Consider the following 54930-nt stretch of genomic DNA (forward strand, 5'->3'; position numbering starts at 1 on the left):
CATGCGATGAGGAGTCATATCCGGTATTAGACCCAGTTTCCCAGGCTTATCCCAGAGTCAAGGGCAGGTTACTCACGTGTTACTCACCCGTTCGCCACTAATCCCCGGTGCAAGCACCGGATCATCGTTCGACTTGCATGTGTTAAGCACGCCGCCAGCGTTCATCCTGAGCCAGGATCAAACTCTCCGTTGAAGAAAAACAGACACAACCAACACCCCCGGAAATAACAGGAACGAAGGCTGCACAAAATTTGAAACCAGCTAAAAACACCAGGCCACACCACGGGGGTGGGCAGCCCGGCACAATCAACCAATTCATAAAAAATCGGTATCAACAAACTTGGCACACTATTGAGTTCTCAAACAACAGACACACCCGGCACCACCCAAACCAACGTTCAGGATCGCTCCGGAGCAACTTTTCAAACTTACCCGGTCCGGCGAAGCTTTGCAAATCGGCGTTTCCGCGATTTTTGCTTGCAGGGAGGTCCCCGGCCCGTCCGCGGCGCACTGTTTAGTGCACCATTTTTCAGGCTGTTTGAAAGGGGGTCGGTCGCTATTTGTCCGCTTCAGCGGCGGCGACTCGAATGACTCTACACGGCCACGGGGGCGCGTGCAAATCGCCTCGGACTCGACGGCGGGAGCGACAGAAACGGGCCGTTCTGGACATGCTGTGCGAGCAGCAAATGCTGTCCGCCGGCCGTCGCTGCCCCTCATCGAAAGTGGCGTTCACGATGCTACTTTGCGCGTCCCCGGCTCAACTAGACAGAACAGTCTGTCTCGCATAAATTTCAGGTAGATCGCTGGCCACTACGGGCGGAGATCCGTTTATCGCTGAAGCAGAAACGGCGGATCAATGTACATGTCCTTAGAGGAGCCCAAAAATGGACGCCACCAAGTTTGAACAATTTATCGCCGAGGCGCTGACCACGGAGCGGGAGACCGATACGGTTCTCGGATCCGACGAGCTTTACGGCCTGTACACCAGTTGGTGCCTGATCCATAAGTTGCAGCCAGCCGCCCCTGACTCCCTGTTTGCGGCACTGAAGGCGCGAGGGATCGATCCGGCCTACTGCGAGCTGGCCATGACCGGGCCCGCAGCCGCCGACTACATCCTGGCGAGCGCCCCCAGCCTTATCTAGGCGTACGCAGAAAGAGCCGATGCAAATCGGCTCTTTTTGCGTACCCAAAACTCTGCATTTTACGCACACCGCTGCCACGACGCTTCAACGCACTTATAACGCCGGCCCGGGGGGCCGGCGGGGAAATCAAGGTACCTAATGGCCGTACAACCCGGCATTGCAGAAGGCACAGTCCTCGGCGGAAGGTACCAGGTGGTGGAACAGATCGGTTCCGGCGCCATGGCCTACGTGTACCGCGCCGTCGACGTGTCCCTCGAGCGCGAAGTCGCTCTCAAGGTCATCATCAGAAGCGACACCGCTCCTCAGCCGGCGCGGGACGACGACGCCGAAGTCAAGGTCCTCGCTGCCCTGAACCACCACAGTCTGATCACGCTCCTTGACGCCGGCATCGACCGCGAAGAGCCCGGCCGCACCCGCATCTACCTGGTGATGGAGCTGGTGGAAGGCCCGGATCTCAAGCGCCGCCTCGCCGAAGGCCCGCTCTCCTCCCGGCACACCGCCGAGATCGGCTACGACGTGGCGGACGCCCTCGCCTACATCCATGAAAGCGGCGTAGTCCACCGGGACGTCAAGCCGGGCAACATCCTCGTCTTCGACTACCAGCACGACACCGCCCGCATGCACGCAAAACTGACGGATTTCGGCATCGCGCTGATGGCTGATGCGCCAGACCTCCACGACGGCGGATTCCTTGGCACCGCCGGCTACCTCAGCCCCGAGCAGGCGAAAGCCGAGCCTATCGGGCCGCCCAGCGATGTTTACTCCCTGGGCCTGGTGCTGCTCGAATGCCTGACCGGGCAGCAGGCCTTTCCGGGTGACCCGTTGCAGAGCGCATTAGCGCGCCTCATGGAGGACCCCTATATCCCTGACGACGTGGAACCGGAGTGGCGGCTGCTCCTGGCGGCCATGACGGCACGGAATCCGGATGACAGGCCGTCGACCACCGAGGTTAGCCAGGCCCTGCATGAGCTGTCACTGAGCAGCCGCGGAAAGCACAAGGTGGACCCCACCATCATCCCTGCCGACGAGGAAGCCCGGATGGAGGCGGTGCACAGATACGGCATCCTCGACACTCCCCCGGACGGCGCCTTCGACAGGATCACGGCGCTGGCCGCCAGGCTCTTCTCAGTGCCGGTGGCCATCGTGTCGATCGTGGATCATGACCGGATCTGGTTCAAGTCCCACCACGGCGTGGACGTGGAACAGATCAGCAGGGACCCAGGCCTGTGCGCGTCAGCGATCCTTCAGGACGATCTTTGGGTGGTGGAAAACGCGCCGGAGGACCCGAGGACCCTGCTGAATCCGCTGGTCGCGGGTGAGTTCGGGCTGAAGTTCTATGCCGGCGCTCCTCTTAAGACGGGGGACGGCTACAGCCTGGGCACCCTGTGCATCCTGGACTTCGAACCGCGCACCATGACCCCAGAGGACAACGCCAATCTGCGCGACCTGGCCGCGATGGTCATGACCGACCTTGAGCTGCGGATTGAAGCAGCAGCCGGGTTGCATGGTGCTCCCCAGGATTCCGGCGTCGTGAACTAGCGACCTCGGGAGGCGTATGTCAGGACATGCACCTTCCTCGAGGGCGCCGCAAGTTTTCTCTAGGCTGCTGCCACCACCATGGTGCTGTCTGTAGGCGCAATTGGGGGCGACACATGGACCTGAGTTCAAGCCTAAAATCCGGCCCCCTGCACACGGGAGGTCAGCCATGGCAATCGTCGACATCCATATCAACGACGGATTCGTCCCGATGGTGGACGGATCGCTCGTGTACCACCGTGGATTCGGGGACCGCCGCACTGCAATAAACGATCCGAAGCCGGCGCTGGCGATAAGCCCGCGGGTCATCACGGCCAACGGCCGGGTGGTGGCAAGCAGGACCTATCCCCTTGGTGCGCCGCTGCCGCCGCTTGGAAGGCCGGCACCGCTGCGGCCGGATCCCGCATTCACGCGGCAGTTCCTTGCCCGGCGAGGCTACTGGGCCAGCTTCTTTCCGCCCCGGACGCTGATCGCCGAGACGGGCAGCATCATCGAAATCCTGCTGCACAACAACCTCGCGCAGCCGCATGAGATTCGGTTCCACCGTGCCGGGCCAGGCGGGGCGGACATCGGCTCCGCCCAGATCGCTCCCGGAAAAACTAAGCTCCTGAGGTTTCCTGCACCCTTGCCTGGGACCTATGTGTACACAGACCCGGGCAACCAGCCGGTGGAACGGACCCTTGGCCTGTACGGCGCGCTGGTGGTCATCGATCCGCGGAATGCATGGCGGCTTGCCCCGGGCGCGGCGGAGTTCGAGCGCCAGTGGCTGTGGCTCTGCCACGACGTGGATTCCAACTGGGCGCGGATCACTTCGAGGGGGCAGACGGTGGATCCCCTCGCCACGCCGGCAGTTCCGGACTACTTCACCATCAACGGCTATTCGGGGTTCCAGGCGCTGGCCGTCACCACGGATAAGGAGTTCAACGACCGGCGGCATGAGGACACTCTGGCTTCAGGGCATCCCCGCGAGACCGATGTGCGCAACTTCAGTGCCTCCCCGTCAGCCGGGGCCATCCGCACTGGACACCTCATGCGGATGCTCAACGCCGGCATCGTGGACCACCAGCTGCACTATCACGGCAATCATGTGTGGACCGTGCGGGCCAACGGCCTCGATTTCCCCCGGTCCAACGGCAGGGTATCGCCGCAGGGCGACGTGGTACTCCAGCAATGGGAGGACACCATTCAGCTCCAGCCGCTGGAACGCAAGGAGGCGATACTTCCGGTCCGCCGGCCGCCGGACGTGATCGACCCGGTGTGGAACGCGAGGACCGAGGACTGGACGTATCCCATGCACTGCCATGCGGAACCGTCCCAGACCGCGCGCGGCGGCCTCTACCCCGGCGGGCTGGTGGCAGACTGGGTCCTAGCCGCCCAGCCCGCCCCCGCTCAGGGGGCTCCGCCGACGGCAGCAGATCCGCACCACACGTTCAGGAGCCAGGTGGATTTCTCGTCGGATCAGCCCCACGAGGGCAGCCCGGAGACCGAATTCCCGCAGAAGCCTGACGTTTTCCTCGAGATGGACTTCTTCAACCGGAAGTTCGATTTCCCTGACGGCTCCGAGCACGAGATGTGGAGCTTCGAGGGAAACAAATTCGGCCGCCAGTTGCCCGGCACGACGGTGCGGATGCAGGAGGGGCAGCTGTTCCAGGCCACGATCAAACCCAGCAAGAGGGTTCACACCATCCACTGGCACGGCATCGAACCGGACCCGCGGAACGACGGCGTCGGCCACACCTCCTTCGAAGTCACGGGACACTACACCTACCAGTGGAGGCCCGACGTCGGCGAACGGGGCAACCCTAACCGCGGGGGGTCGGGAACGTATTTCTACCACTGTCACGTCAACACCCCGCTCCACGTGCAGATGGGCATGTTCGGCGCGATCGTCGTCGATCCCCGGCCCAACCCCGCTGCGCCAACCCCGGCCGGCACGCGGCGTCATTCGTTCGAGGGCCCCCTGTATGACGTCGCCACCGAGACCTTTATTGCGCCGTATTCCCTCGATCCCCGGTGGCATGAACTGAACCACGCTGCCGGGCTCAACGGCGAGGATGCCGGGCTCAACCGCTTCGAGCCCAGGCACTTCTTCCTCCTGGGCGGCACGATCCCCAGCCGGCCAAGGGGCGACGACCGGGTCTGGGCCGTCTCCCAGATGAAGGCAAACGTGGTCCGGAACGGCCGCTACCCGACACTCGTGCGCATGGTGAACGTGGACTACTTCCCGACGCGCACGCGCATCATGGATGCCGCGGGCAGGCCGGCCAGGATCGCGGAGCTGATCGCACATGACGGCCGCCCGTTCTGGACTACACCGAGCCCGACCGGTCCGGCGGTGCAGCCGTCAGTAGCCGGGCAGCCGCTGATGACCGACATCATCAAATCCGGGGCCGCCGAAAAGTTCGACTTCCTGCTCCGCCCGCCGACTCCCGGCAAATACACCATCAGCATCGACTTCCTGCACTGGATCACGTCAAAGGTCCTGGCCACCCGGACAGTTACGGTCACCGCGGCCTGAGCGTCCCTTGCGGACCGCTCGTTAAAGCTCGACGGCGGGAGGGCGACAGCGTCGCCGCCCGCCCGTCGTCGGGGTTCAATCAGCGGAAAATCCGCTGGGCCCGGGCCGCTGACTCACGCGCAACCGGCTGCTACTGTGGCGGCATGGAAGCTGGTATGGTCCGCCCCAGGAGCGGCAAGATGATCGCGGGCGTCTGTGCGGCGCTGGCTGCGCGATTCCGTATTTCCAAGGCTCTGGTCCGCATCGGCTTTGTGCTGTTCGGCCTGTTCGGTGTTGGGGAACTGGTCTACATCGCCCTGTGGGTCCTCATCCCCAAGGAGCATTAAACCTCCGGAAAAAGGAGAGCTACCCGCCGACGTGGTGGATGGTGAAGGCGGAGAGGAAGCCGACCGCAGCCACCAGGCCGGTGAGGTTGTGGTGCTCCTCGAAGGCCTCGGGGATCATCGTGTCCGCGAGCATGGCGAGGATCCCGCCGGCGGCGACGGCGGTGATGAAGGCGACCATGCTGTCTGGCGCCGTCTCGAGCGCCGTGTAACCGATCAGCGACGCGAGCCCGCACAGCAGCGCGATGCCGCCCCACACGCCGAAGACATACTTGGCGCTGCGGCCGGCCTTCTTCATGCCCGCCGTACTGGACAGCCCTTCGGGGACGTTCGAGATGAAGACGGCGGCGAGCATGGCCGGGCTCACCGCGCCTGCCGTGATGAGGCCGAGGCCGAGGACCACCGATTCCGGGATGCCGTCCAGGAGCGCCCCGACGGCGATGGCCGTGCCGCTGCCCGGGTCCTCCTTTTCGGAGGGCTGCTGGTCCTTGGATCGCTTCCGGTGCTTGGCTCCGGAGCGGGCCAGCAATGCGTTGGCGCTGACGTAGACCACCGCGCCGGCGAGGAAGCCGAGGACCGTGGGCCAGAGTCCGCCGCCCTGCACGGCCTCGTCCACGAGTTCGAAGGCGAGCGCGGAGATGAGGACGCCAGCGCCGAACGCCATGATCGAGGAGACCAGCTTCGCGGGGATGTTCCATTTCCAGGACAGTCCCGAGCCGAGAACCAGCGCCCCGCCGGCAAGAGTTCCCCAAAAAAGCGCCCGGGCCCACATGGGCATGGATGTCCGCCTTCCCTGGCCGTGAGGCCTCCCCTAAGCTTCGTTGAGCCGTTGAACTTCGTTGAGCTGGGGGACGGCATTGTTCACTTCCGCCTGCCCCCGGTCCACGAGCATTCTCGCAGACGGGAAGTCTGAAGCCGCGGCGGCAGGCCGATGGCGCGGGGGTCAGTTGCCGGGGATCAACTACACGGGTCAGGTGCCGGGCCGGAGGCGATGCCAGCCGCGGGCGATGCTTGCCCAGATCGCCCACATGGTGGCCGCGGCTGCGGCGAGTGTCAGTGCAGCCGTGACGCTCTGGCCGGCGGCGAAGAAGCGGATGGTGAATCCGGTGAGGTAGGCGAGCCCGACGGCGGCCGCCACGCCCAGCGCGAACAGCACCAGTCCCGCTGCGGTACTGAACGCGCGCTTCGCAGTTCTCCGGTGCGGACCGGCGTCGGGCGCCACCACGGCGAGGTTGGCATCAGGCTCATCCTGTCCCCCACGTGCAGCATCAGGTTCCGCGCGTCCGGTGTCGGGTGTTTCGGCCTCCGGTTCGGCGTCGGTGCGGACGCGCCGGCCACGGCGGCGCTTGCCGACCGCCGTCGTCGGCTGTTCCCAAACCTCGGCCAGAGAGGAGAAGCCGCGTGTTGCCGCAATGGCGAGCACTATCTGGGCGCAGGCCAGCGCGTGCGCCCGCGGCTCATGCCGCTCAACCGGCGGAAGACCGAGGGCGGCGAGAACGTCACTGAGGCGGTGCCGCGGCAGGGGCAGGTGGTCCTGGGCGAGGTGCAGCGCGCAGTAGAACTCCTCGGCCGGCAGGTCCAGGTGCTGGTGCTCGGTGGCTTTGTGCATCACGGAGGCGTCGTAGGCGGCGTCGAACGCCACGAGCGGGTCCTCGCAGACGAACTGCAGGATGCCTTCGAGGGACATCTCCCAGTCGGCGGCGTTCTGGACGTCCTGTTCCGCGATGCCGTGGAGCTCCACGTTGATGGGATCAAAGTCGTCGATGCCGGGCGGCGGCTTGATGAGCCACGATGCCGTGTCGACGATGTTCCCGTCGCGGACCTTCACCAGGCCGACCGCGCAGGCCGAGCCGCGGTGGCTGTTGGCCGTTTCGAAGTCGATGGCCGTAAAACTGATTCCTGACATCCGTGCCTCCCCAGGGCATAGCGCGGGAGGCCTCAAGCGCCTTTGCTTGTGACCTCCCGCACATGACATCGCCATTCTTGCAGAACAGATGCCGGATTACGTTCCCGGCGGAAAATGTGACGTGCGCCATTCGGCCAATGAAAAGACCGTTGACACCCTGCCCGGCCCGGAGTACCAAGGCCTTGGGCGGTCCATTTCCGGGCCGCCCGAGGTGATTCCACAAGCATTTAGGAGCACGTCATGCCTGTCGCCATCGTCATGGATTTCGCCGGGGCAACATTGGAGCAGTACGACCAAGTCATCGAAAAAATGGGCTTCACCAAAGGTGGTCCCGGCGCGCCGGGCGGCCTGACACACTGGGTGGCCGCCACCGAAAATGGGATCCGCGTGGTGGACACGTGGAAGAGCAGGGAGGCTTTCGAAGCGTTCGCCCGCGAGAAGATCGATCCCATCTCCGCCGAAGTGGGCATCCCCCAAAAGCCAGACGTGACGTTTTACGAGGTCCACAACTACCTGACCGAGGGCCCGGCCGCCTGACCAGCGGGCATCAGTTCAAACATTCATGCTTCAAAGGAGAAGCATCCACAGCATCGAGAAAGCCCGACGGCGGGTGGCCGGCAACGTCTGCCGGCCACCCGCCGTCGAGCTTGCGACGTTAGGGTGCCGGTGGGGAGCGAAACCTATCGCCCCGGGTTCGGGTCCACACTCTCACCGTCGGCCAGCCCGCCGTCGTACTGGAGACCGGCAATGTCCGAGCCGTCCTCCATCGGAGTGCCCGACAGTGCGATGGGCTCACCGTTGGCCGGCTCGTCCTTATGACGGGCTTCCTGCAGATGCTGTTCAAGCTTCTCTTCCGCGTCCCGCCTTCGCTGGCCGACAGTACGCATCTGCTGGGTGGTGGGGGCCGCATGCGCGTGCAGGCGCGGCCCATGATCCGGAAAGTTCTCGCTCATAGTGGAATCGTCCCACCGGACGGCACGGGTGGCTACCTCCCCTGACCGCGAGCAGGCCGGGCCGGGAAATCCAGCCGTTGCTGGCCGCGCAGCACCCTGCCATTCTGGGTGAATCCTGCTTCCGACAGTGAACGAAAGGACGAGACGATGCCGCTCTACCTATCCAGATTCAGCTACACACCGGACACATGGGCAAGGCTGATCAACAACCCTGAGGACCGACGAAAGGCCGCCCAGACTTACATCGAATCGGTCGGCGGGAAGCTCCATGGATTCTGGTACGCCTTCGGCTCCCACGACGGGTACAACCTTTGGGAGGCCCCCGACAACGTCTCCATGGCTGCAGTGGCACTGGCGCTTAGTGGAGGCGGTGCGCTCAGTTCCTTCGAAACCACGGTGCTTTTGAGCGTCGAGGAATCGATGGAAGCCATGCGGCAGGCTGCGAAGATCAAGTACCAACCGCCCGGCACAGCACAGCAGCCCGAGGTTACCGTCGATTGAGCCTGTCCCCCTGGTTGAGCCTGGCCCGCGCAGGCTCAACCACCGGCTTAGCGTTCCGGGTTCAGGTCCTTGCGGAAGATCACCGTGCCGTTGGCGTTGCGGAGGGTGACGGAGAAGACGTCGTCCTGGCCGAGGTCTACGTGGCCGAAGTACTGGCTTTCGCCGCTGCGCGGGGACTCGCCGGCGTAGGCACCGGCACGGGAGAAGACCACCTCCGGGCCGAAGGTGGCGTCCATCTGGTTGGGGCCGAAGCTGCCGGCATTGATGGGCCCGCCCACGAACTCCCAGAAGGGTTCGAAGTCCTGGAAGGCGGCGCGCTCGGGTGAATAGTGGTGGGCGGCGCAGTAGTGCACGTCCGCGGTGAGCCAGACGACGTTTTTAACCCGGTTGCGCTTGAACGCGGACAGGACCCGCGCGATCTCGAGCTCCTTGCCCAAGGGGGCACCGGCGTCGCGGTTGGACAGGGACTCCTGCGCTGAGGGTCCGTCGGGGACGATGATGCCCAGCGGCAGGTCTGCGGAGATCACCTTCCACGTGGCCTTGGACGTGCTGACCTCGCGGATCAGCCAGTCGGCCTGTTCCTGGCCCAGGATGTGGGTGAGGTTCGTTTCCTTGCCGTCCGTGTTGGGGTCCTTGAAGGTCCGCATGTCCAGGCAGAAGACGTCCAGCTGCGGGCCGCGGGTGATCTTGCGGTAGATGCGGGCGGGTTCGAAGCCGGTGCTGCCGTCGCTGAGCTGGGCGATGGGCTGGTACTCCTGCCAGGCCTGGCGGCCGCGGGCGGCGAGGACGTCCACGCGGCGCTCGGTGTAGCGGGCGTCGCTGAGGATCTGCCCCGGGTACCAGTTGTTGTGGGTCTCGTGGTCGTCCCACTGGGCGATGACCGGGACCTCCGCGTAAAGGGCGCGGATGTTCTTGTCCATCATGTTGTAGCGGTGCCGGCCGCGGTATTCCTCGAGGGTTTCGGCCACCTTGGAGACCTCTTCGGTGACGAGGTTGCGCCAGATCTGGCCGTCCGGCTCGGTGACCTGGGCGGCGATGGGGCCGTCGGCGTAGATGGTGTCGCCGGAGTGGATGAAGAAGTCCGGCTTGGTGGCGAGCATGGCCGCGTACCCGCGCATGCCGCCGATCTCCTCGTTGATGCCCCAGCCCTGGCCGGCGGTGTCGCCGGTCCAGACGAAGCTCTGGCCGCGCTTGCTGCCGGCGCCGCGGGACCAGGGGCTGCTGGCCTTCGAGCCGGGCGCGGTGCTGAAGGAGCCGCGGGCGGTCTCGCCTGCGTTGCCGTCCGGGTCCTCGAAGTGCATGGTGAGCGCGAAGCGGGTTCCCGCCGGGAGGTCACGGGCGGCGATCTTCGAGGTGAAGTCGGTGGCATCGCTGGCAGTGGTGCCGCGCAGCACCCGGCTGAAGGCGGGGCTGCCGCGGAGCGCAGACCCGTCCTCGTCGACCGCCACCAGATTGGCAACCAGCCGGCCCGCGCCCGACGCGCGGGACCACAGGACGCCCGAGTTGGTTGTGACATCTCCGGTGGCGATGCCGGACGGGAGGGTCAGTCGGGTGCGGACCAGGGGCACGGCGGCCGGCCGGGCTGCGTGGGCAGGGACCACCAGTGAGGGCGCGACGGCGGCAGCACCGGCAGCGGCGATGGCACCTTTGAGGACGTTTCGGCGGGTGAGAGCAGTCATGGGCCCATCGTTGTTTGGCCGGGTTACGGGACGGCGACGGTGGGGTGAACCGGGTGAAGCGGGCCGGTGACAACCCGTTTGAATTCGTTGACAAATAATGAAATTGTCTTCCCATGCGAGAGATGTAGGGTCTAATATCCTGCATCTAGGCATTAATCAAAGAAGATAATGCTGAGAGCGTACCCTTACTTCCAAGCAAGGGGAAATGAGTGGGAAATTTGGTGCATTGCATCTTTCCTCGCGGCAACTCATCTGCGGCTCCTAATGGGGGAACCGCTTCAGACTGATATTTGCCCGCGGCAAATATCAGCCGCCCTCACTTCTCTGCGCGTAGATCTGCGGCCTTCTTCTGGCCCGCGCGCTTTGCTTGCTCTTGGATGGAGTTTGTCATGAAGAAACTGCTAGTCGCTATTGCTCTTTTGCTAGGACCGGTACTTAGCGCTGGCCCTGGTACTGCCGCCCCGCCCGAAAAACCGAATCCAAACAAGCCAGTCGTCATAGACATAATCAACGGCAGCGGCACCATCCCAGCGATTGCCGATGGCGGTGCCTGCGCCTTTCCTGTTGGCGTAGTTGTCACTGGGAAATTCAAAATCATTGAGAGTCAGCAAGGCAGGACGATCTTCACATCACCGGGACAAAAAGTCACTCTGACAAACGGCACAAAATCCGTTAGTTACGTAGTCACCGGCGTCCGTCGGGAAGTTGTTACGCAAACTCCGGACGGAACAGTTCTTGAGGAAGTAGTGACAGGCAGAAATGTCGTGACTAATGCAAGGGATGCCAATTCCGAACGCGTTGGCTTATTCCTCCTGGTTGGTGAGTTCAACTACGCCATAACGGATGACCTTCCAGTACCCCAAGAGGTAAGGGTTTTCAGCGGAAAGGGGCAGGTAGTCGACGTTTGCGCGGCGCTCGCGTAGGAGTGCAGACGAACGCGTGGCTGGCATCACCGCCAGCCACCCGCCGTCGTACCTTCCGCGACAGCAGCTCAGCGCAAAGGCACCTCGTCCACGAACGCCACCGGTGCCACGGCTTGCTGGTAGAGCTTGAGGGCGTCGGGCACGGCCAGGTTGCCGAAGTTCAAGGACAACTGCAGTCCCTCCAACTGCGCGTTGGCGCTCTCGGCCGCGCTTACCTTTTCGCCCAGCGCGCGGGAGTTTGCGAAGTTGGTGGCCAGTGCGGCCGACACGGAGAAAATCACGGCGGCCAGACAAAGGAACCGCCACACGATGGAGTCGTCGTCCAGCGAGAAGATCCCGCGCACCGCCTCCGTGAATCCAGTTCCGCCCACTGCCGGTCCGGCCGTGAGCGCGGCAGCCAGTGCACTGCCCACGATGCTTACATTTGAGAGCCTGTTCCGGCGCGGCCGCTCCCGCCCCAAGTAGGAGCGGATGGCCTGCTGCTTTTGGTCAATGCGCTCGGACAGCCGTTGCCGCGTATCGGCGGATTCTTCCATGGTTAGCTACAGCCTTTCTCCCCCCGTCGACGTTTGGATCAGGATCCCACCGCCCGGAATCCCGGTCCAGACGCGGATGCTCAGGGTCCGTCCGCCACAGTGCGCGGAACAGCAAGGCGTCGATCAAAGTTTCGCCGCAGGCAGGCAGGAGCACCGGGACCAGAGCAGGCGTGCGATCGACGGGGGCGATTACGCGGCATCCGACTGGCTGCCCCCGCCGTCGTACTTGAAATGCCGCTCAGCGGGACGGAACCTCTGCCACGAACGGAACGTGGGAAACGAACTGCTTGTAAAGCATCGCTGCCTCGTCAATCGCTATGTGGCCGAAGCCCAGGGACAGTTGCAGCCCTTCCAGTTGGGCGATTGCTGTCTCCGCTGCGGTGACCTTTTCGGCCAAAGCCTGTGAGTTGGCGAAGTTCGTGGCGAGCCCGGCCCCGACCGACAGAACCACTGCCCCCAGGCAAAGGGCGCGCCACACCACGGAAGCGTCATTCAGGGAGAACACGCCCTGGACTGCTGCAGTGAACCCGGTGCCGCCGAACGCCGGACCCGCGGTGAACAGAGCCGCGAGCACGCTGCCGGCGACGCTGAATTCCGTGAGCTTGTGCCGGCGGGGCCGGAGCCGCTCCAGGTAGGAGCGGAGCGCGGTCTGTTTTTCCTCGATGCGGTCGGACAGCCTCTGACGTGTCTCCGGTGAGTCGTCCATGGCGGTATCAGCCTCCCTCTCCGGCAGGTGTTTGCGATCAGGATCCCACCGCCCTGAACGCCGGTCCAGAGTCGAGATGTTGGGCACAGGCGCGACTCGCCCGGACATGATGATTCACGAGTTCGCCGGAACGTGCCGAGGACGCCGGAAACTTCCGGCGATCTGGAAGGCTTCCGGCGAATTCGGGGAGCCCAGGAGCGTCCGGAAAGAACTGGACCCCGCGAGACAGGGTTGTCTCCCTGTCCGCTGCAGGCAGGCTTGTGTACGTTATTGACACGGGACTGCAATGGCGCAGCCCCGCCGAGCTGGGCAGCGGACGAGAGGCGACAAGGATGGCAAAGACAACCGGAGCGGCACCAAAACTGGCCAAGGCATTGGCCATCGTCCTCGGCACCAGGGAATTGAACAATGGGGAGTCGGGCACGGACCAGATACCGGTCCGGTTGCGGGCGTGGGACGGCTCGGAAGCAGGTCCCGAAGAGGCGCCACTGATCGAGTTCACGTCCCGCCGGGCGCTGCGGCGGATCCTCTGGTCGCCCGGGCAGCTGGGCCTGAGCCGCGCGTACGTTGCCGGCGAGATCAAAGCGCACGGCGACATCTTCGCGGCCTTCGCCGCCCTCAGCTCCGCCGGCAAGTTCGCCGAGCCCGGCCCGTTCAGTCCGCTGACACCCCGGGAAATGTGGACGCTGGCGAAGACGGGTGTCCGGCTCGGCGCGCTCGGGCCCAACCCCGCTCCCCCGCCCGAAGAGGCGAGGGTGGAAAAGCACGGCAGGCGGCACTCCAAGAAACGGGACGCCGCCGCGATCTCACACCATTACGACGTCGGCAACGACTTTTACCGGCTGGTCCTCGGTCCGTCCCTGGTCTACTCGTGCGCGGTCTGGCCGGACGAGGGCCGGAGCCTGGAAGAGGCGCAGGAAGCCAAACTCGACCTCGTCTGCCGCAAGCTGGGTCTGAAGCCCGGCATGCGCGTGCTGGACGTGGGCTGCGGCTGGGGAAGCTTCGCGCTGCACGCCGCCGGGCGGTACGGGGCGAGCGTCGTCGGCATCACACTGTCAACCGAGCAGGCGGAGCTGGCCCGCAAGCGGGTGGCCGAGGCCGGGCTGACGGAACTCGTGGAGATCCGCGTCCAGGACTACCGCGACGTGACCGACGGCCCCTATGACGCGATCAGCTCCATCGGCATGTCAGAGCATGTCGGCCGCGAACAGCTGGGCCGCTACGTCTCCCAGCTTCATGGCCTGCTGCGGCCCGGCGGGCGGCTGCTCAACCACGCCATCTCCTGGAACGCCGGACCCACCGAGGACGATCCCGATTCCTTCATCCCCCGCTACGTCTTCCCCGACGGCGAGATGCTCAGCCTGGGCGAGATGGTGGTGGCGCTGGAGGGCGGCGGCTTCGAGGTGCTCGACGTCGAGGCCCTCCGCCGGCACTATGCCCTGACGCTGCGGGCCTGGGTGAAGAACCTCGAGGAGCAGTGGGACGAGGCCGTGCGGCTGACGTCCGACGGCCGCGCCCGCATCTGGCGGCTCTACATGGCGGCCAGCGCCGTCGGCTTCGAGGACGGCCTGACGGGAGTGAACCAGGTGCTGCTGCAGAAGGCCGGCGGCGAGGAGCCGCCGCTGCGGCTGAGGGAATGGGCCGCTAGTTGAGCGCGTCGACACCAAGAAAACCACACAAGGAGCAAGGACAATGGCTAACATTCTGATGGTCGTCTCGGCGGCCGATTCGCTGACCATGAAGGACGGCAGCCAGCACCCCACCGGATTCTGGGCCGAGGAGCTGGTGGTGGCGCACCGCACCCTGCAGCAGGCCGGGCACAACGTGGACTTTGCCACTCCCGGCGGTGTCAAGCCCACGGTGGACAAGATCAGCCTGCAGGCAGACATGGTGGGCAGCGAGGAGCGCGCGGAGGACTTCCGGACTTATCTGGAGATGATCGACGTCGACCTTTTCGCGCCGCTGGTGCTGGCCGACGTCGACATGTCCGCTTACGACGCCGTCGTCCTGCCGGGTGGCCACGGCCCCATGGCGGACCTTTTCCAGGACAAGGACCTCGGCCGGATTCTCGTGGAGGCGGACGGCGCCGGCAAGATCATCGCCCCCTTCTGCCACGGGCCGGCGGGCCTGCTCAGCGCCACGGCCGACGACGGCGCCTTCGCCTTCACAGGCCGCAAGCTCACGGTCTTCACCAACTCGGAGGAGATGGGCGGCGGCACCGGCGAGAACACGCCCTGGTTCGTGGAGACGGCGCTGCGGGGGAAGGGCGCCAACGTGGAAACCGGCCCGGACTGGGCCAGCCACGTGGTGCGCGAGGGCAACCTGATCAGCGGCCAGAACCCGCAGTCCAGTGAGGACGTGGCCAAGGAGGTCATCAAGGCCCTCGCGGAGTAGGCACCGCCGGCTTAAACAGCAACGCGGGGTCAGATACCGCCCGATCCCGGCAGGGGATTGGGCGATATCTGACCCCGCGTTGCATTAAACGTCGGCGCCCCTCAGTCCCCCATGCCGGGCTGGACCCGCACGAAGTCGACCTTGTTGCCGGGGTTGCTCCGGCTTTTCTGGTGACGCGAGAAGCCCTTCGCGTCCAGATGGTTCTGCGCGCGGAACTCGGCCAGGGCTTCGTCGTACGCCTGGTTGAGCCGCTTGCCGGAGACCTCCTCCACCGAGCCGTCAGAAAAAGTAACGGAGACGAGGATGCTCTCCGGGAAATGCCGGTTCATCCGGATGAAGCCTTCGGCATCCTGCTGCAGATTGATCAATGTGGTCCGCCTTCGTGGTTGGGCTTCCAGTCATAGCACGACGACGGCGGGGTCCGGCAGATCTGCCGGCTTCCCGCCGTCGTACTTTAGAAAGCTGTAGCTAACCGGCCAGGCCGGCGACCAGGAAGATCACCGCGGCTATGGTGAAGCCCATGACGCCGATCAGGGTTTCCATAACGGTCCACGTCTTCAGGGTGGTCTTGACGTCCATTCCGAAGAAGCGGCCCACCAGCCAGAAGCCCGAGTCGTTGACGTGGGAGACCACCACGGAGCCCGCGGCCACGGCGATAACCATGGCCGCGACCTGCATGCCGTTCAGCCCGCCCGCGGCAACGGCCGGGGCGATGAGTCCGGCAGTCGTGGTCAATGCAACGGTCGCGGAACCCTGGGCGATCCGCAGGATTGCGGAGATCAGGAAGCCGGCCAGGATGAGCGGGATGCCCATGTTGCCGAGCACATCGGCGAGGGCGTCGCCGATGCCGGAGGTGCGCAGGACACCGCCGAACATGCCGCCGGCGCCGGTGATGAGAATGACCGAGCAGACCGGGCCCAGCGAGGATTCAAGCAGCTTCTCCAGGGCGCCGTTGTGGACTCCGCGGCGGGCGCCAAGGACGAACATGGCAACCAGGACGGAGATGAGCAGTGCCACCGGCGTTTCACCGATTGTGCGCAGCACCTGGAACCACTGTTCCTTCTTGACCGACTCGGACAGCACGCCCGAGGCGGCGAGGGTGTTCAGGCCCGTGTTGATGAAGATCAGGACCAGCGGCAGGAGCAGCAGGCCGATCACGGTGCGGAACCGCGGCGGGTGGGATTCGGCGTCGGCGGTGGCGTGGCCCAGCAGTTCCGGAACGGGGAGCTCCAGCTTCTTGCCGGTCCACAGGCCGTAGAGGTAGGCCGTGACGTACCAGGTGGGGATCGCGGTGAGCAGGCCGGCGATGGTCACCAGGCCGACGTTCGCCTCGAAGAAGGCCGACGCCGAGACCGGGCCCGGGTGCGGCGGCAGGAAGATGTGCATCACGGAGAACGCACCGGCGGCGGGCAGGCCGTAGCGCAGCACTCCCCCGCCCAGGCGGTGGGCCACGGCGAACACGACGGGCAGCATGACCACGAGGCCGGCGTCGAAGAAGATCGGGAAGCCGAAGATCAGGGACGCGAGGCCCAGCGCGAACGGGGCCCGCTTTTCCCCGAAGATGCCGATCAGGTAGTCGGCCAGCACCTTGGCGCCGCCGCTGGTTTCCACGATGCGGCCGAGCATCGCGCCGAGGCCGACCAGCAGCGCGACGGTGCCGAGGGTTGTTCCGAAGCCGTTGACCAGCACCGGGACCACCTGGTTCGCAGGGATTCCGGTGGCGAAGGCCGTGGCCAGGCTGACCAAAATCAGTGCCAGCAGCGCGTGCATGCGCAGCCGGATGATCAGGAAGAGCAGGACGGCGATCGCCGCTGCCGCGATGAGCAGCAGTGGTCCTGCGCCCAGTGTTTGGGTCCATCCTTCGATGGTCATGATTCTCCTTTGAAACAGGGTCTTGCAGTTGGGGAGGTGAAAGAGTGTGGGGGCTTAGTTAGCGCACGGTGCTTTGCCGGAAGGGAGCTTCAGCGCGGCAAGGATGGCCTCGATGAGTTCGTCCGGCGAGCGGGTGATGTCCAAGCGGAGGCTGCCGGCTTCCAGTTCCTCTGCGGTCAGGGGTTCCAGTGTGGCCAGCTGGCTGGGCAGGAGCGTGGGCGGCATGAAGTGGCCTGCCCGTCCTTGCATCCGCTCGCTGATCAGGGCTGCCTCGCCGTGGAGGTGGATGAACAGCACGCGGCCTTCGGCTTCGGACAGCAGCCTCCGGTAGCTCTGCTTGAGCGCGGAGCAGGTGAGCACGGTGCTGTGGCCGGCCCGGGCCTGTTCGGTCATCCAGTCCTGGATCTGCTGCAGCCAGGGCCAGCGGTCCTCGTCCTGCAGCGGGATGCCCTGGCTCATCTTGTCGATGTTGGACTCCGGGTGGAACTCGTCCGCCTCCGCGCACGCCCAACCCAGGTGCTTGGACAGGGCCGCTGCGATGGTGGACTTGCCCGAACCGGCAACGCCCATGACCACCAGATGCGTGGCTGGATACTGCATGTTTACCTCCGAGGAAGACGTCTTTGGCTTGTGGAAGAAGCTCAATCTGCAGCCCGATTCGAACTGCGCTGGAGATAAGGTATCACCAATTCATCCAAAAGATACTATCTTTTCGTGTCACAGGTCATATCTTTGCCGTCATCGTCCGGTAGTCTTGGGAGGCGCCTTCGGCGCGGAGGGAAGGCAGGAACATGTCGACGGCGACATCAGACAGCGCGGATGACGCGAAGGACGGCGGGTTATCACCCGCGATGCATGAACGCGTCCTGGACGCTCTTGGCGTGGCCATCGCTTCCGGGCGTCTTGGCCCCGGGAGCCGCCTGACCCTTGAGGGTCTTCAACAGGAGTACAGCGTGTCCCGGACGGTGGCGCGGGACACGATGAAGGTCCTCGAGTCGATGAACCTGATCTACTCGCGCCGGCGCGTGGGGATTGTGGTGCAAAACCCGGAACGCTGGAACGTTTACGATCCCAAACTGGTGCGCTGGCGCCTCGCCTCAGAGCGCCGCGCGCAGCAGTACGCCAGCCTGACCGAGCTGCGCATCGCCGTCGAACCCATTGCAGCGGCCGGTGCTGCGCGCCGGGCCAGCGCCGCGGAACGCAGCCAATTGGTGGCTTTGGCCGCAGACCTGCGGCGGCTGGGTGAAGCCGGTGAATTGGAGGCGTTCCTGGCGGCAGACATCGCCTACCACCGGCTGGTGCTGACAAGCTGCGGCAACGAGATGTTTTCCTCGCTCGAGGGCATGGTGGCCGAGGTGCTCACCAGCCGCACCAAGCAGGGCCTCATGCCGTTCAAGCCCCGGCCCGAAGCCCTGGCCGCGCACGAGGCAGTGGCCGCAGCGGTCGCCGGCGGGGACGCCACGGCGGCAGAGACGGCCATGCACCACATCCTCGACGAAGTGCGGAATGCGATGGGGCTGCACTAACCCAGGGGACCGGCGGCACACTCCCGCTCTGCGCTCAGGAGCGGTGGTCCTGTTCGTAGGCGTCAGGGATGCCGTTCTGGTCGGCGTCGATTTCCTCTTCGGCTTCCGCCAGCCGGTATTGGCGGTTTCTGGTGCTGAGGACGGCTGCTGCCAGCAGGGCAGCAATAAGAGACGCCGTCAGGATGCCGACTTTGGCGTGGTCGTCGTGGATGCTTCCGTGCCCGAAACTGAGTTCAGCCACCAGCAGGGAGACAGTGAAACCTATTCCGGCCAGGACGGAGACTCCGAAGATGTCGATCCATTTGAAGGAATCATCCAGCCTTGCCCTGGTTGCCTTCGTGAGAACCCAGGTGGTGCCGAGGATCCCGGCAGGCTTACCCAGCACGAGGGCGAGGATGATGCCCAGGGTTACCGGGTCGGTCAGGGCCGAGACCAGTCCTTCCCATCCTCCGACGGCGACTCCGGCAGAGAAGAACGCGAAGATCGGCACGGCGATGCCGGCGGAGATGGGGCGGAAGCGGTGTTCGAAGGTCTCCGCGAGGCCGGGACCGGCTTCCGGACCGCCGCTGGCCTGGGAGCGGATCACGGGCACGGCGAACCCCAGGAGCACGCCGGCGACGGTGGCGTGGATGCCTGAGGCATGCACGAGCGCCCAGGTGGCGATGCCCAGTGGCAGCAGGATGAGCCATGCAGCTACAAGCCGGGTTCCGAAGAAGCGGCGGTATTTCTGGGCGAGGAAGGTGTAAAGCCCCAGCGGAATCAGTGCCAGCAGCAGCGGCCCGGGCTGAATATCGCTGGAGTAGAAGATGGCAATGATGCTGATTGCGATCAGATCATCGACCACGGCGAGGGTGAGCAGGAAGATCCGCAGGGCGCTAGGCAGGTGGGAGCCGATGATCGCCAGGACGGCAACGGCGAAGGCGATATCCGTGGCGGTGGGGATGGCCCACCCCCGCACCATCTCCGGACTCGAGAGGTTGACCAGGGCGTAGATGACCGCGGGCACAGCGACGCCGCCGACGGCGGCGGCGATGGGGACGATGGATTTGCTGATCTGGCGCAGGTCTCCGGCGACGAACTCCCGTTTGAGTTCGAGTCCGACGAGGAAGAAGAAGATTGCCAGCAGGCCGTCGGCGGCCCAGGCTCCGAGGCTGAGGTTAAGGTGCCAGGGCTCGTAGCCGATCCGGAAGTCCCGGAGTGCGAAATAGCTCTCGGCCAAGGGTGAGTTGGCCCAGATGAGCGCGACGACGGCTGCGACGACCAGCAGTGCGCCGCCGACGGTTTCTTTCCGCAGTATCGCCCCGATGCGCAGCGCTTCGGCATAGCTGCCGCGTCCGAATACGGTGGATCCGCCGCGGGGCGAAGCTGAGGGTGTGTTCTGGTCCATTAAGTGTCCTGCTCGTTGGGTCGACAAATACCGTGCCGACCAGACTTCCCGGCTCACCTGCCTCCAGTCTATGGGCTGGGGCCGCCCTGACACGAACGGCCCGGGTCCGATCCCCGGGCGGGCCGTGCCCCGGCGAGGCGCTCCAGTGGTCAGCTGGTCGAAACCCGTCGAGACTTAAAGTCGAGCCTTAAAGCCGCGCCTCGGAGAACGGAACGCTGGGCAGCCGCCCTGCGTGCCACGCCTCAGTTGAGCGAACGCCGGGTGTGTGGCCACGGCCGTCGGTGAGGACGGCACGGACGGTGGCGCCGACAACCCAGAGTGCCGTAAGAGCGATGATGATGAGCAGTTCCATGGTTTTCCCTCGGATGAGTGTTGGTGCTGATTGGTGATTTCAGTGTGTTCGGCAGGCGTGTGAGCCAGCGTGTGAGGCACCGCAGACACCGAAAAGCCGCGGCGGTACCATGAGCCGTATGGCCGAGACATGGATCCGGCTCCTCGGTCCGCCACGGATCGAGTCCCCTGGCGCAAGTCCTGCGCAGCCCCGTGGCCGCAAGGCCTGGGCTGTGTTGGCCTACCTCGCCCTGCAGGCGGCGGGCACCGGCCGGTCGAGGACCGCCGCGCTGCTGTTTCCGGATGCTGCCGATCCGCTCGGTGCGCTGCGCTGGAACCTCTCCGAGCTCCGGCGATCGCTCGCCGGTGTAACGCTCGACGGCGATCCCCTGCGGCTGGAGATGCGGCCGGCTTGGCGCTGCGACGCCGTCGAGCTGGTCGGGGCGCGTGCCATCCCCCGTCTCGACCCACAAAGTCTGAACGGCCAGCTGCTGGAGGGCTTGTCCTTCGGCGATTGCCCGGTTTTTGATTCGTGGCTGGCAGACCAGCGTTACCGGCTGGAGAACTGCGGACAGTCCCTGCTCTACGAATCCGCACTCGCCGCTTTAGCTTCGGGCGATCCGCGGGAGGCAGTGGAGTTGGCCTCGCGGGCGCTGCAGCGGGACCCGTTCCACACCGACTGCAACGCGGTGCTGGTCAGGGCGCTGGTGGCGGCCGGCGAGCACCGGCATGCCCGCGAGCATGTGACCAAGTGCGCCAACCTCTACCGCGATGACCTGGGTTTGCCGCTGCCGCCGGAAATCCGGCGTGCCCTGTCCGGTGCGGACCCCGAGGCGGACCCGGGGATTCCCGCCACCGCGGCGACCGTCCGGTCCTATCTCGACGCCGGCGGCGCCTCACTCTCGGCCGGAGCCGTGGACCGCGGGCTGGATCAGCTGCGGCTCGCCGTCGTCCTGGCCCAGCGCACTCCGGACCGGCATCTCCTCGCCGAGTCGCTGGTGACGCTGGCCGGCGCGATGATCCACCAGGCGGGTGGCCGCGGCGCGGAGGTGGCGGATTTCCTGCACCGGGCGCTGTCAGCCGAAGCACCGGCGGCCGGGGCGCCGCCGGAAAAGTACGACGGCGGGTCCCCGACTGCGGCGGCGGCTTACCGCGAGCTGGGGTACTTGTCCGTGCAGCGGGGTGTCCCGGACCGGGCGGCCGGCTGGCTGCACCGGGCCAGCTCTGCCGCCGCCGGATTCCCCGAGGAGCAGGCGCGGGTCCTGGCAATCCAGGGCATGCTGGCGTCGGACACCGCCCGCTACGGCGACGCGGTGGATGCGCTGACCGCGTCCGTCCGGCTGGCCCGGGAGGCGCGGAACCGCCGGCAGCTGGCGTTCAGCAGCGCGCTCCTTGGCCGCGTGTGGCTGCTGCGCGGGGAGCTGGACCTCGCGGCCGAGACCCTGGACCATGCACTGGAATGGATTCTCGCCGAGCACTGGACAGCGTTCGAGCCGTTTGTGGCCGGAGTGCGCGGCGAAACGTACCTCGCGGCCGGCCACCTTGAGGCAGCCGCCGAAATGATCGACCGGTCGTGGGTGATGGCGGACCTGGCCGGGGACCACTGCTATATGGCCCTCGCGGCGGGGGCCGAAGCCCGCCTGTTCCTGGCCCACGGTGACCTCGCCGCGGCACAGCACTGGGTGGACAGGGGGATGGAGCCCAAGCCCTGGTACCTCTGGTATTCGGCCCGGCTGCTGGACGTTGCGGCGGAAGTGGCCATCGCGGCACGGTCTGAGCGGGCCGGAGAAGTGGCGGAACGGCTTGGGGCACTTGCGAGCCGGAGCGGAATGCGCGAGTTCGCGGTCCGGGCGCAGTCCCACCGCGCCGTGCTCGGTGACGAGGCCGCCGCCCAGGCCGTTCCCTGGCTGGCGAAGGAAATCGAAAACCCCGCGCTGACCACGTTCCTGACGGCCCGCGGCCAGCTCTGACAACCGCTGGTTGAGTCTGCCGAAACCGGAATCGTCAGCGCCTATCCCGCGTTGAGCAGCCCCTGCACATGAAGCAGGAACTTACGGCCGCCGTCGGTTAGCCCGGGAGCGTCAGTAAAGCGGCCGCCGGGAACCGTCAGCGGCAGGCAGTCCAGGGTCCAATGGGTGCGGAGATACATTTCATGGGCCAGGTCCAGCGGGATGGGCGCCCCGGCCTTGGTGCGGAACCCTTCGACGTTGAGGACGTCGGCGATGATCCGTGCTCGCTCGTCCCAGCGTGGCGTGGTGCCGTCGAGCAACCACCGCACCACGAGGCCGTTCACGATGGCTGCCGCTTCCTCCGGCGGGTTCCCGACGGCATTGGCGAGAAAATCCCACAGGGGACGGCCGCCGTCGTACATTTTGCGGCCGGCGGGTGAGAGCAGCAGGCGGCCCTTCGACTTCCGCAGCAGTTTCCAGGCCTGGAGCTGCTCCCGGAGGTGCAGGACGGGCAGGGTCTGGACCTCTCGGTTGGCCTTGCCGATCCAGCGGTCGTCCAGGCCGAGGGCTTGGAAGGTCTCCTTGACGAAGGCCGGCTTGAGATAGCCGTCCTTCGTCAGCTCCAGCCCGTCGGCGGGAACCTGGGACAGGAACCAGTGAACCGGATGGACGACGGCGCCGATCTCGCCGTCCGTGGGCGGCTCCGGCCAGAGCTGCAGGGCAAGCTCGTCCAGCCGGGCGTTGAGGGCGCTGGCGTCGAACGCGGCAGGAGCGAAGGTCACCGGGTCCTCGCCGCTGACCAACTTGTACCAGCCGGCAGTGTCCCTGTATTCCGGGTGCCCGGAGTCTGCCAGGACCTCAATGACCCGCCGGTAGCCGTACGGACCGCCGGAGTCCTCCACCGGGCCGCGGTTGGCACCGCCTGAACAGCGCAGGGTCCCCGCGGGAAGCTCGGCGGGCCCCATCACCTCGACAGTGTGCGTCCAGGCGTCGCCGAAGTCGTATTCGTATTCGAAGTTGGAGGGTCCGGTCCGCCGTGCGTCCAGGAGTTCAAAAAGTGCGACGCCGGACGCCGGCTCCGCGTCGATGTCCTCGGCCGCTTGGTCCGGACCGACGATGACGCGCGCTTCTCCACGGACGTCAGTACAGCGGATCCCGTAGAGGTGCCGGTTCTCCCATCCGAAGGCGGTTTGTAGCACACGGTGGAATTCCGGGACGATGACGGTTTCAGGGAGCTGCAGCCGCCGCCAGATCTCCGGTTCGGTGCCTTGGATGCTGATCCGCAGATCGAAGCCAGGGACGGTGCCGGTTGGTTGCATGACGGCAATTGTTCCAGCACACCCGGGTTAACAAAAAACAGGGCCCGTCCGGAGACGGGCCCTGTTCAGAAACCTTGCGGTCCCAGGTTATCTAGGAAATTAGATGGCCTGGATGTTGACGGCCTGGGGACCCTTGGGGCCCTGCTCGGTTTCGAAGGAGACCTTCTGGTTCTCTTCGAGGGAGCGGAAGCCGGAGGAGTTGATCGCGGAGTAGTGCGCGAAAACGTCCTGCGAGGAGTCGTCCGGGGAGATGAAGCCGAAGCCCTTTTCAGCGTTAAACCATTTGACGGTGCCAGTAGCCATTATTTTTGTCCTTCGTGAAGGTGGAGGAAAAGTCCCGACTTTCGGGTCCTCCGGTGTGGGGTGTTCAATACCGCTACTTCAGAAGAACACGGACTTTCGACCGCGCGTACTGCCTGAACTACCAACTGCAAACACAACAACGTGATCAACTCTACAGGACATCCGCGAGCAACATTGCCAAACTTGCAGGAACAACCATTAAGGAGGCGTCATATAGCCGGCGCCGGGTCCCCCGGCCGGCCCTGAAAAGAAGAAACTTACTCCTGCCCGTTCCCGTCCAGCGCCGGACTGTACGCCGTGTACCCGGGCCGCAGCCGGACGGACCGGTCGCCCAGCACCGCAATGTCCTCCCACATGACGAAGAAGGATCCGCGGTGCCGCCACCGCAGCAGCTTGGGCAGCGGCCACGGCTGCGTGAGGCTGTTCCGCTCGTACCCCAGGAACGAGGACCAGCTGTGCGGGCTGACCACCAGGCCCAGCAGCCGGGCGTCGGCCATCAGCCGGCGCGGGGCGCCGTCCACCACAAACCGGGCGTCGGCCACGCGCCCCAGCCGCACCCCGTCGTCGTCATGCACCGGAGTGCCCAAAAGGTCACCGAGGATCACGGCGGCCTCCCGACCCCGGAATCCGGGCAATGATCTTGTCGCGGATCCAGCGTTCCACCCAGTCGGCGTCGAGGCCCTGGCCGCTGACGCCGAGCCGGACCACCACGCCGACGTCGGCCACATCCATCCACGGGATCCGGATCAGCCGGGACGACGGCGGCCTGCCGCCGAAGATGCGCGTCCCCAGGACGGGGCCGGTCAGCAGCGCGGTGAGCACCGGCGCCGGCGTCCCCCCGGGAATCGCCGTCCCGAACGGAAGCTCAGGCCCGCCCTCAGGGACGCCGAGTTCGAGGTCGTCCACGGTGGTGACGGGGACGCCGTCGCTGTCCAGGACCTGGCGGTCCAGCAGGTGCAGCTGCGCGTCCAGGGTCTGCCCGGCGACCCGGGGAACGGATGGCAGCGGGCGGGGTGTTTTCATGCGCCGGCTCCTGTCACGATCATCAGGGGTATGGCCGCCAGCGAGGCCACGAGGATCACCACGAGGTAGACCATCGCCACCACGTTCACGCCCCGGCCGTTGACGTGCTTGCCCATGTACTGGGGGTCGTTCGCGACGATCAGGATGGGCAGGTACGTCAGCGGCAGCGCCACCGCGGAGAACACCACCGAGTATTCGGTCACCAGCACCGGATCCACGCCCGTGGCCAGCACCGCGATGCCCACCAGCAGGCAGATGATCATGGCCAGATGGAACCGCGCGGCCTCCGCGGGCTTACGGAACTTGCCCCAGGACCAGCCGAAGAACTGCGCCAGGGTGTAGCCGCTGGAGAGCGTCGTCTCCAGGGCGGCCCCGAACGTCGCGGCCACAAGGCCAACAAGAACGACGGCGAGCCCCAGCTTCCCGGCACCCGCCGCCACCGGGAGGATCACCTGGGAGAGGGACGTGACGGCGATCCCGGCCGGCAGGAGCACGACGGCGGCGCACGCGGCGATCGCGACGGACAACAGCCCGCCCAGAGGGAACCCCACCAGGACGTTGATCCGCGACTGGATCAGGTCCTTGATCTTCCACCCCTCCTCCACAGCGCCGGACGAGAAGAAGAACACCTCGTACGGGGTCATGGCGGCGCCGAACAGGGCGATGGCGAAGTACCAGTAGGTGGCGCCGGTTTCCTCGGCCGGGACGGCGGGAATGACCTGGCTGCCCAGGTTGCCCCAGTCCGGCTTCAGCAGGAACAGCGCCACCGCGAAGACGACCAGCGTCAGGCCCAGGAGCCCGGTGACGTTTTCCATGATGGAGAACTTGACCCGCCAGATCACCAGCCACACCGCCACCGCCGCCAGCGGAATCCAGAGCAGGTAATTGACGCTGCTGGCCAGCTGCAGGGCCAGTGCGATGCCGCCGATTTCCGCGGTCACCGTCATCAGGTTGATGAGGAAGGACGCGGACAGGTTCGCCAGCCCGGCCCGCGGCCCCAGCCGTTCACGGATCACCTCGAAGGTGGCCCGGCCGGAGGCTGCCGCCACCCGCCCGGACATGTTGGCGAACACGCAGATGCCCACAACGCCCACCAGCACCACCCACACCAGCGACAGACCGAACCGGGATCCGACGACGGCGTTGGTCACCAGGTCGCCGATGTCCACGAAGCCGCCGATGGCGGTCAGGATGCCGAGGGCGACGCCGAGCAGGCGTTTCATTTCCCGCCCACCTTGGCCGTGAGCTGCTTGAGCGCGTCCTCAGCCGCGGCGAGCGCCCGGGCTCCGTCCGAAAGGGACGGCCCGCCGTCGTCGGACGAAACGGCGTCCCGCGCGGTGGTGAGGCCGGCGGCGGAACTGTCCAGGACCTTCAGCGCGTCCTCGCGCACCTGCCGGTCCCCGGGCGAGGTGGGCGAGAGCCGCAGGACGGTGTCGCGGCTGGTCTGCACTTCCTTGAGGGCATCGTCGAGCGCGGTGGAGGTGGCGGCCCGGGTGAGCTTGCCGCCGGAATCCAGGCCGACGGCGAGCTTGGCGGTGGCGATGGCGGAGGAGCTGTCCTGGGCGGCGGTGGAGACGGTGTCCGTGACGGCGCCGCCGGCCGAGCATGAGGTGAGGAGGGCACCCAGACAGGCAGCGGTGAGGAGTACCTGGGGGCTGGGCCGCGCTCCGGCCGGCCTGGTCAGCACCTCTCCTCCAGCCTCCGGGCGGGCCCGGTTCGTCCGAATCGCCACTGCAGACAGCCGCGCATTTGGTTGCCTTGAGCTATGTATAGCACTGCGTGCGGGGAAACTTTAGAGCGCGGGGAGGGGAAGTTGCCGGGCGGCCCGAAACGGTGGCCGGGGCCGGCGGCCGGGCGTATGATCCCGGCATGGGACGGCGCTGGGCCGCGCCCGTGACATGCCGCCTGAGCCCTGCTACCCGGAGGTGCACGATGGAAATGCCCAAAGCGACCGAGGCCGACAAGGAACACTTCCGGACCGTGGTGCCCGACCATCCCGGGGTGGTCATCAAGCCAATGTTCGGGAACCTGGGGGCATTCGTGAACGGCAATATGTTCGCCGGGCTGTTCGGGCCGACCATCGGCATCAAGCTCTCCGATGAGGACCGTGAAGTGCTCGAGTCCTCGGAGCGGACGGTTCCCTTCGGTCCCGCCGAGCGTCCCATGGGCGGGTACACGGGCCTGCCGGAGATGTGGAACGAGGAGGGCGACGGCGATGACGCGCGGGCCAGGGCCTGGACGGAGAAGGCGTTCGCGTACGTCTCGAGCCTGCCGCCGAAGGCCGCCAAGGAACCCAAGCCCAGGGCCGCGAAGAAGTAGCCATGCCCTCCCCCGCCGGCGCCGCGCGTGAAATCGACACCCTGGTCATCGGGGCCGGGCAGGCGGGCCTGGCCACGAGCTACTGGCTGAGCCGGGCCGGCGTCGAACACCTGCTGCTGGAACAGCGACCCCAGCTGGGCGGCGCCTGGCAGGACCGCTGGGACTCGTTCTATTTGAATACGCCCAACTTCGCGTTCCTACTGCCGGGGATGACGTACGACGGGCCGGAGCCGGACGCGTTCCTGCCCCGCGACGAGGTGATCGGGCTCTTCCGCGAGTACGCCCGGCGGATTGCGGCACCGGTGCAGCTGGGGACCGGAGTGACCCGGGTTGCGGCGGCGGACGGCGGGTTCGCCGTCGACACGAACCAGGGGCGCTGGCTGGCTCGGAACGTCGTGCTGGCGAACGGGGCCTATCAGCGGCCGCGGATCCCGGCGTCGGCCGCCAAACTCCCCCAGCGCATTACGCAGCTGCACAGCCATGACTACCGCAACCCGGCGCAGCTGCCCGACGGCGCGGTGCTGGTGGTGGGGACAGGTCAGTCGGGCGGCCAGATCACCGAGGACCTGCTCGCTGCCGGCCGGGAGGTGCACTTGTCCGTGTCGGCCTGCCCCGAGGCGCCGCGGCGCTACCGCGGGCAGGACACGTTCTACTGGCTCCTCGAGGTCAACCTGCACGGGCCCGATTACGGCATCAACGGCCTCCAGGCCGCGCAGCTTCCGTCACCCGCCGCGCGGTTCATGTGCAATCCGCTGGTCTCCGGCAACGACGGCGGGCACAGCATCCGCCTGCGGGACCTGGTCCGCCGCGGCGTCCGGCTGCACGGCCACTTTGAGGGAACGGACGACGGCGCCATCACCTTCAGCGACGACCTCGCCGCCCGCATGGGGCTGGTGGAATCAGCGTTCGGGCAGCGGATGCAGGTGATGCTGGACGCGTACATTTTGGCGGCGGGGGTCGAGGCACCAGATGCTGAACCTGTTCCGGCGGTCGACTGGCAGCCTTCCTCGTCCGGGGCGCGCCTCGACCTCGACGCCGAGGGCATCACGTCCGTCATCTGGAGCACCGGCTACGGGCTGGACTTCGGCTTCCTGGACATCCCTGTCCTGGATGAGTGGAACTACCCGCGCCATTCACGCGGCGTCACCGAGGTTCCAGGGCTGTATGCGGTCGGGCTGCCCTGGCTCACCCGGCACGCGTCGTCCACGGTGGCGGCAGTGGGAATGGATGCGGAGTACGTGGCGGGCCACCTCGCGGGACGGTGACCTGCAACGCGGGGTCACTTAGCGCCCAATTTGGGGCCTTTATTGGGCGGGAAGTGACCCCGCGTTTCTCTTGTGCGCCGCTCATCGTCGACTCTAAAATTAAAGAATCTAGTTTTAGAATGTGCGGGTGGTTGAGATGGATTGGCAGGGCTGGGCGCTGTTCGGGCTGCTCGCCACCACAGCCCTGACCGCGGTGATGATCGCCTTCCAGATGGCCGGCTGGACCCGGCTCGACCTGCCGCTGGTTCTGGGCAGCCTCGTCACGCCGGATCCGGACAAGGCGAGGATCGCCGGCTTCTTCATTCACCTCGCAGCGGGGCAGGTCTTCGCCCTTGGCTACGCGGCGGTCTTTGCGCTGCTGGGCCGGGCCACGTGGTGGATCGGCGCCCTGCTGGGACTCCTTCACGTCGCCGTGGCGCTGACCGTCATCCTGCCCCTGCTCCCCGGCATTCATCCCCGGATGGCCAGCACCAGGGCCGGTCCGGCCAGCCGCGCGGCACTTGAACCTCCCGGCCTGCTGGGCCTGAACTACGGGATCCAGACCCCTGCGGTGGCCGTCGCGGCCCATCTGGTCTACGGCTCGCTGCTCGGGTTGCTTCTCACGGCCGGCTGACCCTCCAGGAAAAGGTGGACGCACCATGGCCAACAAAAACTCCCCCGCCCTCGCGGACTACGGGCTGCTGGGAGACACGCGCACGGCCGCCCTGGTCTCGGGCGACGGCGGCATCGACTGGCTCTGCGCGCCCACCTTCGACGGCGATCCCGTCTTCGGTGCGCTGCTCGGAGGTCCGGAGGCGGGCACCTTCCGCGCCGGCCCCGCCCTGCCCGCCCAGCGCCTCGCCCGCCGGTACCGGCCGCACACCGCCACGCTTGAGACGGTCTGGGCCACCGACGGCGGCACGCTGACACTCACCGAGGCGATGGTGGCGGAGGTGTCCGGCCGGTTGTTGCCCACGACTCTCCTGATCCGGCGGCTGGAGGCCGAAGGCGTGCCCGCGGAGGCCGCCGTCGAACTTAATCCCCGTCTCGGCGAGCGCCATCTCCGCCCCCGCGTCCGGCAGGACGGTCACCTGGTCTGCGAATGGGGCGCCCTGGCCATGTCGCTAGGCTGCAGCGGCGGGCTGCGGGTGGAGCCGGGCACGACGACGGTTATCACCGTTGAGCCCGGACGTCCCGTTGTGCTGGTGCTCGCCCTGGCGTACACGGAACCGCTCATCTGGGTCGATCCGGAGACTGCCTGGGACCTGGTGGAGGCCGACGAGGCCCGCTGGCGGGAGTGGGCGTCGGACATCAGCGAGGATGTCCCGTTTCGCGAAGAGGTCCTGCGGAGCCTGCTGACGCTGAAGCTGCTGACGTACTCCCCGTCGGGCGCGCCCGTGGCCGCGCCGACCACGTCCCTGCCGGAGGACCCGGGCGGCATCCGGAACTGGGACTACAGGTACGCCTGGCCGCGGGACGCCAGCATCGGCATCGCCGCCTTCCTCGGACTGGGCAAAGACGCGGAGGCCCTGAACTTCCTGAACTGGCTGCTGCACGCGAGCAGGCTGCAGCGGCCCCGGCTGCCTGCCCTGCTGACCCTGACCGGTGGGCATGTCCCCCGCGAGCGCACCCTGGAGAACTGGCCGGGCTACGGGGGCAGCGCTCCGGTGAGGATGGGAAACGGGGCCGCGCACCAGCATCAGCTCGACGGCTACGGCTGGGTGATTGACGCCGCATGGAACCTCGTCCGGCAGGGGCACCGGCTCAATTCGGAGACGTGGCGGGCGATGCGCGGGTTCACGGACCTCGTGGCGCGGCGCTGGCCGGAACCGGACGCGGGCATCTGGGAGATCCGCGCTGATGCCGCGCACCACGTGCATTCCAAGATCATGGGCTGGCTCGCGCTGGACCGGGCCCTGCGCATCGCCGAGAGCCACCGCACCAGTGCCCGGCGGCGGCGCCGGTGGGAAGAAGCAAGGAGCGCTCTGGCCGCCGACATCCGGACCCGGGGGTTCGACGCGGCCCGGAACACGTACACCCGCTCCTATGGATCCGCCGACCTCGACTCGGCCCTGCTGATCCTGCCGGTGACCGGTTTCGAGGACGGTGGCTCGGAGCGGCTGCGGGGAACGGTGGATGCGGTGTGGTCGGAGCTGTCGGCCGGTTACCCCTTCTTGTACCGCTACCCGCCCGGCCAGGACGGGCTGCCCGGCGACGAGGGGGCGTTCCTGCCGTGCTCCTTCTGGCTGGCCCAGGCGCTCGCCCTCACCGGACGGGCAGCGGAGGCCACGGAAATGTTCGACGCGCTCCTGGGGATCGCCGGCCCGCTGGGCCTGTTCAGCGAGGAGATCGATCCCGCCACCGGAGCCCTGCTCGGAAACTACCCGCAGGCCATGACCCACGCCGCACTGGTCCAGGCAGCCCTGGCCCTCCGCGATGCTTCTCAGGCTTCGGCCGTTGATTCCTGCCTGGGCGTGCGGGGGAACTCTGTGGCGGCCCAGGACGCAAGCAGACGCAGCGCCTCTTCGGAGGGTGACCCTGGCTCGGCGGTGTAGAAGGTCAGCGTGAGACCAGGCTCGGAGGTCATCTCCAGCCCCTCGTAGGAAAAGGTGAGTTCGCCAACGATTGGATGGCGGAAGGTTTTGAACCCTGTGCCGTGGTGCCGGACATTGTGGGCGCTCCAGCGGCTCCGGAATTCCTCGCTGCGCGTGGAGAGCTCCCCGACGAGGTCGTGAAGCTCCCTGTTGTGCGGGTCGCGGCCGGCCTCGGTGCGCAGGATGGAGACGACAACGTCGGCGGCCCGGTCCCAGTCCGACTGCAGGTCACGGCTTCGCTCATCGAGGAAGGTGAAGATCGCCAGGTTAGGCGGGTAACCCGGCATGTCGAACGCGTCCTTGTAAATGGCCCGCGCCACAGCATTGACGGCAATCAGATCCAGGCGGCCGTTGCGGACAAAGGCCGGCCCCGCGGTGAATCCGTCGAGTACCCACTGCAGGCTGGGATGGGGCGTCCAGGTCTTGGGATTCCGGCGCCGAGGCGGCCGGGCCGCCGGACCGGCCGCGCGCGCCAGGTTGAACAGGTGAGCCCTCTCGGCGTCGTCCAGCTGCAACGCCCTGGCAATGCTGTCCAGAATCTCCGGGGACGCGCCGCTGAGGGCGCCCTGCTCAAGCCGGGTGTAGTACTCCACGCTCACGCCCGCAAGGCTGGCGACTTCGTTGCGGCGCAGCCCCGCCACGCGCCGGTTCCCGCCCGCCGGCAAGCCAACCTGCTGAGGGGTAATCCTTCCGCGCCGCGAGCCGAGGAACTCCCGCACTTCTGCTCGGTTATCCATGCCCTTCACGGTAGACCAGACGCCCGCCCTGAGGGATACCCTGCGGGTACTACCCTCAGCCCGGCCTCCCTCCCTTCGACGCCGCGCGCCTAGGGTAGGGGCATGACTCACACGATGACGTACGGCCACCTGGGGCGCTCCGGACTAATGGTCAGCCGGATCGCGCTGGGGACCATGAACTTCGGTTTCACCGCGGACGAGACGGCCAGTTCCGCGATCATGGAGGCCGCGATCGAGGCCGGTGTCAACTTCTTCGACACGGCGGACGTGTACGGCGGCCCGCAGACGCCGGACATGGCCAAGGGGTACGGGATCTCGGAGGAGATCATCGGCCGGTGGCTGCAGCGGACGGGGCGACGCGACGACGTCGTACTGGCTTCTAAGGTGTACCAGCCGATGGGACTGGGCCCGAACGACCGCCGGCTCTCGGCGTACCACATCAGGCGCGCCTGCGAGGCGAGCCTCCGGCGGCTCCAGACCGATCACATCGACCTGTACCAGATGCACCACGTCGACCGGTCCACGCCCTGGGAGGAGATCTGGCAGGCGATGGAGCAGCTGGTCCGCGAGGGCAAGATCAGCTACGTCGGCAGCAGCAACTTCGCCGGCTGGGATGTCGCCCTCGCCCAGTCGGCAGCCTCTGCCCGGCACTTCCTTGGCCTGACCTCGGAGCAGAGCCTGTACAACCTCACCAACCGGGCCGTAGAGATGGAACTGGTCCCGGCACTGCGCCACCTCGGCATCGGCCTTCTCCCCTACAGCCCCCTCAGCGCGGGACTGCTCGCCGGGGCCCTCGAGGCCGCCGAATCGGGCCGGGGCGCCCCGGTCCATCCGCAGCTCGAAAGGCACCGCGACCAGCTCGCCGCGTACGAAAAGTTGTGCCGGGAGCTGGGCGCGAAGCCGGCGGAGGTAGCCCTGGCCTGGCTGCTGCGGAACCCGGTCGTCTCCGCCACGCTCATCGGACCCCGCACAGTCGAAGAGCTCCGCGCATCCCTCGGCGCAGTCTCGGTGCGGCTGGACGCAGCGGTCATGGAACGGCTCGACCGGATCTGGCCCGGACCAGGCGAAGCCCCGCAGGCCTATGCCTGGTGATCAGTTCCGGCTACGTCCTTCGCGACGGTCATGGCCGACATCGCCTTGGGCCAGCCGGCGTAGAAGGCGAGGTGGGTGATGGCCTCGATGAGCTCCTGCTCGGTGAGGCCGTACGTCTTGGCGTAGTCGAGGTGGAAGGTCAGCTGCTCGGTGTTGCCGCCGGCCACCAGCGCCGCAACCGTGATGAGGCTGCGGTCACGAGGGGACAGCTCGGCGCGTTCCCACACCTGGCCGAACAGGACGTCGTTCGTGTAGCCGACGAGCGTTGGGGCGAAGTCGGCGAGGGGGTTTTCGGGCATGGTGCTTCTTCCTTTCAGCGGGCTTTCACCGGGGTAGGCCGGTCATGACACGAGTCAACACGCACCTCGGGCCGCGCGGGAGCCCTGGCCGATACGGGGTCCGCAGAAGCATGGTACTGACAGGGCCTCCCGCGGAACCGGACGGTGCACGTAGCGTGGTCGGCATGGACAACCGCAGCGAGATCCGTGAGTTCCTCGGCACCCGGCGGGCGAAGCTCACCCCGGAGCAAGCGGGCCTGCCCTCGTTCGGTGGCACCCGGCGCGTCCCCGGGCTGCGGCGCGAAGAGGTCGCCCTGCTGGCCGGCGTCTCGGTGGAGTACTACACCAAACTCGAACGCGGCTCCCTTGCCGGGGTCTCCGAAAGCGTGCTCGAGTCGCTCGCCAGGGCGCTCCAACTGAACGACGCCGAACGCGAGCACCTCTACAATCTGGCCCGGGCGGCGTCACCTTCGGCACGGCCGCGGCGCAAGCCCAGCGAGGCGGTGACACCCAGCGTGCAGAGGCTGCTGGACTCCATGGTGGGCGTGCCCGCGTTTGTCCGCAACGGCCGGCTGGACATCCTGGCGATCAACGGCCTCGGGCGTGCCTTGTACTCCGAGGCGTACAGCCAGAATACCGGAACCGTGAACCTCGCACGTTTCGCCTTCCTCGACCACCGCTCACACGTCCTGTACCCCGACTGGGAGAAGGCGGCCGACACCTCGGTGGCGATCCTCCACACCGAGGCGGGCCGTGACCCGTTCAACAAGTCCCTTACCGAGCTGATCGGGGAACTGTCCACCTGTTCGGAAGACTTCCGCACCCGGTGGGCACGGCACGACGTGCGCCTCCACCGGGGAGGCTACAAGGACTTCCGACACCCCGCCGTCGGAGACCTCCACCTGGCGTTCGACGCCCTGATGCTCCCGAACGCGCCCGGGCTCACGCTCACCGCCTACAGCGCCGACCCCGGCACCCCGTCGGAGGACGCCCTTCGGCTGCTCGCCAGTTGGGCGGCGACAGAATCGACTTCCACAACCAGCAAGGAGAACGCATGAACATCGAACCCACCAACCCCACCGGCAAGAACCCGCCCGAGCAGTTCGCCGGTGACGTGTGGCTGGACCCCATCGCGCTTCCCCACGAAGGCGACCAGCGCATGGTGGTCGCGACCGTGCGGTTCGCCCCGGGTGCCCGCACCGCCTGGCACTCCCACGCCCGCGGACAGTACCTCCGCGTCACCCAGGGCGTCGCCCGGTTCGGCGGCCGCGACGGCACCATCATCGAGGTCCGCCCCGGCCAGACCCTGTACACCCCGCCCGGCGAAGAGCACTGGCATGCTGCGGCACCCGGCTGCTTCATGGAGCACATCGCCATGCTGGAGAGCGGTGACGATCCCGCCACGACCACCACCTGGCTGGAGCACATCACCGACGCCGAGTACAACGGCACCCAGTCCTGATCCCCCCGCCCGGGATCGGTTGTTTCGAACAGCATCACGATCAGGGCACCGACCACAACGGAGACCGAACAATGCACACACGTACCCTCGGACACGGCCTGAACGTTTCGGCGGTCGGGCTGGGCTGCATGGGCATTTCGCAAAGCTACGGACCCAACCCCGGCAGCCGCGATGACATGATCGCTGTGATCCGCTCCGCCTACGACCTCGGGGTGACTTTCTTCGACACCGCCGAGGTGTACGGGCCATATGTGAACGAGGAGCTGGTCGGCGAGGCCTTGGAGCCGATCCGCCACCAGGTACAGGTGGCCACCAAGTTCGGGTGGCGCATTGAGGCCGGAAAGAGCGTGGGCCTGGACAGCCGTCCCGAGCAGATCCGCCGCGTCGCCGACGCATCACTGAAGCGTCTCCGGACCGACGTGATCGACCTGTTCTACCAGCACCGCGTCGACCCAAACGTTCCCATCGAGGATGTCGCCGGCACCGTCGGTGAGCTGATCGCGGAAGGCAAGGTCCGGCACTTCGGACTCTCTGAAGCATCTGCAGGGACCATCCGCCGTGCGCACGGGGTCCAGCCGGTGACGGCGGTCCAGAGCGAGTACTCCCTGTGGACCCGCGATCCCGAGGCGGAGGTGCTCCCGACGCTCGCCGAGCTGGGCATCGGATTTGTGCCGTTCAGCCCGTTGGGCAAGGGCTTCCTCACCGGCACCGTCAACACGGACACCGCCTTCTCCGCCGGCGACGTCCGCGCCACGATCCCCCGGTTCAGCCAGGAGAACCGCTCCGCCAACGCCGCACTCGTCGAGCATGTGGCCGGCCTCGCCCGCAGCAAGGGTGCCACCCCCGCGCAGATCGCGCTGGCGTGGCTGCTCGCGCAGCAGCCGTGGATCGTGCCGATTCCGGGCACGCGGAGCACCTCCAGGATCGAGGAGAACACCGGCGCCACGTCCGTGGCCCTGTCCGCGGACGAGGTCGCGGACCTGGATGCGCTCGCGCAGCGGATCGGGGTGCAGGGCGCCCGCTACAACGACCAGCACCTGGGATACGTCAACCGCTGACCGATCCTCTTGCCAGTACGCACATGCCTTTTCAGGCGCGACGGCGGGCAGCCGGGGCGGGCGTCTTGAGGCCCGCTTCGCTGCGGGCCGTCGCTGCCCAGGTGGCCAGCAAATTCAGTGCATCGTGCCCCCGGGTGCCGGGTTCGGCGCTGTAGGCGATCAGGGTCAGGCCTTCGTCACCGGGGAGCTGCATTGCCTGGAACGTGAGTTCGAAGTCGCCGACGACGGGGTGGTGAAAGGGCTTCACACCGGTGCGGTGGAGCCGGACGTTTTGTGCGGCCCACATGGTCCGGAAGTCCTCGCTCCTGGTGGAGAGCTCTCCGATGGGGTCGGTGAGATCGCGGTTGTGCGGGTCGCGGGCCGCTTCCTGCCGAAGGATCGCGACGACGTCCTGGGCCGTTGATTCCCAACCGGGCACCTGCTCCCGGGAACCGGTGTCCAGGAAGACGAAGCGCGCGAAGTTCCGGGGCCGCTCCGGCTCGTCCCCGTTCGGGTGGTACAGCGCGCGGGCCAGGTCGTTCATGCCAAGGACATCGAGTCTCCCGTTTTGAACGAAGGCAGGGATGCCGGTCATGCCGTCGAGAAGATGCTGGACGGCCGGATTGAGCGTCTGCGGGCCGCGCCGGCGTTGCCGGGGCCGTTTCTGGTTTGCCGCCCGGGCGAGGTCGAAGAGGTAGGTGCGTTCGGCGTCGTCGAGTTTGAGGGCACCGGCGAGGGACTCGAGGATGCTGTCGGAAACGCCGGTGAGGTTTCCGCGCTCGAGCCTGTTGTAATAATCGATGCTCATCCCGGACACTGCGGCGACTTCCTCGCGGCGGAGCCCGGGCACGCGGCGGAGGCCGCCGTAGACCGGAAGGCCGGCCATCTCGGGGGTGATCCGGGCACGGCGCGACTTCAGGAACTCGCGTACTTCGCTGTTGTTCGTCACCCTGTCCACGGTACGCGCGAACGTCTGGCCGGTGGGAGGTACTGCCATTACATGGAACACCAGCCACTACCCCGGGCTCCTGGACGGCGGTTGACTTGATGACGGCGGGACGGCAAAGCGCCGTGCCAACGCAACCCACCCCCCAAACCAACGAAAGTAATGAGGAACCCCCATGGCAGCAGAAGTAGCAGTCATCATCGGCTCGGGCAGCATCGGTGTAGCGATCGGCCGCACCGCCGGCGTTGGCAGGAAGGTCCTGCTCGCTGACTACAGCGAGGAGACCGTGAACGCCGTCGCAGTGCAGCTCCGCGGCGAAGGCTACGAGGTCGCCAGCCACGCGATCGACATTTCCAACCACGACGCCGTCGCCGCCCTGGCCGACACCGCCGCATCTTTGGGGGACGTCACCCGCGTCGTTCTCGCCGCCGGGGTCTCCCCGGTCCAGGCAACCACTGAACGGGTGCTGCACGTTGACCTTCTCGGCACCGCCTACGTCCTCGAGGAATTCGGGCGGGTCATCGCGCCGGGCGGCTCCGGCATCGTTATCTCCAGCATGGCCGGCCACATGGGCGAAGGCTACCCCCGCGACGTCGAACACGCACTGGCCTACACGCCCACGGCAGAGCTGCTGGACCTGCCCTTCCTCGCCGCCGATACAGTGGGTGACTCCGGCGCCGCCTACACACTGGCGAAGCGAGGCAATGCCCTGCGCGTCCAGGCAGCAGCCATCACCTGGGGTGAGCGCGGGGCACGCATCAACTCCCTGAGCCCGGGCATCATCTCGACCCCCCTCGCCCAGGACGAGATGTCCGGACCGTTCGCCGAAGGTTACCGCACCATGATCCGAACCTCAGCCGCCGGGCGCATGGGCACCCCAGCGGAAGTCGCCGCCACTGCAGCGTTCCTCCTCGGCGCGGAAGGGGCCTTCATCACCGGCTCTGACCTCCTCATGGACGGCGGGGTCATCGCAGCGATGCGAGCCGGGCAGCTCTAAGGAACGGCAGCGCTGCCCCACGCCTGAAGACGGAGGCCGGGTTCCGCCGTCGTCGTTCACGTCCCGCCCAGCATCCTGATCTGGATGCAGCTGCGCCAACGGTCAACGCCCCATTTGGGTTGAATCGCAGGCCGGGCCGGCAAGGTTTTCCCAACGCGTCGGGCTGACACTGGCGTCGTTGTATCCCAGGTCTTTGCGGCTCCGAGGGGGAGAACGGACTCGCGGCTGTCGGCCGCGGGTCCGCTGTATGTGAATACATAGGATCCCAATGTCTGGAGGAGACGATGACGTCTCGCAGGGAAGTACTGAAACTGGGTGCGGTGGGCGCTGCCCTGACCGGAGTGTTGGCCGGCGGCGCTGAGCCTGCGGCGACCACGGAACCCATAAGCCGCAGTCAGCTTGCACCGCAGAACACGCCGGTCCCCTTCAGGGGTGTCTTCCGGCGTCCCCCGGAGCTCGTTCCGTTCCAGCGGGGCTTCGACGGCGGCGACCCGCGGCGGCCTTTCGAGCGCTACGCTCTCACCCAGAAACTCGGACAGGCCCGCATGCTGCCGGGCCTCACCACCACCCTGGCCGGGTACAACGGGATCTTCCCGGGCCCCACCATCCGGGCCAAACAGGGCACCAGGATCGAGGTGCGGATCCGCAACGCATTCCCGGCGGCCGGCCTGGTCCAGCCGGGGGCATTCAGCACCTCCACGCACCTGCACGGCTCGGCGTCCCTCCCCCAGTACGACGGCTATGCCAACGACATCACCGTGACAGGCTTCTTCAAGAATTACCACTATCCCAACAGGCAGACGTCGCGGACGCTTTGGTACCACGACCACAAGCACCACATCACCGCCCAGAACGTTTATTCGGGACTGGCAGGGTTCTACCCGCTATCGGACCGTTTTGAGCGGGCGCAGCTGCCGCAAGGGGAGTTCGACGTGCCGTTGATGCTTTCGGACGCACTGTTCCAGGCGGACGGCTCGCTCGGGTACAACGACAACGGCGAAAAAGGGCTCTGGGGTGACGTGATCCTGGTGAACGGGGTGCCTTGGCCCACCATGAAGGTCAAGCCGCGCATTTACCGTTTCCGCGTGCTCGACGCATCGATCTCGCGCTCCTACCGGCCCACGCTCTCCAATGGTGAACCCGTCTATATCGTTGGCACCGATGCCGGCATGACGCCGGTGGTCCAGGCCGTGTCTTCGTGGCGGCAGGGCACTGCGGAGCGCACCGAAATCCTGATCGACTTCCGCAAGTACAAGCCCGGGCAGACCGTCGACCTGCGCAACCTCAGCAACAAGAACAACATCGACTTTGCCAACACGAACAAGATCATGCGCTTCCAGGTGGTGGCCGATTCCGGCTCCGGGGCAGGGTCCATCTCCTCGATCCCGTCGAGGCTGGACAACGGCGGGTCGCCCACCGCGTCCCGGGGTGGGCTCGACACGATGAGCCTCACCCCGCAGATGGCCACGGTGAAGAGACAGCTCAGGTTCGAGCGCGAGAACGGCCAATGGAGCATCAACGGGGTCAGATGGGACGACATTGAAAGGTCCGGGTTCACCAAGCTGTTCGGCAATCCGCAACCCTTCGCCGTCGAGCAGTGGACCATCACCAACCAATCCGGCGGATGGTTCCACCCGGTCCACATCCACCTGGTCGACGCCAAAATCATCGCCCGCAACACCAACGGCGGCAAACCCTTCGCCTGGGAGCTCGGCCCCAAGGACGTCTTTTACGCCGGTGAGAACGAGTCCATCACCACGCTGATGCAGTTCGACGCCCTCCCGCAGGAAGGCGGGCGGTACATGATCCACTGCCACAACCTGGTGCACGAGGACCACGACATGATGGTTCAATACGCGGTGGGTGACCTGCGGATCAACAACCCCATCACCGCCGACCCGCCCAAGCGTGACACCCTGCCCGCGAACGCCTTTCCACCGGTGTACCGGCCACTTTTCCCGCCGGGGACGTGACGGGCGCCGCTGGTTGAGCCCGTCGAAACCCAGGCCGCAGACAACGTCAGTCCCGCCCTTTACAATGAGCATCCACAGGCAGGTGCGCGGGTGCTCCTGCTTCGTTCACGGGCGGCGCCAACCCGCCCTGGACGGATCATGAATGGGGATGACTGATCATGAGCGACGGCGCACCTGACACCGGACCGGAACCCCGCGCCGTCCCGCCGCGAAAGCCACCGAATCCTCCGCGTATCGGACCAGAGAAGGAAAGTTCGACGGCGGCCAACGGGCCGCCTGCGCCGCCCACCATGCGGGTGGCGAGCAGGGAGGAAAGTCCGGCGCCGGCGATCGACAACTATGCAGGATTCATCGCACGGCTGGACGCCGCGGCCGGCAAGCTCACTCCGCGGCGGGATGCCCTGACCGCGGCCCTGAGCGCTGCGGAACTGCTCGTCACCCAGAACCAGACTGGGCTCGAGTTGTGGGGCCAGCGCCTCTCGCTCATCAGCCAGCTCCTGGCCCGGCACAGCGGAACCCGGGAGGCGCGGAGGTACAGCACCCTGAGGGAACTGCATGACGTCGCAGTCAAGATGGAGCGGATGTTCACCAGCCGCACGCAGCGCGTCCTGGAAGTCTGCCAATCGCTCCGGGCGCGCCGGGACCAAATCAACACGTCGCTGTTCGAGCTGGAAAAGAGCAGAGTCAAACTGACCTCGTCCCGGATGCTCGCCCTGGAGCGCGAAAATCTCCGGAAAGTGGCCGATGATCTTTCCGTCTCCCCGGACGGCATCGGGCTCGGTTTCCCGGATCCGGGGCTTCGGGAAAGTCTTCGCGAAGCACGGGAAGCAATCGTTCTGGCCGAGGCCCTGCTGGAAGTGAAAGGGAACTGATCATGCCAAATCCACGAACCGCGTCCCGGGAAGTCTGCAGCTTCACCTCCAAGCAATGGACCGGCAGGCCGGCCGACGGCGCCGGCTCCATGTTCGGAGGGTTTTCCGTCATCGGCTTCGTCCTGTGCCTGCTCCTGATGACCTTCACGCCTGCCCTGAGGGATGTCGGCGCCACGATGCTGTTCGTCGCGGTCTTCGCCACAGCGTTTACCGTCCTGGCCATCCTGGGCAGGAATTCCAGCGAGCGCGCGTTCCTGCAGCGGCTGACCGGGACCGTCAATGACGTGATTCTTGAACTGACGGCGGACCGGGCGAACCAGCTCTCACCGGACGGGCTCCGCTCACTTCTGGTCGACGGCGGGAGCCTCCCGCTGCTGGTGAATGGGGTGTCAGGCCTGCACCTGCAGTCCGTCCGGCAGCCCGCACTGAAGCCGAAGCAGAATGCCAAGCCGAATACGGACGCAGTCACCACGACGCGGATTGTCATCGCAGCCACACCGCCCGATTACGGCATCCGCAGCTTCGACCGGCTCCTGGAGACCGCGACGACCGACCCCGGCTTCAATTCGGCCGCGTCGTAGATCAGGGGGAGAGTTTTTGTACAGATAATGGCTCCTAAAGCCCTCGGAACGCCCATTATCTGTACAAAAACTCGGCATGCCGGCCCGCCTGTGCCACTGGTAACGGTCGGCGCGCAGGCGTAGCGTCGGTTTGAGCAGGCGACCGCCGGAGGATCCGCCCGGCGCTGTGCGGCGCTGAGCCGTTGAAGTCGGTCCTTTGAAGGAGCAGGGATGGCTGGATGGAATGCTGACACTGCTGCAGGTTCGGCGGGGCCGGGCGCGGTCACCCTGGTGGAGGGCTCATCATTCTGCATCTCCGGGGCAAACGGCGACATCAGCCCGGAGTATCCACATGGTGTTTTCTTTGAGGACACCCGCATCCTGTCCGGCTGGTATCTGACCGTTAACGGAGCCCCATTGGAGGCCCTCGCTGCCAACACCAAGGAACCGTTTCGGGCCCTGTTCGCCGGCCGCGTCCCGCGCCCGGACGGGCACGCGGACAGCCCGCTGATTGTCGAACGTCTCCGCGAGGTGGGCACCGGAATCCTGGAGCAGATCACCGTCAGAAATTACGCGACGGTACCGGCCGAATGCGTGGTCTCCCTCAAAGTCGACGCAGACTTCGCTGACCTCTTCGAGGTGAAGGAGGCCCGCATCCAGCGGCGCTGGGACGAGTCCCGCCAAGCGGACGGTGACGCGCTGACCATCCGGGCCGTCTGGCAGAACGTCCGGAAGGGCGTCGTCGTGTCAGCCAGCGGCGCAGACGTCACACCGGAGGCCCTGACGTTCCACGCCGTTGTCCCGCCGCATGGGGAATGGAGCGCCACCGTCAGCGCGGTGCCCACCGCAGACATGTCCGGTCCCGCGGCGCCCTTTGTTCGTTCAGACGAAGGCGGGCTGTCTCCGCGCGACCTCCGCCGGCAGGAGTGGGTGTCCAAGATTCCCGTCCTGAAGATGGGCAACAGCTCCATCGAGCGGACGCTTCGCCGCAGCTATGACGACCTGGGTGCACTCCGCATCGAGGACCCCGACCACCCGGACCGGATCGTGGTGGCCGCCGGCGCGCCCTGGTTCATGGCGCTGTTCGGCCGGGACTCCCTGTGGGCGTCCCTGATGGCGCTGCCGGTGGATCCGTCCCTGGCCTTCGGCACCATCCAGACCCTCGCCGAGCGCCAGGGCAGCGTGGTGGATGTGATGAGCGAGGAGGAACCGGGGAAGATCCTGCACGAGGTCCGGCTCGATGTCTCCAGCGGCCTGGCCCTGGGCGGAAAGTCCGCCTACTACGGCAGCGTCGATGCCACGCCTCTGTTTGTGGCCCTGTTCGGGGAAGTCAGCCGCTGGGGATTCGCCGCCGAAACCACCTCGGCCCTGCTGCCGCACGTGGACCGCGCGTTGGACTGGATCCGCGACTACGGCGACAAGGACGGGGACGGCTTCGTCGAGTACGAGCGGCTCAACGACAGTGGGTTGATCAACCAGGGCTGGAAGGATTCGTGGGACGGCATCAACTTTGCCGACGGGACGCTGGCCGAGCCCCCGATCGCGCTGTGCGAGGTGCAGGCCTACGTCTACAGCGCGTACATGGCGCGGTCCTGGATAGCCTACGACGCCGGCAACCTGGCTTTGTCGGCCGAGTACCGGGAGCGCGGGGCGCAGCTAAAAAGGCAGTTCAACGAGCAGTTTTGGCTGCCCGACCGCGGCTACTATGCCGTCGCCCTGGACGGCCACAAGCAGCCGGTCGATGCCTGTGCTTCGAACATGGGGCAATGCCTGCTGTTCGGCATCGTCGATGCCGACAAGGCCCCGCTGGTGGCCGAACGGCTCATGTCCCCGGAAATGTTCAGCGGCTGGGGCGTGCGGACCCTGGCCAGCAATATGGGCGCCTACAACCCCGCAAGCTACCACAACGGATCAGTCTGGCCCCACGACAATGCGATCATCGCGGCCGGCCTCCTGCGCTACGGCCTCGTCGAGCCGGCACAGCGGATCTCCACCGCCCTGTTTGAAGCGGCCGAATACTCGGAAGGCCGGCTGCCGGAACTGTTCTGCGGCTTCAGCCGGGAGCACTTCGACGAACCCGTCCCCTACCCCACGGCATGCTCACCCCAGGCCTGGGCCGCCACCACGCCAATCCAGCTCGTGAAGAGCCTGATGGGCTACTACGCCGACGTTGCCCGCGGCGGCCTCTGGATGGACCCCGTTCTCCCGGAATCCTACGGCGACCTGCACATCACCAACGCCCCCATGGCCGACAGCCGGATCACCATCGACATTTCCGGTTCCGACGCGACCGTCCAGGGACTGCCCGAAGGCATGCTCTTCCACCATGGAATCCGCCCCTGGGCGTCTGATCTGGCGGAAAAAGCGAACCTTGCGGGTGATCGGCGTCGGCCTGTTCCACCGCTGTGAGGAAACCCGGCGTTGATCTTGGAGGCCGGTGAGGCGCTTTCAGGCTTCCGGATTGCTACGATTGCTACGGAGGCAGTCATGACAACTATCCCGCACCGTGAGCTCCGTAACCAGAGCAGCAAGATCCTCGAACGTGTGAAGAACGGCGAAACCATCGACGTCACCAACAACGGCGAAGTGACGGCCACGCTGATTCCCCCTTCGGCTTCGCCTCTCGAACGGCTGCTGCTCTCCGGGAATGTCCGCCCAGCTTCCGGTCCCGTCGATTTCCAGGTCCTCCGGCGCGTCAAATCTGATGCCGGAGCCGTGGAGATTCTGTCGGACCTGCGCGGCGACCGTTGATCATCTACGTGGACACATCCGCTGCCCTCAAACTCGTCGTCGAGGAAACGGAGTCCACCGCTGCGGCCGAATATCTTTCAACAGCCGCTCAACGCGGTGACCAGCTGGTCGCTTCGATGCTCCTGTCTACGGAGCTCCACTGCGCAGGTAAACGCCGCGGATTCCCGGCCGAGCTGATCAATACGGTTCTAAGCGGAATCAACCTGGTAGACCTGACCCGGTCGGACCTTATGTACGCGACCGCGATGTCAGGGAAGCTGCGCAGCGCCGACGCGATCCACCTTGCGACCGCCATCCGGCTGCAAGTGGATGCGCTGGCCGCCTACGACTCTGAATTGGTCGCCGCAGCCACCGATGCCGGGCTGAAGGCCTTTTCGCCTGGCAAAACGCACCTTGAACCCAAGCCCTCTGGTTTCCGAATTCAGTCGCCGTCGTAACGGGCAAGTGCTTCCATGTAGACAGCGGCGGTTTCCTGGTCGCCCCTATCGGTGTATTTGGCGATGATGTTCGCCAGGTCGTGCTTAATGACCCAGTGCGCGTCATACGGTTCAGCAGGACGGGGAACGTAGTCGTTCAAGATTCTCACCCCCTTGTGCATTTTCACCCTCCAGCAGATAGCGAAGGAATGCCGCCTGGTTGGTGATTTCCTGCTGTTTGCGCGGGGAAACCCGGTCCAGCACTTCATTGTCATCAGCCATGGTGTTCACGCCTTCAAGCCATGAATTGATGGTCGCCCTGTTCCGGCAAGATCGGCGAAAGTTTCAGGCAAGATCGGCGAAGGTCTTACCGGCGGCGGCAAAAGGTGGAGAACGACGGCGGCACTCCCCCGCCGTCGTCCCATGCGATTTCTAGGATTCCAGTCCGCGAAGGGTTTCCTTGGCTCCGCCATCGTGCAGGCTTACCAGCGCTTCGGAGTAGGCCGCGACAAACCGTTCGTTGTCGATGAGGTCCCCGAAGACTTCCCGGTTTGAAATGAAGGAGAGCGGGTCCTGGCGCTGTCGTGCGGCGGCGGCCATCAGGGTGTCCTTCAGCCGGTCCACCACCTCAATCGGCTCGCCCTGTTCGTCCGTTCCCTCGGCATACCGGGCCCAGCTTGCCACGATTGCCGCCGACCGCTGAATCTCTCCCCCGTTTTCGAGGTTGATGCGGACCACGGGCAGGAGCCACTTCGGGATCCGGTCGGAGCTCTCGGCACAGAGGCGGGCCAGGGTGTCGCGGACGTGTTCGTTGGAGAACCGCTCGATGAGCGTTCGCTTGTAGGTCTCCAGGTCGATGCCGGGGACCGGCTGCAGCGTGGGGGTTGCTTCCTCGTTCATGTAGTCGAGCAGGAACCGGGCGAACAGCGGGTCCTGCGCCACCTCGTGTGCGTAGCGGTAGCCGGCGAGGTGGCCGAAGTAGCACATGCCCTGGTGGCTCGCGTTGAGGAGCCGCAGCTTCATCAGCTCGTAGGGCTCCACGTCCTCCACAAGCTGCACCCCGGCCTTTTCGAAGGGCGGGCGTCCCAGGCTGAAGTGGTCCTCGAGCACCCACTGTTCAAACGGCTCGCAGACCACGGGCCAGCCGTCCTCCACCCCGAATTCCTGGGCGATGGCCTTGCGGTCCGAGTCGGTGGTGACGGGAGTGATGCGGTCCACCATGCTGTTGGGGAAGGGCACGTTCGCGGCGACCCAGGCGCCCAGCGCCGGGTCCTTGAGCGCAGCGAAGGCGGTGAACATCTTCCGCGCCACGTCGCCGTTGCCCTGGACGTTGTCACAGGACATCACGGTGAAGGGGTCCAGGCCCCGTTCACGACGGCGGTGCAAGGCTTCGGTGACCAGACCGAAGGTGGTGCGCGGCGCGGCTCCCGGCTGGAGGTCGTGGACCACGTCCGGGTTGTCGGCGTCGAAGTCTCCCGTGACGTGGTGGAAGTTGTACCCGCCTTCGGTGACGGTCAGCGAAACGATCCGGACGGCGTCGGACGCCATTTTTTCGATGACGGCCTCGGGATTGTCAGGGGCGAAGAGGTACTCGATGATCGAGCCGATCACCCGGCCTTCCCGCGTACCGTCGGGGTTCTTCACCACCAGCGTGTACAGGCAGTCCTGCCGGTCCATGACCTGCTTCATGCGTGCGTCGCCGGGCAGGACGCCCACTCCGCAGATGGCCCAGTCATGTGCCAGGCCGGCGTTCATCAGCTGGTCCAGGTACATGGCCTGGTGGGCGCGGTGAAAGCCGCCGACGCCGAAGTGGACGATTCCCGCCGTCAGGGCTGACCGGTCGTAGGAGGGTTTGCCCAGGTTCGCCGGGAGTTCCCCGAGTGTTGCATCTGTGAGCATGTGATGGTTCCTTTCCGAGCGGGCTGTCAGCGGCCCGGGTAGACGACGGCTTTGAGCTGGCCGGGCTGTTTCCCGGCTTTGAGGGCTTCCTCGGAGTCGGCGAGGGTGAACCTGCCGGTGACCAGGACGTCCAGATCCACTTTGCCGTCGGCAATCAGCTGGATGGCGAGCGGCCAGGTGTTGGTGTAGCGGAAGACGCCGGAGAGCCAGATCTCGCGGTTCTGAATGTACGAGACGGGGAGTTCGACGTCGTCCGCCCCCAGCCCCACGAGGATGACCCGTCCGGCCGGCCCCACGGCTTTGATGCCGGAACGCACCGCCTGGGGTGCGCCGGAAGCGTCGATGAAGGCATCGACGTCGAGCCCTTCCACAGTGTCTGTCTTCGCGTTCAGCGCGTGGGTGGCGCCGTGTTTCAGGGCGAAAGCCAGACGGTCCTCGGCGATGTCGCTGATGTAGATTTCGGTGGCGCCGAAGGCGCGGGCGGCCTGGGCGGCGATGATGCCGATGGGTCCGGCACCTGCGATGAGGACGCGGCTTCCGGGGCGGATTTCGGCACGTTCGCAGGCCCAAAGACCGACCGAGAGCGGCTCGATGAGCGCGGCTGCCTCGTCGCTGACGCTGTCCGGAATGTCGTAGGCGAAGTCGCTTTGGATGGTGACGTATTCGGCGAAGGCACCGTCGATGGGCGGTGTGGCGTAGAACTCGATGTCCGGACAGAGGTTGTACCGTCCGGCTTTGCACTGTTTGCAGGTGCGGCAGGGGCGCTGGGGTTCGACGGCGACGCGCTGGCCGATGCGCGCCGGGTCCACTGCGGTTCCGACGGCGGCGATCCGGCCGGAGAGTTCGTGGCCGAGGATTAGCGGGTGGTCCACCACGTAGTCGCCGATCCGGCCGTGTTCGTAGTAGTGGACGTCGCTGCCGCAGACGCCGACGGCGGCAACCTGCACCAGGACCTGGTCGGGTCCGAGGCTGGGGATGGGCAGGGTTTCCAGGGCCATGTCGCCCTGGCGCTTCAGGATGGAGGCGCGCATCGTGGCGGGCAAGCCTGTTTGGCCGGGGGCGGCGGACTGGGTGGTGGATGTTGTCATCGAAGTATTCCTTGGAAGAGTGACGTGGCGGGGTGGCTATTTCACGGCGCCGAGCGAGAGGCCCTGGACGAGTTTGTCCTGCGCGGCGAAGCCGGCGAACAGCACCGGCAGGGAGATCACGACGGCGGCGGCGCAGACCTTGGCGAGGAAGAGTCCCTGCCCCGAGACGAAGCCGGTGAGGAACACCGGGGCGGTGCCGGCGACGACGCCGGTGAGGACTCGGGCCAGGAGGAGTTCGTTCCAGCTGAAGATGAAGCAGATCAGGGCCGTGGCGGCGATGCCGGGCATGGCCACGGGGGCGATGATCTTGCGCAGGATGAGCAGGAGGTTGGCGCCGTCGATCTGTGCTGCTTCGAGCATCTCCTCCGGCACTTCGGCGAGGAAGGAACGCATCATCCAGACCGCGATGGGCAGGTTCATGGAGGTGTACATCAGGATCAGGAACCAGATGTTGTCCAGCGCACCCACCGTCCTGGCGAAGAGGTAGAGCGGCAGGATCGCTGCGACCACGGGCATCATCTTGGTGGAGAGGAAGAAGAACATCACGTCGGTCCACTTCTTCACGGGCCGGATGGAGAGGGCGTAGGCCGCGGGGATGGCCAGTGCCAGCACCAGGACGGTGGAGAGGATTGAGGCGGTGGCGGAGTTGATCAGCGGCGGCCACGGGCTGACCCCTGAGGTGGCGCCGAAGAATTCCCTGTAGGCGTCCAGGGTGAGGTCCGCGGCAATGGACGGCGGGTTGGTGGCGGCGTCAGTTTCGGAGTGGAAGGAGGTCAGGATCATCCACAGGACGGGTGTGGCAAAGAGCAGTGCCAGCAGCCAGGCCGCGATGCCGGCGGCGGTGTTGTTCCGGGTGGGGTCCATCCGGGTCTTGCCGCCGAACCTTCCGAAACCGCGGCGGGAACTGCGGGTGTTCGGGGCGGCGGGGCCGGGCTGGGTGTTTTGGGGTGCAGTGAGGGTGCTCATCGTGCGGCTTCCTTCTTGAAGAGCGAGAAAACGGTGCGCAGGGCGAAGGTCGCCACGACGATGGTGCCGATGACCACCACGACGCCGGCCGCGGAGGCCAGACCGTATTCGTTGGCGAAGTAGAACGTCTGGTAGATCGCGTAGGGCAGGTTGGCGGTGCCCAGTCCCCCGGCGGTGAGGGTGAAGACGGAGTCGAAGTTCTGCACGATGTAGATCGCGCCGAGCAGGCCGCCGAGTTCGATGTACTGGCGCAGGTGCGGCAGTGTCAGGTGCCGGAAGATAGCCCAGGGGGTGGCGCCGTCCATCTGCGCTGCCTCCACGGTATCCATCGGGCGGGACTGCAGGCCGGCGAGCAGGATGAGCATCATGAACGGGGTCCACTGCCAGACCAGGGAGACGATGACGGCCATCAGCGGCGCCTGGGACAGCAGGTCCAGCTGGGGCGCGGCGTCACTGCCGAACAGGGACCAGGCCCAGGTCAGGATGCCGTTGATCAGCCCGTACGTCGGGTTGAGCAGGGCATGCTTCCAGATCAGGGCCGCGGCCACGGGAACCACCAGGAACGGGGCGATCAGCAGGGTCCGGGCCAGTCCGCGGCCGATGAACTTCTTGTCCAGCAGCAGGGCCAGGCCGAGACCGATGACCAGACTGGCCAGGACCACGGAAACCGTGAGGAGGACGGTGGTGAAGATGGCCTGGCGCAGATCGGGGTCGGTGAGGACCGTGACGTAGTTCTCAAGGCCGGCGAAGGCGGTCTTGTCAGGGCTCAGGCTGTTCCAGTTCAGGAACGAGATGATCAGCGTGACCACGAAGGGAAGCTGGGTGACGATGATGAGGAAGATCAGGGCCGGCAGCAGTGGTGCGCGCCGCGCCCAGCCCAGGGCGCGTTCCCGCGACCGGGCGTTGCGTGAGGGTGCGCCTGCGCTGTGCCCCGGACGGGAGATACGCGCCGTTGCGGTAGTCATAATGTTCTCCTGCGGTTCGGTTGAGGTCACTTGTACTTGTTGCCGACTTTTTCGGCGGCTTGCTGGCCCTTGGCCAGTGCGTCGGCCACGGTGCCCTGGCCCGCAATGGCGGAGCTGACACCCTGCGAGACGCTGGTGCCCAGGGCGGCGAACTCGGGGATGCCGACGAACTGGATCCCGACGGCGGGGCGCACCTGGGCGCCGGGGTTCTTCGGGTCGGCGTTCTCGATCGCGAAGCGCTCGGCCTTGAAGAACGGCGCCGCCTTCTGGAACTCGGCATTCTCGTAAGTGGAGATGCGCTTGCCGGAGGGGACCTTCGCCCAGCCGAGCTTGGCGGCGACCAGTTCCTCGTATTCCTTCGAGCTGGCCCAGGCGATGAACTTCCCGGCAGCGTCCTGCTTTTTCGATGCCGCCTGCATGGCCCAGGACCAGGTCCACAGCCAGCCCGAGGACTTCGTGTTCTTCACCGGTGCCTGGGCGTAGCCGATCTTGCCCTTCACCGGTGATGCATCGGCTTCCAGGGCACCGGCGGCAGAGGTGGCGTCGTACCACATGGCCACCTTGCCCTGGCTCATGTTGTTCAGGCACTCGGTGAACCCGGCCTGCGCGGCCCCGGCCTCGCCGTGCTCGCGGACCAGCTTCGTGTAGAACTCGGTCGCCGCGGTGAACTCGGGAGCGTTGACCTTCGCGTTCCAGTCCTTGTCGAACCAGGTGCCGCCATAGGTGTTGACCACGGTGGTCAGCGGTGCGAAGACCTGGCCCCAGCCGGGCTGGCCGCGCAGGCAGATGCCCTTCATGCCCGGAGCCGCGCCGTCAGCCTTTGCGGCCAAATCAGCGACCTGGTCCCAGGTGGGCTTCTCCGGCATGGTCAGGCCCTTGGCCTCGAAGATGTCCTTCCGGTACATCAGGAATGAGGATTCCCCATAGAACGGTTCGCCGTATAGCTTGCCGTCCTTGCCCGTCAGGGACGCGGTGTAGGCGGGCAGGATGTCCGCCTGGTTGAACGTGGGATCCTTCGCCACGGTGTCCAGGGGCGCCAGCCACTTGTTGGCCGCGAAGAAGGGGATCTCGTAGTTGGACAGGGACGCGACGTCGTACTGTCCGGCCTGGCTGGAGAACTCCTGGCTGATTTTGGCCCGGACGTCGTTCTCCGGCAGGACGGTGTAGTTGACCTTGATGCCGGTTTCCCTGGTGAAGTTGTCCGCAGTCAGCCGCTGCAGGTCCTCCATCTGGGGGTTGTTCACCATCAGCACGTTGATGCTGTTCGGGTCACCTGCGGCTGAGCCGCCGCCCGCACCGGCGCAGGCCGAGGCGGAAAGTGCGATGCACAGGGCACCGGCAGCCATCGAGGCTGCACGCATGCTGGGACGCATAAGAACTCCTTTGTGCTCAAAAAATTCAGGACAACAGTCCGGGACGAAGCCGTGGGGCCAAACTCAGGGCCACTCGCCGCCAGTCGGGCCTCACTAGACGTGCTCATATGAGCACCAACGAACTGCTCATCTGTCATGTGACTCTAGTCATATATACTCGTTTGAGCAAGAGGCAATACTCAAATGATCAGAAGTGCGAGAGGTGACCAGCATGGCGGAGCTTTCCCACGAAGAGCTTCTGGCGCGGATCAGCAGCGAGTACTACCTGGAGAACCGTTCCAAGGTGGAGATTGGCAGCGGCTACGGAATCTCCCGGTTCCAGGTGGCCCGGCTGCTCACGGAGGCCCTCGAGAAGGGCATCGTGGAGATCAAGGTGAACTTCCCTTCCCGCGTCTCCGCTGCTGACATCCGCCGCATCGAGTCCTGGCTGGGAATCGGCGAGGTGGTGGTTGCGGACACCAACGGGGACGTGATCCAGGCGCGCGGCATCCTGGCCAAGGCGGCCGCCGTCGAAATCTCCCGGCAGGCGCCGGCGGGCGGGACCATGGGCATCTCCTGGTCCCGCACCCTGGATGTGGCCTCGCGGCTGGTCCGGGACCTTCCCCGGTGCGACGTCGTCCAGCTTGCCGGCGCCCTCCCCACAGAAGGCGAGAGCAATCCCCTCGAGCTGATCCAGCGGCTGGGGCATGTGAGCGGGGGGCTCACCTGGCCGCTGTGGGCACCTTTGGTGGTGGAAGATCCGACGACGGCGGCCGGCTTACGCCGCCAGCCGGAGATCGCCGAGGCCTTGGCCAAGGCGGATTCACTCGACCTTGCCGTCGTGGCGATCGGTGCCTGGAAGCCCGCCACCTCCACCGTCTGGGACCGGGCCGACGCCGAGGTGAGGCAGGCCGCCCTGGAGGCCGGCGCCGTCGGGGAATGCTCGGGCCGGCTGCTCAACGCCAAAGGCGTTGCGGTGGAATCGGGGCTGGACGAGCAGATCATTGCCGTCACCATCAAGCAGCTGCAGCGGGCCCCGAAGGTGATTGCCGTGGCCCAGGGGGAAGCCCGGGCCGAGGCGGTTCTGGCCGTGGCCAAGGCCGGCTTCGTCACCACGCTGATCATTGATACGCCGCTGGCCCAGGCCCTGACTGACCTGATCGACGAGGAGAAGAGTCAATGAGCACAGTTATCGGGGTGGATTCCTCCACCCAGTCCTGCAAGGTCCTCGCCGTGGACGCCGAAACCGGTGACGTGATTTCGTCGGGCGCGGCGGCTCACCCTGACCTCACTGCTGTGGACCCGCAGGTCTGGAGCTCCGCGCTGCGGGACGCCTGGCATATGGCGGGCGCTGACCGGCTGGGCGGTTCCGTCGCGGCTGCCGGCATCGCCGCCCAGCAGCACGGGATGGTGGCCCTGGACAGTTCCGGGACGCCCGTGCACGATGCGCTGCTGTGGAATGACACGCGCAGTGCAGATGACGCAGCGCGGCTCCGGGACGAGCTGGGGCCCGAAGCGTGGGTCGACGCCGTCAACCTTGTACCGGTCGCGTCGTTCACAATCTCCAAGCTGGCGTGGCTGGCGCAGAACGAACCGGACACCGCAAGCCGCGTTGACCAGGTGGTCCTCCCCCACGACTGGCTCAACGGTGCCATGGGAGGCGAATTCACGACGGACCGGAGTGACGCCTCCGGCACCGGCTACTTCTCTCCCGTGACGAACAGCTACCGGACCGAGCTGGTGGAGCGCTTCTTTGGACGGATTCCGCGCCTTCCTCGCGTAGTGGCTTCAAACGAGCCGGCCGGAAAGGTGCAGGACGGCTGGGGCATTGACGGCGCGGTCCTCGCAGCCGGCGCCGGGGACAACGCGGCGGCTGCGCTGGGGCTGGGCCTGCGTCCGGGCGAGGTGGTGGTGTCGATCGGCACCTCCGGTACGGTCTTCACCAGCGCGCCCTCCCCCATGCCGGATCCCACGGGTGCAGTCGCAGGATTTGCCGACGCCGCGGGCGGCCACTTGCCCCTGCTGGCCATGCTTAATTCCGCCCGGGTCATGGCCGCGACAGCGTCGATGCTCGGCGTCGACCTGGCCAAGCTGGATGCCCTGGCACTCGCCGCCGGCAACGACGCTGGCGGGCTCACTTTCCTTCCGTACCTGGACGGCGAGCGCAGCCCCAATCTGCCCCACGCCAGCGGAAGCCTGGCCGGACTCACCCGAAGCAACATGACTCCCGAGAACCTCGCCCGGGCCTCCGTGCTGGGCGTACTGAACTCGCTGGCGGACGCCATTGACGTGCTGAGGCAGCTTGGAGGCACGCCGGCCAAGGTGCTCCTCATTGGCGGAGGTTCGAAATCGCGGTCCCTGCGCCAGGCGGCAGCCAGCATTTTCAACCTGCCTGTCGAAGTGCCTGCAAGCAGGGAATACGTGGCACTCGGCGCAGCCAAACAGGCCGCATGGGCAGCGACCGGAGAGCTCCCGGACTGGAAGCGCAGCATCGAAGCCGCCTACGAACCCGAAGGAGACTGGGGCTTCGGCGTCCGGGAACGGTACGCCGAGGCCCGCAAGAGCTTCTACGGGCTGTGAGCGCCGCTGATTGAGCCTGTCGAAGACGGGCGCCTTTGGTTGAGCCAGGCGAAACCAAGCCCGCGCTGATTGAGCCTACGGCTGGACAACGTTTACGAGTTCTGACCGGCTGCCCGACTGGAGATCCTCGGTCAGGACCAATGACTTGACCTCGGGGCAGTAATATTTGTGCTCCCGTGCGTCCTCAAGCGGCGACCAATCCAAGACCTTGACGCAGTCGGTGTATTTGCGGGTCTTCGTGGAGACGGTCTGGCCGGTGGCGAGGGTGTCCCTCATGTCCTCCGCGTTGCCAATGTAGAATTCCTGCCGATAGGAATCGCCTACGCGCTGGTCGGCCTTCATCCAGATGCCGGCTTTTGCTCCATCTTTTCCATGGCGGAAGCTGCCTGCGTGGTGGATCAGCAGCCCATTCCAGTAGTTATTCACGTCTTCCCCGAAGTACCACACATCACCGTTCTTGTGTTGTGCGAGGTAGTCTCTGGTTTCCTCTACGAGCTGCCCATTCTTGTATTCCTTGTCCAGATAGACGACGGTCTCAAAGCCGTCCATCTGCATCTTCTCGGGCAGGATCTCAATCTCGATCCGTTCGGTGACTCCTCCTCCGGCCGCGGTCTCATACGTCATTTTCTTGCCGACGGGGAGCGCAAAATAACTATTGGTTATGTTGGTAGAGAAATCTGCCGGACTGATCTCAGGGTTGTATTCGCCTGCCCTGCTCCGTTTAATGTTGTCGTTGTAAAAGAACACTCCGCCGCCGATAACCAGCAACAGGACGAGGACGCCAAGAAAAATTTTGGTCCGGAGAGGCATGACCTTTCCCACTCCTTCTGAGTAGAAATTCCTATCAAGGGTCAGAGCAACGTTGCTTGCCCATGGCCATACCAAAAAGGTAGAGCAGTTCGCCCGGAACCAGAACCCCTTCAAAATGCCGCTTGGGGCGAGCTTGTCCCTACGCCCTGGCCTGGACCAGGTTGGCGAACGGCAGCCTTCCGTACCTGCCGATGAATTCCGCGTGATAGGCGGCTTCAGCAGCATTCACCTCGGCTGGTGCCAGCTCCTTCCATGCAATGACCAGTGATTGGGAGTCGCTGAGCTGCCAAATGAGCCGCCCGTCCCAATGGCCAACAGGCTTCCCCCGGCCGAAGTCAGCCAACTCTTGAATGCGCTTTCGGAGTCCGCGATTGCCGGTGCTCCCGGGACCTGCTTTCCCGATGTAGAGGACATCCGCGTCCTCGATCCACTCTGCCTCCAGCGCGGCCTGCAGCAGGGACGGGTTCCGCTTCTTGAACCGGCCCCCAACGCTTTTCGCAAGGAACAAGCGTTCGAAGCCCTCAGGTTTGAGCACTGCATAGATTCCGGGGGCCTGGGGAACCCGGTTGATGTCCAGCTCTTTGAACGATCGGAATCCGGAGAACCCGTCTTCCTTCAGCGTCTGTTTGTTGATCTGCAATGGGAATTCCTTAGTTCGGCTCGACGAAGCCAACCTACTCCGCTGGTTGAGCTTGTCGAAACCGAAGTACGATCTCATTCAGTGAACAGGACATCGCCTGAATCACCGTTGCCGGAGTCTTGTTGGGGAGAGACCGAATGTTGGAACTGAAGCGCATCTACTGGACCCGAGTGACCCTTCGGATGGCATACGTCGCGGCCACCATTTGGCTGGCTGGCGCTGTCGTCCTTTCCTTCCAGCCGAACACGACCCACGTAACCCTCGGCAAGACCGGCCCCTCGGTCGCCAGCATCATGCGTGAGATGTTCGACGGCGTCCTGGCGGCAATCACAGCCCCGGGGCTCGGCATCGTTGCCCTGATCATCACAGTGCTCATCATCCGCTCCCGCGACGTGCGGCGCCGCGATCCAGTCCGCCGCTTCAGTCGCCAGCAACGCCGCGAAGGGATGGCCCGTGCCGGCGGCCAGTGCGAGATGGAAGCCGGCTTCCGCCGTCGTTGTTCACGTCCTGCAGAGCATGGCGACCA

58 protein-coding genes and 1 rRNA gene (1 of these 59 only partly in view) are annotated in these 54930 nt (G+C 66.0%); 29 read left to right on the top strand and 30 right to left on the bottom strand.

The genetic code is table 11. The features are described 5' to 3' along the window. Positions 1–193 (bottom strand): 16S ribosomal RNA (locus tag AC57BR_RS11410); the annotation flags it as partial. A 691-nt stretch (positions 194–884) separates the two neighbouring features. Between AC57BR_RS11410 and AC57BR_RS11415 the strand changes: the two genes are divergently transcribed. The 4 genes from AC57BR_RS11415 (at position 885) to AC57BR_RS11430 (ending at position 5522) form a co-directional block, all read left to right on the top strand. After that, the gene (locus AC57BR_RS11415) at positions 885–1142 is read left to right on the top strand and encodes a hypothetical protein (RefSeq protein ID WP_496360565.1); all 258 of its coding nucleotides are present in this window, start codon (positions 885–887) and stop codon (positions 1140–1142) included. A 138-nt stretch (positions 1143–1280) separates the two neighbouring features. Further along, the gene (locus AC57BR_RS11420; protein ID WP_496360567.1) at positions 1281–2681 is read left to right on the top strand and encodes a GAF domain-containing serine/threonine-protein kinase; all 1401 of its coding nucleotides are present in this window, start codon (positions 1281–1283) and stop codon (positions 2679–2681) included. A gap of 166 nt (positions 2682–2847) precedes the next feature. Continuing rightward, positions 2848–5196 (top strand): multicopper oxidase domain-containing protein, encoded by a 2349-nt coding sequence (locus AC57BR_RS11425; protein ID WP_496360569.1) that lies wholly within the window; start codon positions 2848–2850, stop codon positions 5194–5196. Positions 5197–5339: 143 nt separating this feature from the next. Beyond that, a complete protein-coding gene (locus AC57BR_RS11430) occupies positions 5340–5522 on the top strand; it encodes a PspC domain-containing protein (RefSeq protein WP_496360571.1) in 183 nt (60 codons plus the stop codon). Positions 5523–5541: 19 nt separating this feature from the next. On the opposite strand, the gene AC57BR_RS11435 is transcribed toward AC57BR_RS11430, so the two are convergent. Continuing rightward, positions 5542–6297 carry a ZIP family metal transporter gene (locus tag AC57BR_RS11435; protein WP_496360573.1) on the bottom strand — a complete coding sequence of 252 codons (756 nt, stop codon included), beginning with the start codon at positions 6295–6297 and terminating at the stop codon, positions 5542–5544. 192 nt (positions 6298–6489) lie between these two features. Next, the gene (locus tag AC57BR_RS11440; protein ID WP_496360575.1) at positions 6490–7425 is read right to left on the bottom strand and encodes a 3'-5' exonuclease family protein; all 936 of its coding nucleotides are present in this window, start codon (positions 7423–7425) and stop codon (positions 6490–6492) included. A gap of 240 nt (positions 7426–7665) precedes the next feature. Between AC57BR_RS11440 and AC57BR_RS11445 the strand changes: the two genes are divergently transcribed. After that, positions 7666–7962 carry a hypothetical protein gene (locus AC57BR_RS11445; RefSeq protein WP_496360577.1) on the top strand — a complete coding sequence of 99 codons (297 nt, stop codon included), beginning with the start codon at positions 7666–7668 and terminating at the stop codon, positions 7960–7962. A 143-nt stretch (positions 7963–8105) separates the two neighbouring features. On the opposite strand, the gene AC57BR_RS11450 is transcribed toward AC57BR_RS11445, so the two are convergent. Further along, positions 8106–8378, bottom strand: coding sequence for a hypothetical protein (locus AC57BR_RS11450; protein ID WP_496360579.1), 273 nt, complete (start codon positions 8376–8378; stop codon positions 8106–8108). Between the two features lie 147 nt (positions 8379–8525). Between AC57BR_RS11450 and AC57BR_RS11455 the strand changes: the two genes are divergently transcribed. Further along, on the top strand, positions 8526–8879 hold the full coding sequence (locus AC57BR_RS11455; protein WP_496360581.1) for a GYD domain-containing protein: 354 nt from the start codon (positions 8526–8528) through the stop codon (positions 8877–8879). 47 nt (positions 8880–8926) lie between these two features. On the opposite strand, the gene AC57BR_RS11460 is transcribed toward AC57BR_RS11455, so the two are convergent. After that, on the bottom strand, positions 8927–10558 hold the full coding sequence (locus tag AC57BR_RS11460) for an alkaline phosphatase D family protein (RefSeq protein ID WP_496360583.1): 1632 nt from the start codon (positions 10556–10558) through the stop codon (positions 8927–8929). A 389-nt stretch (positions 10559–10947) separates the two neighbouring features. Between AC57BR_RS11460 and AC57BR_RS11465 the strand changes: the two genes are divergently transcribed. Next, positions 10948–11481, top strand: a complete 534-nt coding sequence (locus tag AC57BR_RS11465) for a hypothetical protein (RefSeq protein WP_496360585.1) — start codon at positions 10948–10950, stop codon at positions 11479–11481. 68 nt (positions 11482–11549) lie between these two features. On the opposite strand, the gene AC57BR_RS11470 is transcribed toward AC57BR_RS11465, so the two are convergent. Then, positions 11550–12017, bottom strand: a complete 468-nt coding sequence (locus AC57BR_RS11470; protein ID WP_496360587.1) for a hypothetical protein — start codon at positions 12015–12017, stop codon at positions 11550–11552. Between the two features lie 238 nt (positions 12018–12255). Beyond that, positions 12256–12723, bottom strand: coding sequence for a hypothetical protein (locus AC57BR_RS11475; protein ID WP_496360589.1), 468 nt, complete (start codon positions 12721–12723; stop codon positions 12256–12258). A gap of 332 nt (positions 12724–13055) precedes the next feature. Here AC57BR_RS11475 and AC57BR_RS11480 point away from each other — a divergent pair, with 332 nt between their 5' ends. Both AC57BR_RS11480 and AC57BR_RS11485 read left to right on the top strand, forming a co-directional pair. Beyond that, a complete protein-coding gene (locus AC57BR_RS11480; RefSeq protein ID WP_496360591.1) occupies positions 13056–14375 on the top strand; it encodes a class I SAM-dependent methyltransferase in 1320 nt (439 codons plus the stop codon). 40 nt (positions 14376–14415) lie between these two features. After that, entirely contained in the window at positions 14416–15117 is a 702-nt protein-coding gene (locus AC57BR_RS11485) for a type 1 glutamine amidotransferase domain-containing protein (RefSeq protein ID WP_496360593.1), read from the top strand. A 101-nt stretch (positions 15118–15218) separates the two neighbouring features. On the opposite strand, the gene AC57BR_RS11490 is transcribed toward AC57BR_RS11485, so the two are convergent. The 3 genes from AC57BR_RS11490 to AC57BR_RS11500 form a co-directional block, all read right to left on the bottom strand. Then, the gene (locus AC57BR_RS11490; RefSeq protein ID WP_496360595.1) at positions 15219–15485 is read right to left on the bottom strand and encodes a hypothetical protein; all 267 of its coding nucleotides are present in this window, start codon (positions 15483–15485) and stop codon (positions 15219–15221) included. A 100-nt stretch (positions 15486–15585) separates the two neighbouring features. Then, complete coding sequence (locus AC57BR_RS11495) at positions 15586–16989, bottom strand: GntP family permease (RefSeq protein WP_496360597.1); 1404 nt, start codon at positions 16987–16989, stop codon at positions 15586–15588. Between the two features lie 54 nt (positions 16990–17043). After that, positions 17044–17589 (bottom strand): gluconokinase, encoded by a 546-nt coding sequence (locus tag AC57BR_RS11500; protein WP_496360599.1) that lies wholly within the window; start codon positions 17587–17589, stop codon positions 17044–17046. Positions 17590–17780: 191 nt separating this feature from the next. On the opposite strand from AC57BR_RS11500, the gene AC57BR_RS11505 reads away from it, so the two are divergent. Further along, positions 17781–18515 carry a FadR/GntR family transcriptional regulator gene (locus AC57BR_RS11505; RefSeq protein ID WP_496360601.1) on the top strand — a complete coding sequence of 245 codons (735 nt, stop codon included), beginning with the start codon at positions 17781–17783 and terminating at the stop codon, positions 18513–18515. A 34-nt stretch (positions 18516–18549) separates the two neighbouring features. On the opposite strand, the gene nhaA is transcribed toward AC57BR_RS11505, so the two are convergent. After that, positions 18550–19902, bottom strand: a complete 1353-nt coding sequence (nhaA, locus tag AC57BR_RS11510; RefSeq protein ID WP_496360603.1) for a Na+/H+ antiporter NhaA — start codon at positions 19900–19902, stop codon at positions 18550–18552. Positions 19903–20089: 187 nt separating this feature from the next. Beyond that, positions 20090–20254 carry a hypothetical protein gene (locus AC57BR_RS11515; RefSeq protein WP_496360605.1) on the bottom strand — a complete coding sequence of 55 codons (165 nt, stop codon included), beginning with the start codon at positions 20252–20254 and terminating at the stop codon, positions 20090–20092. 118 nt (positions 20255–20372) lie between these two features. On the opposite strand from AC57BR_RS11515, the gene AC57BR_RS11520 reads away from it, so the two are divergent. Then, positions 20373–22202 carry an AfsR/SARP family transcriptional regulator gene (locus tag AC57BR_RS11520; protein ID WP_496360607.1) on the top strand — a complete coding sequence of 610 codons (1830 nt, stop codon included), beginning with the start codon at positions 20373–20375 and terminating at the stop codon, positions 22200–22202. A gap of 41 nt (positions 22203–22243) precedes the next feature. On the opposite strand, the gene AC57BR_RS11525 is transcribed toward AC57BR_RS11520, so the two are convergent. The 6 genes from AC57BR_RS11525 to AC57BR_RS11550 all read right to left on the bottom strand — a co-directional run bounded on the left by AC57BR_RS11525 (position 22244) and on the right by AC57BR_RS11550 (position 26513). Further along, positions 22244–23500, bottom strand: coding sequence for a plasmid pRiA4b ORF-3 family protein (locus AC57BR_RS11525; RefSeq protein ID WP_496360609.1), 1257 nt, complete (start codon positions 23498–23500; stop codon positions 22244–22246). A 99-nt stretch (positions 23501–23599) separates the two neighbouring features. Beyond that, a complete protein-coding gene (locus AC57BR_RS11530; RefSeq protein ID WP_003806113.1) occupies positions 23600–23803 on the bottom strand; it encodes a cold-shock protein in 204 nt (67 codons plus the stop codon). Between the two features lie 257 nt (positions 23804–24060). After that, a complete protein-coding gene (locus AC57BR_RS11535; RefSeq protein WP_496360612.1) occupies positions 24061–24408 on the bottom strand; it encodes a PRC-barrel domain-containing protein in 348 nt (115 codons plus the stop codon). Then, complete coding sequence (locus AC57BR_RS11540) at positions 24395–24826, bottom strand: hypothetical protein (protein ID WP_496360614.1); 432 nt, start codon at positions 24824–24826, stop codon at positions 24395–24397. The genes AC57BR_RS11535 and AC57BR_RS11540 overlap by 14 nt, the downstream gene beginning before the upstream one ends. Next, a complete protein-coding gene (locus AC57BR_RS11545) occupies positions 24823–26049 on the bottom strand; it encodes an Nramp family divalent metal transporter (RefSeq protein WP_496360616.1) in 1227 nt (408 codons plus the stop codon). Before AC57BR_RS11545 ends, AC57BR_RS11540 begins: the two co-directional genes overlap by 4 nt. After that, a complete protein-coding gene (locus tag AC57BR_RS11550) occupies positions 26046–26513 on the bottom strand; it encodes a hypothetical protein (protein WP_496360618.1) in 468 nt (155 codons plus the stop codon). Before AC57BR_RS11550 ends, AC57BR_RS11545 begins: the two co-directional genes overlap by 4 nt. A 245-nt stretch (positions 26514–26758) precedes the next feature. Between AC57BR_RS11550 and AC57BR_RS11555 the strand changes: the two genes are divergently transcribed. The 4 genes from AC57BR_RS11555 to AC57BR_RS11570 all read left to right on the top strand — a co-directional run bounded on the left by AC57BR_RS11555 (position 26759) and on the right by AC57BR_RS11570 (position 30944). After that, a complete protein-coding gene (locus AC57BR_RS11555) occupies positions 26759–27145 on the top strand; it encodes a TfoX/Sxy family protein (RefSeq protein WP_496360620.1) in 387 nt (128 codons plus the stop codon). A gap of 2 nt (positions 27146–27147) precedes the next feature. Then, the gene (locus AC57BR_RS11560; protein ID WP_496360622.1) at positions 27148–28410 is read left to right on the top strand and encodes a flavin-containing monooxygenase; all 1263 of its coding nucleotides are present in this window, start codon (positions 27148–27150) and stop codon (positions 28408–28410) included. Positions 28411–28546: 136 nt separating this feature from the next. Next, a complete protein-coding gene (locus tag AC57BR_RS11565; RefSeq protein WP_236807554.1) occupies positions 28547–29023 on the top strand; it encodes a hypothetical protein in 477 nt (158 codons plus the stop codon). 25 nt (positions 29024–29048) lie between these two features. Then, complete coding sequence (locus tag AC57BR_RS11570; protein WP_496360624.1) at positions 29049–30944, top strand: glycoside hydrolase family 15 protein; 1896 nt, start codon at positions 29049–29051, stop codon at positions 30942–30944. On the opposite strand, the gene AC57BR_RS11575 is transcribed toward AC57BR_RS11570, so the two are convergent. Continuing rightward, positions 30833–31720: a helix-turn-helix transcriptional regulator gene (locus AC57BR_RS11575; RefSeq protein ID WP_496360626.1), complete on the bottom strand. Its 888-nt coding sequence runs from the start codon at positions 31718–31720 to the stop codon at positions 30833–30835. The genes AC57BR_RS11570 and AC57BR_RS11575 overlap by 112 nt on opposite strands. Before the next feature lie 114 nt (positions 31721–31834). On the opposite strand from AC57BR_RS11575, the gene AC57BR_RS11580 reads away from it, so the two are divergent. Further along, a complete protein-coding gene (locus AC57BR_RS11580; RefSeq protein WP_496360872.1) occupies positions 31835–32812 on the top strand; it encodes an aldo/keto reductase in 978 nt (325 codons plus the stop codon). Here AC57BR_RS11580 and AC57BR_RS11585 read toward each other — a convergent pair. After that, complete coding sequence (locus AC57BR_RS11585) at positions 32800–33111, bottom strand: carboxymuconolactone decarboxylase family protein (RefSeq protein ID WP_496360628.1); 312 nt, start codon at positions 33109–33111, stop codon at positions 32800–32802. The genes AC57BR_RS11580 and AC57BR_RS11585 overlap by 13 nt on opposite strands. A 164-nt stretch (positions 33112–33275) precedes the next feature. Between AC57BR_RS11585 and AC57BR_RS11590 the strand changes: the two genes are divergently transcribed. The 3 genes from AC57BR_RS11590 to AC57BR_RS11600 all read left to right on the top strand — a co-directional run bounded on the left by AC57BR_RS11590 (position 33276) and on the right by AC57BR_RS11600 (position 35610). After that, positions 33276–34148 carry a helix-turn-helix transcriptional regulator gene (locus AC57BR_RS11590; RefSeq protein ID WP_496360630.1) on the top strand — a complete coding sequence of 291 codons (873 nt, stop codon included), beginning with the start codon at positions 33276–33278 and terminating at the stop codon, positions 34146–34148. Further along, positions 34145–34552 carry a (R)-mandelonitrile lyase gene (locus tag AC57BR_RS11595; RefSeq protein WP_496360632.1) on the top strand — a complete coding sequence of 136 codons (408 nt, stop codon included), beginning with the start codon at positions 34145–34147 and terminating at the stop codon, positions 34550–34552. The genes AC57BR_RS11590 and AC57BR_RS11595 overlap by 4 nt, the downstream gene beginning before the upstream one ends. Positions 34553–34623: 71 nt before the next feature. Then, on the top strand, positions 34624–35610 hold the full coding sequence (locus tag AC57BR_RS11600) for an aldo/keto reductase (protein WP_496360634.1): 987 nt from the start codon (positions 34624–34626) through the stop codon (positions 35608–35610). 31 nt (positions 35611–35641) lie between these two features. Here AC57BR_RS11600 and AC57BR_RS11605 read toward each other — a convergent pair whose 3' ends face one another. Then, positions 35642–36586, bottom strand: a complete 945-nt coding sequence (locus tag AC57BR_RS11605; protein ID WP_496360636.1) for a helix-turn-helix transcriptional regulator — start codon at positions 36584–36586, stop codon at positions 35642–35644. A gap of 124 nt (positions 36587–36710) precedes the next feature. Between AC57BR_RS11605 and AC57BR_RS11610 the strand changes: the two genes are divergently transcribed. The 7 genes from AC57BR_RS11610 (at position 36711) to AC57BR_RS11640 (ending at position 44125) form a co-directional block, all read left to right on the top strand. Then, the gene (locus tag AC57BR_RS11610; RefSeq protein WP_496360638.1) at positions 36711–37532 is read left to right on the top strand and encodes an SDR family oxidoreductase; all 822 of its coding nucleotides are present in this window, start codon (positions 36711–36713) and stop codon (positions 37530–37532) included. 284 nt (positions 37533–37816) lie between these two features. Beyond that, positions 37817–39505, top strand: coding sequence for a multicopper oxidase family protein (locus AC57BR_RS11615; RefSeq protein WP_496360640.1), 1689 nt, complete (start codon positions 37817–37819; stop codon positions 39503–39505). A gap of 158 nt (positions 39506–39663) precedes the next feature. Beyond that, positions 39664–40377, top strand: coding sequence for a hypothetical protein (locus AC57BR_RS11620; RefSeq protein ID WP_496360642.1), 714 nt, complete (start codon positions 39664–39666; stop codon positions 40375–40377). A gap of 2 nt (positions 40378–40379) precedes the next feature. Continuing rightward, the gene (locus AC57BR_RS11625; RefSeq protein ID WP_496360644.1) at positions 40380–40958 is read left to right on the top strand and encodes a hypothetical protein; all 579 of its coding nucleotides are present in this window, start codon (positions 40380–40382) and stop codon (positions 40956–40958) included. A 210-nt stretch (positions 40959–41168) separates the two neighbouring features. Then, positions 41169–43346 (top strand): amylo-alpha-1,6-glucosidase, encoded by a 2178-nt coding sequence (locus AC57BR_RS11630; RefSeq protein ID WP_496360646.1) that lies wholly within the window; start codon positions 41169–41171, stop codon positions 43344–43346. 78 nt (positions 43347–43424) lie between these two features. Next, on the top strand, positions 43425–43688 hold the full coding sequence (locus AC57BR_RS11635; protein WP_496360648.1) for a type II toxin-antitoxin system Phd/YefM family antitoxin: 264 nt from the start codon (positions 43425–43427) through the stop codon (positions 43686–43688). Beyond that, the gene (locus AC57BR_RS11640) at positions 43685–44125 is read left to right on the top strand and encodes a type II toxin-antitoxin system VapC family toxin (protein ID WP_496360650.1); all 441 of its coding nucleotides are present in this window, start codon (positions 43685–43687) and stop codon (positions 44123–44125) included. The genes AC57BR_RS11635 and AC57BR_RS11640 overlap by 4 nt, the downstream gene beginning before the upstream one ends. Here AC57BR_RS11640 and AC57BR_RS11645 read toward each other — a convergent pair. The 7 genes from AC57BR_RS11645 to AC57BR_RS11675 all read right to left on the bottom strand — a co-directional run bounded on the left by AC57BR_RS11645 (position 44110) and on the right by AC57BR_RS11675 (position 50395). Further along, complete coding sequence (locus AC57BR_RS11645) at positions 44110–44274, bottom strand: hypothetical protein (protein WP_496360652.1); 165 nt, start codon at positions 44272–44274, stop codon at positions 44110–44112. The genes AC57BR_RS11640 and AC57BR_RS11645 overlap by 16 nt on opposite strands. Then, positions 44237–44386, bottom strand: a complete 150-nt coding sequence (locus tag AC57BR_RS11650) for a hypothetical protein (protein ID WP_496360653.1) — start codon at positions 44384–44386, stop codon at positions 44237–44239. Before AC57BR_RS11650 ends, AC57BR_RS11645 begins: the two co-directional genes overlap by 38 nt. Before the next feature lie 150 nt (positions 44387–44536). Next, positions 44537–46003 (bottom strand): mannitol dehydrogenase family protein, encoded by a 1467-nt coding sequence (locus tag AC57BR_RS11655; protein WP_496360654.1) that lies wholly within the window; start codon positions 46001–46003, stop codon positions 44537–44539. A 26-nt stretch (positions 46004–46029) separates the two neighbouring features. Next, entirely contained in the window at positions 46030–47091 is a 1062-nt protein-coding gene (locus AC57BR_RS11660; protein WP_496360655.1) for an NAD(P)-dependent alcohol dehydrogenase, read from the bottom strand. Positions 47092–47127: 36 nt separating this feature from the next. After that, complete coding sequence (locus AC57BR_RS11665) at positions 47128–48057, bottom strand: carbohydrate ABC transporter permease (RefSeq protein WP_496360656.1); 930 nt, start codon at positions 48055–48057, stop codon at positions 47128–47130. Next, positions 48054–49022, bottom strand: a complete 969-nt coding sequence (locus tag AC57BR_RS11670; protein ID WP_496360657.1) for a carbohydrate ABC transporter permease — start codon at positions 49020–49022, stop codon at positions 48054–48056. The genes AC57BR_RS11665 and AC57BR_RS11670 overlap by 4 nt, the downstream gene beginning before the upstream one ends. A gap of 26 nt (positions 49023–49048) precedes the next feature. After that, entirely contained in the window at positions 49049–50395 is a 1347-nt protein-coding gene (locus AC57BR_RS11675) for an ABC transporter substrate-binding protein (protein ID WP_496360658.1), read from the bottom strand. 211 nt (positions 50396–50606) lie between these two features. Between AC57BR_RS11675 and AC57BR_RS11680 the strand changes: the two genes are divergently transcribed. Beyond that, positions 50607–51557, top strand: coding sequence for a sugar-binding transcriptional regulator (locus AC57BR_RS11680; protein WP_496360659.1), 951 nt, complete (start codon positions 50607–50609; stop codon positions 51555–51557). Then, complete coding sequence (gene xylB, locus AC57BR_RS11685) at positions 51554–52954, top strand: xylulokinase (protein WP_496360660.1); 1401 nt, start codon at positions 51554–51556, stop codon at positions 52952–52954. Before AC57BR_RS11680 ends, xylB begins: the two co-directional genes overlap by 4 nt. Positions 52955–53029: 75 nt before the next feature. Here xylB and AC57BR_RS11690 read toward each other — a convergent pair whose 3' ends face one another. Together AC57BR_RS11690 and AC57BR_RS11695 are read right to left on the bottom strand one after the other, a co-directional pair. Further along, positions 53030–53764 carry a hypothetical protein gene (locus AC57BR_RS11690; RefSeq protein ID WP_496360661.1) on the bottom strand — a complete coding sequence of 245 codons (735 nt, stop codon included), beginning with the start codon at positions 53762–53764 and terminating at the stop codon, positions 53030–53032. 139 nt (positions 53765–53903) lie between these two features. Next, complete coding sequence (locus AC57BR_RS11695; protein WP_496360662.1) at positions 53904–54404, bottom strand: hypothetical protein; 501 nt, start codon at positions 54402–54404, stop codon at positions 53904–53906. A gap of 137 nt (positions 54405–54541) precedes the next feature. Between AC57BR_RS11695 and AC57BR_RS11700 the strand changes: the two genes are divergently transcribed. Beyond that, positions 54542–54930, top strand: the 5' portion of a protein-coding gene (locus AC57BR_RS11700) for an HNH endonuclease (protein ID WP_496360663.1). It continues 190 nt past the right edge of the window; the window shows 389 of its 579 coding nt (coding positions 1–389); the start codon lies at positions 54542–54544; its stop codon lies off the right edge, out of view.

The organism is Arthrobacter sp. BGA-UO-ETr-C19 (genome assembly GCF_059568005.1).

Coding starts and splice junctions, on each gene's coding strand:
- AC57BR_RS11455 (WP_496360581.1), top strand. CDS start 8,526: ATGCCGCTCTACCTATCCAGATTCAGCTACACACCGGACACATGGGCA.
- AC57BR_RS11565 (WP_236807554.1), top strand. CDS start 28,547: ATGGATTGGCAGGGCTGGGCGCTGTTCGGGCTGCTCGCCACCACAGCC.
- AC57BR_RS11585 (WP_496360628.1), bottom strand. CDS start 33,111: ATGCCCGAAAACCCCCTCGCCGACTTCGCCCCAACGCTCGTCGGCTAC.
- AC57BR_RS11560 (WP_496360622.1), top strand. CDS start 27,148: ATGCCCTCCCCCGCCGGCGCCGCGCGTGAAATCGACACCCTGGTCATC.
- AC57BR_RS11440 (WP_496360575.1), bottom strand. CDS start 7,425: ATGTCAGGAATCAGTTTTACGGCCATCGACTTCGAAACGGCCAACAGC.
- AC57BR_RS11485 (WP_496360593.1), top strand. CDS start 14,416: ATGGCTAACATTCTGATGGTCGTCTCGGCGGCCGATTCGCTGACCATG.
- AC57BR_RS11690 (WP_496360661.1), bottom strand. CDS start 53,764: ATGCCTCTCCGGACCAAAATTTTTCTTGGCGTCCTCGTCCTGTTGCTG.
- AC57BR_RS11475 (WP_496360589.1), bottom strand. CDS start 12,723: ATGGACGACTCACCGGAGACACGTCAGAGGCTGTCCGACCGCATCGAG.
- AC57BR_RS11600 (WP_496360634.1), top strand. CDS start 34,624: ATGCACACACGTACCCTCGGACACGGCCTGAACGTTTCGGCGGTCGGG.
- AC57BR_RS11575 (WP_496360626.1), bottom strand. CDS start 31,720: ATGGATAACCGAGCAGAAGTGCGGGAGTTCCTCGGCTCGCGGCGCGGA.
- AC57BR_RS11530 (WP_003806113.1), bottom strand. CDS start 23,803: ATGGCTACTGGCACCGTCAAATGGTTTAACGCTGAAAAGGGCTTCGGC.
- AC57BR_RS11650 (WP_496360653.1), bottom strand. CDS start 44,386: ATGGCTGATGACAATGAAGTGCTGGACCGGGTTTCCCCGCGCAAACAG.
- AC57BR_RS11620 (WP_496360642.1), top strand. CDS start 39,664: ATGAGCGACGGCGCACCTGACACCGGACCGGAACCCCGCGCCGTCCCG.
- AC57BR_RS11670 (WP_496360657.1), bottom strand. CDS start 49,022: ATGACTACCGCAACGGCGCGTATCTCCCGTCCGGGGCACAGCGCAGGC.
- AC57BR_RS11435 (WP_496360573.1), bottom strand. CDS start 6,297: ATGCCCATGTGGGCCCGGGCGCTTTTTTGGGGAACTCTTGCCGGCGGG.
- AC57BR_RS11445 (WP_496360577.1), top strand. CDS start 7,666: ATGCCTGTCGCCATCGTCATGGATTTCGCCGGGGCAACATTGGAGCAG.
- AC57BR_RS11520 (WP_496360607.1), top strand. CDS start 20,373: ATGGCCGAGACATGGATCCGGCTCCTCGGTCCGCCACGGATCGAGTCC.
- AC57BR_RS11450 (WP_496360579.1), bottom strand. CDS start 8,378: ATGAGCGAGAACTTTCCGGATCATGGGCCGCGCCTGCACGCGCATGCG.
- xylB (WP_496360660.1), top strand. CDS start 51,554: ATGAGCACAGTTATCGGGGTGGATTCCTCCACCCAGTCCTGCAAGGTC.
- AC57BR_RS11505 (WP_496360601.1), top strand. CDS start 17,781: ATGTCGACGGCGACATCAGACAGCGCGGATGACGCGAAGGACGGCGGG.
- AC57BR_RS11615 (WP_496360640.1), top strand. CDS start 37,817: ATGACGTCTCGCAGGGAAGTACTGAAACTGGGTGCGGTGGGCGCTGCC.
- AC57BR_RS11570 (WP_496360624.1), top strand. CDS start 29,049: ATGGCCAACAAAAACTCCCCCGCCCTCGCGGACTACGGGCTGCTGGGA.
- AC57BR_RS11605 (WP_496360636.1), bottom strand. CDS start 36,586: ATGGCAGTACCTCCCACCGGCCAGACGTTCGCGCGTACCGTGGACAGG.
- AC57BR_RS11480 (WP_496360591.1), top strand. CDS start 13,056: ATGGCAAAGACAACCGGAGCGGCACCAAAACTGGCCAAGGCATTGGCC.
- AC57BR_RS11660 (WP_496360655.1), bottom strand. CDS start 47,091: ATGACAACATCCACCACCCAGTCCGCCGCCCCCGGCCAAACAGGCTTG.
- AC57BR_RS11635 (WP_496360648.1), top strand. CDS start 43,425: ATGACAACTATCCCGCACCGTGAGCTCCGTAACCAGAGCAGCAAGATC.
- AC57BR_RS11500 (WP_496360599.1), bottom strand. CDS start 17,589: ATGCAGTATCCAGCCACGCATCTGGTGGTCATGGGCGTTGCCGGTTCG.
- AC57BR_RS11465 (WP_496360585.1), top strand. CDS start 10,948: ATGAAGAAACTGCTAGTCGCTATTGCTCTTTTGCTAGGACCGGTACTT.
- AC57BR_RS11655 (WP_496360654.1), bottom strand. CDS start 46,003: ATGCTCACAGATGCAACACTCGGGGAACTCCCGGCGAACCTGGGCAAA.
- AC57BR_RS11545 (WP_496360616.1), bottom strand. CDS start 26,049: ATGAAACGCCTGCTCGGCGTCGCCCTCGGCATCCTGACCGCCATCGGC.
- AC57BR_RS11470 (WP_496360587.1), bottom strand. CDS start 12,017: ATGGAAGAATCCGCCGATACGCGGCAACGGCTGTCCGAGCGCATTGAC.
- AC57BR_RS11495 (WP_496360597.1), bottom strand. CDS start 16,989: ATGACCATCGAAGGATGGACCCAAACACTGGGCGCAGGACCACTGCTG.
- AC57BR_RS11515 (WP_496360605.1), bottom strand. CDS start 20,254: ATGGAACTGCTCATCATCATCGCTCTTACGGCACTCTGGGTTGTCGGC.
- AC57BR_RS11460 (WP_496360583.1), bottom strand. CDS start 10,558: ATGACTGCTCTCACCCGCCGAAACGTCCTCAAAGGTGCCATCGCCGCT.
- AC57BR_RS11665 (WP_496360656.1), bottom strand. CDS start 48,057: ATGAGCACCCTCACTGCACCCCAAAACACCCAGCCCGGCCCCGCCGCC.
- AC57BR_RS11595 (WP_496360632.1), top strand. CDS start 34,145: ATGAACATCGAACCCACCAACCCCACCGGCAAGAACCCGCCCGAGCAG.
- AC57BR_RS11425 (WP_496360569.1), top strand. CDS start 2,848: ATGGCAATCGTCGACATCCATATCAACGACGGATTCGTCCCGATGGTG.
- AC57BR_RS11590 (WP_496360630.1), top strand. CDS start 33,276: ATGGACAACCGCAGCGAGATCCGTGAGTTCCTCGGCACCCGGCGGGCG.
- AC57BR_RS11420 (WP_496360567.1), top strand. CDS start 1,281: ATGGCCGTACAACCCGGCATTGCAGAAGGCACAGTCCTCGGCGGAAGG.
- AC57BR_RS11525 (WP_496360609.1), bottom strand. CDS start 23,500: ATGCAACCAACCGGCACCGTCCCTGGCTTCGATCTGCGGATCAGCATC.
- AC57BR_RS11675 (WP_496360658.1), bottom strand. CDS start 50,395: ATGCGTCCCAGCATGCGTGCAGCCTCGATGGCTGCCGGTGCCCTGTGC.
- AC57BR_RS11555 (WP_496360620.1), top strand. CDS start 26,759: ATGGAAATGCCCAAAGCGACCGAGGCCGACAAGGAACACTTCCGGACC.
- nhaA (WP_496360603.1), bottom strand. CDS start 19,902: ATGGACCAGAACACACCCTCAGCTTCGCCCCGCGGCGGATCCACCGTA.
- AC57BR_RS11630 (WP_496360646.1), top strand. CDS start 41,169: ATGGCTGGATGGAATGCTGACACTGCTGCAGGTTCGGCGGGGCCGGGC.
- AC57BR_RS11610 (WP_496360638.1), top strand. CDS start 36,711: ATGGCAGCAGAAGTAGCAGTCATCATCGGCTCGGGCAGCATCGGTGTA.
- AC57BR_RS11415 (WP_496360565.1), top strand. CDS start 885: ATGGACGCCACCAAGTTTGAACAATTTATCGCCGAGGCGCTGACCACG.
- AC57BR_RS11580 (WP_496360872.1), top strand. CDS start 31,835: ATGACGTACGGCCACCTGGGGCGCTCCGGACTAATGGTCAGCCGGATC.
- AC57BR_RS11625 (WP_496360644.1), top strand. CDS start 40,380: ATGCCAAATCCACGAACCGCGTCCCGGGAAGTCTGCAGCTTCACCTCC.
- AC57BR_RS11540 (WP_496360614.1), bottom strand. CDS start 24,826: ATGAAAACACCCCGCCCGCTGCCATCCGTTCCCCGGGTCGCCGGGCAG.
- AC57BR_RS11680 (WP_496360659.1), top strand. CDS start 50,607: ATGGCGGAGCTTTCCCACGAAGAGCTTCTGGCGCGGATCAGCAGCGAG.
- AC57BR_RS11430 (WP_496360571.1), top strand. CDS start 5,340: ATGGAAGCTGGTATGGTCCGCCCCAGGAGCGGCAAGATGATCGCGGGC.